Genomic DNA, 54,701 nt, shown 5'->3' on the forward strand with positions numbered 1-54,701 from the left:
CGCCGCCAGCGCCTGGCCGATGCCCACGTGGCGCACCCGCGCATGCAGCATGTTCGACCGGTGCCCCGCCGACCGCGCCCAGCTGCGCATCGCGGCACCTGCGTCGCGCTGGCCCGCGGCGATGTTCTCGGCCACGACGGAGGCGGCATAGCCCGCCAACCGGGCGCGCGCCTTGACGCCCCCGCCGCCCCGATGGCTGAGCCTGCCGCGGGCGGCCATCTCGCACGCTTGGCGGGTCGCCGCCGCCGTCAACGCGGGATCGACCGTCACCGCGCCCAGCCCGGCCTGGGCCCGCATCTGGCTGACGGAGGACGCGATCGCCTGGCTGGCCCGGGGCGGGGGCGTGGCGCAGGATGTCGACGCATGGGCCGGCCATGCGCTGGCCACGATCAGCGCCAGCGCGGCGATGCGGTTGAAATGTCGGGTCATCCGATCCTCGTCTTTGTGGTCATCCGAACGGGTCGGGCCGCAGGTCATGCCCGCGGCCTAACGGGGGGCCGCATAGACGGCGGCCCAATAGGTCGTACGCCCATCCTGGGACGTCGCCTGCCCCACGCCGAAATCGCGCACCTGCGGCAGCATGATGTTGGCGTGATGCCCCGGCGAGGCCGTCCATTCCGACAGCACCCGCGGCAGCGAGAACGGCCCCGCGGCGATATTCTCGGCCGAGACGGTGGGCTGATAGCCCGCCTGCTTCAGGCGCATGGCGGGTCCGGTGGTGGTGCTGCCCAGATGGGTCATGCGCCCGCGCTGCGCCATGTCGCAGGCATGGCGCGCCGCGACCCGGGCCAGCCGGGGATCGGCGCGCAGTGGCGTCAGGCCGGCGCGGGCCCGCGCGCGGTTGGTCACCTGCGCCGCCATCGCGTTCCGGTCCGGCGCCGTCGCGCCGCATTGCGCGGGTCCGGGCGGGCCGACCTGGACCGCGTGGGGGTCGTGGCCCACCGGCGCCTGCGGGGTGGCCGCGCATCCCGCCAGCAGCGCCGCGCCCAGGATCATCAGCGATCCCCGTCCGTATCCTGTCCAGTTCGTCATGCCCTGCGGTGACCCCGTTTCCAAGCGCGCCTTGGTTCTTATAGCCGCCCCGGGTTAACAAGCGCTTTCGCCCCGATGCGGCCTTGGCGCCCCGGTTTGGCGGAACCGTGCCGACATGGCGGTCGTTCGGTGGCGGAACATCACAAGGACCTTTGCACATGGCCATCTGGGATTTCGTGAAAGACGCGGGCAAGTCGGTCTTCGGCAAGGCCGAGGCCGCCACGCCCAAGCCCGCCGCCACGGCCCCTGCCGCAGCCCCCGCCGCCGCGCAGCCCGCGGCCCAGGATGACACGCAGCGCAAGGTCGCGGCGTTGAAGGCGGAACTGCGCGCGCTGAACCTGGACGGCGACGACGTGCACCTGCGCCTGCGCGGCGACACGGTGTTCGTCGAATCCAAGGGCGCCGACCGCGAGACACTGGAAAAGCTGATTCTGGCCGTCGGCAACATCGAGGGCATCGCCAAGGTCGAGGCCGACCTGCCCGCCGACGCCCCCCAACCCGTCTTCCACACTGTGAAGAAGGGAGAGACCCTGTCCGCCATCGCCAAGGAGCACTTGGGCAACGCGAACAAGTACGCCGCGATCTTCGAGGCGAACCGCCCGATGCTGAGCGATCCCGACAAGATCTATCCGGGTCAGGTCCTGCGCATTCCCGCCGCGGACTGACCGCCCCGGTCGGACCGCCATGACGCCGCGTCGGCCATCGGTTGACGCGGCGTTTTCACATGCGGCGGACCGGTCGGGACTTGCCCCGCCCGGCCTTGTCGGACCATCCTGACCCGCAGGGAGGGGCCGCAGCCGATGCGGCCCGACAGCAGGGGGACCAGATGGGCAAGTTCGGCAGCTATGCGGACCGCGACAGGATCGAACAGGAAGGCAGCTTCGACGCGCGCGGCCTGCCGGTCACGATTTATGAATTCCTGTCGCGCACGGCCGAGCGGTTCCCGCAGCGGCCCGCGATCTCGTTCCAGCTGCTGTCGGGGCCCAAGGATCACGCCGTCACCCTGTCCTGGCAGGACCTTCTGGAACGCGTGACCGAAACCGCCAACCTGTTCCGCAGCCTGGGCGTGGGGCCGACCGATACCGTCGCCTACCTGCTGCCCAACAGCATCGAGACGCCGGTTGTCCTGCTGGCCGGGGCCACGGCGGGGATCGTGAACCCGATCAACCCGCTGCTGGATGCCACCCAGATCGCCGGCATCCTGCGCGAGACGAATGCCAAGGTGCTGGTCACGCTGAAGGCGTTCCCCAAGACCGACGTGGCGCAGAAGGCCGCCGAGGCGGTGGCCCAGGCCCCGAACGTCACCCATGTGGTCGAGGTCGACCTGAACCGCCATCTGCGCGGCCTGAAACGCTTTATCGTGCCGCTGATCCGCCCCAAGGTGAAGGTCCGGCACAAGGCCAAGGTCCTGGATTTCGAGGCCGCCACCAGCGCGCGCAAGCATACCGCCCTGGAATTCGACGACCCCAAGGCCGACCGCATCGCGGCCTATTTCCACACCGGCGGCACCACCGGCACGCCCAAGGTGGCCCAGCACAAGTACAGCGGCATGATCTATAACGGCTGGCTTGGGGGGACGCTGCTGTTCGACGAGACCGACGTGCTGATGTGCCCGCTGCCGATGTTCCACGTCTTTGCGGCCTATCCGGTGCTGATGTCCTGCATCGCGTCCGGCGCGCATGTGGTGATGCCCACGCCCGCCGGATACCGGGGCGACGGGGTCTTCGACAATTTCTGGAAGCTGATCGAGCGGTGGCAGGCGACGTTCCTGATCACCGTGCCCACGGCCATCGCCGCCCTGATGCAGCGCCCGGTCAACGCCGATGTGGGCAGCCTGAAGACCGCCATCTCGGGTTCGGCGCCGCTGCCGATCGAGCTATATAACCGCTTCAAGGCGGCCACCGGGGTGGAGATCGCCGAAGGCTACGGCCTGACCGAGGCCACCTGCCTGGTCAGCTGCAACCCGGTGGACGGGCTGAAGAAGGTGGGCTCGGTGGGCATCCCGCTGCCGCACACGCATGTCCGCATCCTGAACCACGACGATGCGGGCCGGGTGCATGATTGCCCCACCGATGTCGTCGGAGAGATCTGCGTCGCCAATCCCGGCGTCTTCCCCGGCTCGACCTATACCGAGGCAGACAAGAACCATAAGCTGTTCGCCGACGATCGGTACCTGCGCACGGGCGATCTGGGCCGGATCGACGCGGACGGCTATCTGTGGATCACCGGGCGGGCCAAGGACCTGATCATCCGCGGCGGCCACAACATCGACCCCGCCGAGATCGAGGAGGGGATGCTGTCGCACCCCGCCGTCGCGTTCGCCGGGGCCATCGGCCAGCCCGACGCCTTCGCGGGCGAACTGCCCTGCGTCTATGTGGAACTGGTCGGTGGAGCCACCGTGACCGTGGACGAACTGGCGGCCCATGCCCGCGACCATATCCATGAACGCGCCGCCGTCCCCAAGCATATCGAGATCCTGTCGGAGCTGCCCAAGACCGCGGTCGGCAAGATCTTCAAGCCGGACCTGCGCCGCCTGGCCATCAGCCGCGTCTATGACGCCGCCCTGCAGGGCACCGGCGCCCGCGTGGTCGAGGTGCGCGAGGACAAGAAGCGCGGGTTGGTCGCCCGATTGTCGCGCGAGGGCAACGTCGCCGAGGATCAGGTCCGCGAGAGGCTGGGCCAGTTCACGACGCCTTGGGACTGGGCGTGATGGCGGGGACCGGGGGCCGTCAGGCGCCCCGGTCCTGTTCGTCCTTGGCCCACAGATAGCCGATGAAGGCGCCCTTGATCAGGCGCAGCAGCACAAGTGTCATCACCGTGGTGATCAGCCCGGTGACCGCCAGCAGCGTCGCGGGTTCGGGGCGCCAGACGTTCCAGATGATGCCGAACAGCGGGATCAGCACCAGCAGCATCACCGTCATGGTAAAGAACGCCGGCCCGTCCGCCGCCGGATAGCGGGACAGGGGCGCCTGGCAATGCGCGCAGACCGGGTTCACCTTCAGATAGCCCTGCATCAGCTGCCCCTCTCCGCAGGAAGGGCAGCGGTTCATGACACCCCGCAGGATGGCGGCGCGGCTGTCTCGGATCTGGGTCATGGGCTGTCCTTGGGTTCGGGCGTGGCCTAGCCGTGGTCGCGCAGGATGCGCCCGGCCAGATACAGGGATCCGCAGATCAGGATACGCGCGCCGGGGTGGCGGGTCACCAGCTGTTCCACCGCCTGCGCGGCATCCTGGGCCACATGCGCGGTCATGCCGACCTGGCGCGCGGCGTCGGCGGTCTGGGTGGCGGGCAGGGTGTTCGGCTCTCCGGGGATATCGATGGCGGTCAGGCTGGCGGCGTGGTCGGCCAGCGGACGCAGATAGCCCGCGACATCCTTGGTGTTCAGCATGCCGCAGACCAGATGCGTGGGGCGCGCGGGCATCGCGGCCAGGGTCGCGGCCAGCGCCTGCCCGCCCGCCGGGTTGTGCCCGCCGTCCAGCCACAGCTCCGCCCCCTGGGCCAGGTCGACCAGCGGACCATGGTGCAGGCGCTGCATCCGGGCCGGCCATTCGGCCTGCGTTACGGCGGCGCGGGCCTGCGCATCGGTGGCGCCAAGCGCGCGCAGGGCGGCCAGCGCGGTGCCCGCGTTCTGGACCTGGTGCGGGCCGATCAGGTTCGGGCGGGGCAGGTCCCACAGCCCGTGATCGTCCTGGAACACCATGCCGTCGCGTTCCGGCTGGATCATCCAGTGCTGGCCATGCGCGACGATGGGCGCGGACAGGCCCATGGCGCGCGCCTCGATCACGCGCAGGGCGTCGTCGTCCTGCGGGCCGACGATGACCGGGACGCGGGGCTTGATGATGCCGGCCTTTTCGGCCGCGATCAGGGGCAGCGTCTCTCCCAGGTACTGGGTGTGGTCGATCGAGACCGGCGTGATGACCGTCAGGCGCGGCGCGTCGATGACGTTGGTCGCGTCCAGGCGCCCGCCCAGTCCGACCTCCAGCAGGGTGAAGTCCGCGGGGGTGCGGGCGAAGGCCAGGAAGGCCGCGGCGGTGGTGATCTCGAAGAAGGTGATGGGCTGGCCGTCATTCGCGGCCTCGACCTGGGCCAGCAGGTCGGCTAGGGCGTCGTCCTCGATCAGGGTGCCCGCCAGGCGGATGCGTTCGCGAAACTGCGCCAGGTGCGGCGAGGTATAGGTATGGACCCGCGCGCCGCCGGCCTCAAGGCCCGCGCGGATCATCGCATGCGTGCTGCCCTTGCCGTTGGTGCCCGCGATGTGGATCACCGGGGGGATGACGCGTTCGGGGTTGCCCAAGGCCGCCAGAAGGCGGTGCATCCGGTCAAGCGACAGGTCGATCACCTTGGGGTGCAGCGCCATGAGGCGCGACAAGATCGCATCGGATGTGGTCATGTCATGCACCGGGGGCCAGCCCCCGGACCCCCGGGGTATTTCGACAAAGAAGAATTACTCGGCCGGGGCCGGCGCGGGCGTGGGGGCCGGCGCCGGGATCGGGTCGTTGACCGGTTCGGGCGCTGGCAGGTCGGCGCGGGTGGGGGCGGGCAGGCCGCCCAGCATCCGCAGGATCGAGACCAGTTCGTCGCGCAGCTTGCCGCGATGGGTCACGCGGTCCAGCATGCCGTGTTCCAGCAGATATTCGGCGCGCTGGAACCCTTCGGGCAGCTTTTCGCGGATCGTCTGTTCGATCACGCGCGGGCCGGCAAAGCAGATCAGCGCGTTTGGTTCGGCGATGTGGATGTCGCCCAGCATGGCATAGCTGGCGGTGACGCCGCCCGTGGTCGGGTGGGTCAGCACGACGATGTAGGGGATGCCGGCCTCGCGCAGCATCTCGACCGCGACGGTGGTGCGGGGCATCTGCATCAGGGACAGGATCCCCTCCTGCATGCGGGCGCCGCCCGCGGCGGAGAAGAGGATCATCGGCTTTCGGACCTTGATCGCCCGTTCGGCGGCCGCCACGATCGCGTTGCCCACATACATGCCCATGGACCCGCCCATGAAGCTGAAGTCTTGGCCCACGGCGATGACCGGGGTGCGGCCGATCTCCCCCTCGGCGACCAGCATGGCCTCTTTTTCGCCGGTGGATTTCTGCGCGGCCTTCATGCGGTCGGGATATTTCTTCTGGTCGCGGAACTGCAGCGGGTCTGCGATGGGTTCGGGGACCTTGACCTCGACGAAGGCGCCGCCGTCGAACAGCGCACCGAAGCGGTCGCGCGGCGTGATCGCCATGTGGTGATCGCAGTTCGTGCAGACGTTCAGGTTGTCCGACAATTCGCGGTGGAACAGCATCGTCCCGCATTCGGGGCATTTCGTCCACAGGTTCTCGGGGACTTCGCGCCGCGAGAACAGCGAGTTGATGCGCGGGCGGACGTAGTTCGTGATCCAGTTCATCGCGAATGGCCTTGGCTGTTTCAGGCCCCCAGATAGGGCCCCACGCGGGGAATTGCAATTGCCGGGGGGGCGGCTGATGATGCCGGGCATGTGGACGACCCTGTTCTTTTTCACGCACACGACCCTGTCGCTGGTGATCATCGCCCGCGTGCTGCTGCGTCCCAGGGTCGAGCCCTCGGTGCGGCTGGCCTGGATCATGGTCGTCGAGGCGGTGCCGCTTTTGGGGATCGCGGCCTATCTGCTGTTCGGAGAGGTCCGCATGAAGCAGGCCGAGGTCCAGCGCATGTCCGACGTGCGCGACCGCCTGACCGGCCTGCGCACCGCCGTGCCCGCGGTCCGCGCCGACCGGTCCGACCCGGCGGGCCCGATCATCGCCGCGAACGAGGCGGTGGGCGGCATGCAGGCCGTCCAGGGCAACAGCCTGCAGCTGCTGGAGGAGAGCGACGGGGCGATCGACGAGCTGGTCGCGGCCATCGATGCGGCGACCGATCACGTGCATCTGCTGTTCTACATCTGGCTGCCCGATGCCAGCGGCACCAAGGTCGCCCAGGCCCTGTGCCGCGCCGAGGATCGCGGCGTGCAATGCCGCGTCATCGTCGACGCCCTTGGGTCGCGGTCGCTGGTCCGGTCGGAGCTGTGGGACCGGATGAGCCAGGCGGGCGTGGAATGCGTCACCGCCTTTCCCTGGGGCCTGCCCTTCATCAGCATCCTGTTCCAGCGTCTGGACCTGCGCAACCACCGCAAGATCCTGGTGATCGACAACGCCGTGGCCTTTACCGGCAGCCGCAACTGCGCGGACATGGCGTTCGCGATCAAGGCGCGCTTTGCCCCCTGGGTCGACATCCTGGTCCGGGTCGAGGGACCGGCGGTGCGCCAGCTGCAGGGCGTCTTCCTGTCGGACTGGATGAGCTATACCGGCCGCGATCTGGGCCCCATGCTGCAGCCGGTGGCGCCGGTCGCCGATCCCGGCGTCGCGGCGCAGGTGGTGGCCACCGGCCCCGACCTGCGCGCGGGCAGCGTGTCGGACTGCCTGTCCGCGATGCTGCATGCGGCGCGCGACCGGGTGGTGATCACCACGCCGTATTATGTCCCCGACGATGCGCTGGACGCGGCGATCCGGGCGGCGGCGCGGCGCGGGGTGCAGGTCACCATGATCCTGCCCGCCCGCAACGACAGCCTGATCGTGGGGGCGACCAGCCAGGGCTTCTATTACGGGCTGCTGGCCGCCGGGGTCCGGCTGATGCTGTTCCGCGACGGCCTGCTGCATTCCAAGATCCTGACCGTGGACGGGCGCATGGCGATGATCGGCAGCGCGAACCTGGACCGTCGCAGCTTCGAGCTGAACTATGAGGTCAACATGGCGGTCTATGACCCGGAATTCGTGGGGCTGCTGGATGCGCGGCAGGCCAGCTATGTCGCGCGGGCCGACGCGATCACGCTGGACCAAGTGCGCGCCTGGTCGCCGTGGCGGCGCATCCGCAACAACGCGCTGGCGCTGGCATCACCGCTGCTGTGATCACAGGGGCAGGGCGGTCGTGTATTTCGTCTGACGCAGCACGAAATGCGTCACCGTGCTGCGGATGATGCCCAAGGACAGCATCCGGCGCATCAGGAAATGTTCCAGCCCCTCGGGGTCGGTCGCCACGATCTTCAGCTGATAGTCGAAGGTGCCGGTGATGGTCGCGCATTCCAGGATCTGCGCCTCGGTCTGCACGAAGCGGTCGAACCGCGCCAGCGTCGCCTCGGTATGGTCCAGCAGCGACACCTGGACATAGGCCAGGGCATGCAGCCCGGCCTTGGCCGGCGGGACCAGCGCCACCTGCCGGTCGATCACCCCGGTTTCGATCAGCCGCCGCAGCCGCCGCCACGCGGGCGATGTCGACAGGCCCGCCGCATCGGCCAGCCCCTGGGTCGACAGGGTCGCGTCCTGCTGCATCAGGCGCAGGATGCGGCGGTCGGCGTCGTCCAGATCGGGCATCGGTTTCCCCTGTTTCGGCGGTCTGCGAAATGATGTGCCGCCAAAGCCGGATGGACAACCCATTCCGGCAAGGTTTTTCCTCCGCATCCGGTAATCTGGACCCCAGAGGAGGACGTGCCATGCCGAAATCGACCGAATATGCCGCCAAGGTCGCCGATGACCGGGGTTTCATCGCCTATGACGCCGAGGAGGATGCCGTCTGGCGCGACCTGATGGCCCAGCAGCTGCCCGCCGTGCGGGACCGGATGGCCTCGCCCTATCTGCGGGGTCTGGACCTGCTGGACCTGCCGCAGGACCGTGTGCCGCAATGCCCCGAGGTGTCGGCCAAGCTGGGCGCGCTGACCGGGTGGCGGGTGGAACCCGTGCCGGCGCTGATCGGGTTCGGGCGGTTCTTCGGCATGCTGGCCGACCGGACGTTCCCGGCCGCCAGCTTCATCCGCAAGCGCAAGCATTTCGACTACATCGAGGAGCCGGACATCTTCCACGAGATCTTCGGCCACACGCCGCTGCTGACCGATCCGGCCTTTGCCGCCTTCAGCCAGGCCATCGGCGCGGCGGGAACGCGCTGCGACAAGGCCGATTATGCCTGGCTGATCCGCCTGTATTGGTTCTCGATCGAATTCGGGCTGATGCGCGAGGATGGCCAGCTGAAGGCCCTGGGGTCGGGGCTGGCCAGTTCGGTCACCGAACTGCCCTGGGCCATTTCCGGGCAGGCGGAACAGCGGCCCTTCGACGTGATCGACATCCTGCGCACGCCCTATCGGATCGATATCCACCAGCCGGTCTATTTCGTGATAGACGATCTGGACGACCTGTTCGCCGCCGCCCGGCGCGACCTGTTGGCCGACATCGCCCAGGCCCGCGCCCTGGGGCTGCACGCACCGAAATACCCGCCCAAGACCGCCGCCTGAAAGGACCGATGCCATGACCACCTGCGATCTTGCCGCCCGCGACTGCGAACCCTGCAAGGGGGGCGTGGCACCGCACGACCCGGCGACCGCCGCCACCATGCTGACCCAGCTGACGGACTGGGCCCTGTCGGACGATGCCACCGCCATCACCCGGCGCTTCACCTTCAAGGGGTTCGCCAAGGCGGTGGAGATGGCGAACCTGGCCGCATGGCTGGGCAACAAGCAGGGCCACCATCCCGACATCGCCTTTGGCTGGGGCTATTGCACGGTGACCTTCACCACGCACGAGGCCGGCGGGCTGACCGACAACGACTTCATCTGCGCCGCCCGGCTGGACGCGCTGGTGGCCTGAACGGCACGCGTCAGGGTTGTCCGGCGGCCCGTCACGGTCTATCCCCAAGGCCAGGGGTTTCCAGCATACGGGCCGTGCCGCATGACGAATCGTCGCCTTGTCCGGGATGACCGGCGCCAGATCGGGGGTCGCGTCCATGTCGCGCCATGAGACCAGCTGGCTGTCGCGCCGCCGGCGCGGCCACGCGGCCCGGCAATGGTCGCGGATGCTGAAATCGGTCACGCGCCGCGACCGGCCCCTGGATCCCGACCTGCGCGACGAGGCCCGCGACCTGCACCAGGTGCTGTCGCGGCTGCTGCACGCCGCCGACGCGCGCAGCGTGGGCGCCCGCGATTCCCTGTCGCGCATCGATCTGCCGGCGGGCACCGACTGGCGCTGGCGGCCTCAGATCCTGCAGGCGCGCCATGCCGCCCCCGCGCTGATCGCCCCGGAAGCGGGCCGATGGCTGTCCCCCGAGGTGGCGCTGTTCCACGACTGCGCCGAACGTGCGCTGATCCTGCGGCAGGTGCGCAACCGCCGCGCCACCGACCTGTCCGATTACGGGCTGGCGCTGGAGGTGATGGGGTTTTCCGGCAGCTTCCTGTCGTTCTCGCTGTCGCTGCCGGTCGAGGCGCTGCGTGATCTGGGCGGGCATCACATCATCCGGCTGGACGCGACGCTGCAGGCGGAACGCCCCATCGCGGTCTATGCCCGGCTGAACATCCAGCAGGGTCCGAACACCGAAACCATGCTGCGCAAGATGGGCGAGCCGATCGAGGGCCGCCACTGCGACCGCAACGTCGAGTTCGACCTGGGCTATGCCGAACTGTCCGCCCGGTCGGTCGAGAAGGCATGGCTGGACCTGATCTTCGAGGCGCCCTTCATGAACGCGGTCGGCCTGCGCGACGTGATCCTGTCGCGCCATCCCCGCGCCCAGATCTGAGGATATGGCCATGCCGCATTTCGACAATCACGGCCTGAAGGGCGGCGTCTGGCGCGGCGCGCTGACGGGCATCGACGCACCCGGCATCCGGGTCGTGCTGATTCAGCACGCCGAGGTCCTGGCCGAGGCGCGCGTGACGGCCGACGGCCCCGGCCGCTGGCTGGTCGAGGCGGACCTGCCGGCCCAGGTCCTGTCGGACGGGGTGCAGACGCTGCTGCTGAAGACGGCGGCGGGGCCGGGACCGGACAGCGGGCCGGACGGGCATGTCCTGGCGCGGCTGTCGCTGATGGCTGGCCAGCCCCTGGACGAGGATCTGACCGCCGAGATCGCCGCCCTGCGGGCCGAGCTGGAACTGGTCAAGCGAGAGCTGCGCCGCTTTGCCGCCGACCTGACGGGGCGCTAGGTCCCGTCACCCGGCCGTCATGGTTCCTTGCGAAAAGCGGGGGGCGTGGCTATATCGCGGCTTCGCGACCCGCCCCCCGTGTTTCTTGACGTAAGGTTGACCATGACCCTGCCGCAGACGCCGCATTACCTGATCGACATGGCCCGTCTGCGCGCCAACATGGAAAAGGTCGCCCATCTGCGCGAGGCGTCGGGCGCCAAGGCGCTTCTGGCGCTGAAATGCTTTGCCACCTGGTCGGTCTTCGACCTGATGCGCGACTACATGGACGGGACCACGTCCTCGTCGCTTTATGAACTGCGCCTGGGGCATGAGACCTTCGGCAAGGAAACCCACGCCTATTCCGTGGCCTGGGCCGATCACGAGATCGACGAGGCGGTGGGTTACGCCGACAAGATCATCTTCAACAGCCTGTCGCAGCTGGACCGCTTCGGCGCCAAGGCCGCGGGCATCGCGACCGGCCTGCGGCTGAACCCGCGCTTTTCGACCAGCGGCTTCGATCTGGCCGACCCGGCGCGGCCGTTTTCCCGCCTGGGCGAAGGCGACGTGGAGCGGCTGGAATCCGCGCTGGACCGCATCAGCGGCGTGATGATCCACTACAACTGCGAAAACGGCGACTTCGACCTGTTCGACCGCCAGCTGACCCGGATCGAGGACGAGTTCGGCGCCATCCTGAAGCGCCTGGACTGGGTGTCCCTGGGCGGCGGCATCCACTTCACCGGCCAGGGCTATCCGCTGGACCGGCTGGCCGACCGCCTGAAGGCCTTCCAGGACCGCTTTGGCGTGCAGGCCTATCTGGAGCCCGGAGAGGCCAGCATCACCAACACCACCACGCTGGAGGTCAGCGTCCTGGACATCATCGACACCGGCAAGCCCGTGGCGATCGTGGACAGCTCGACCGAGGCGCATATGCTGGACCTGCTGATCTATCGCCAGGACGCCCGCCTGCCGCAGGAGGGCGACCACCGGTACCAGATCGCGGGCAAGACCTGTCTGGCGGGCGACATCTTCGGAGAGGCGGGCTTTGACCGGCCCCTGCGGATCGGCGACCGGGTCAGCATCCAGGATGCGGCCGGATACTCGATGGTGAAGAAGAACTGGTTCAACGGCGTCGCCATGCCCGCCATCGCGCGCCGCGAGGAGGACGGAACGATCCGCACCGTCCGCAGCTTCGGTTACGACGAATACAAAGGCAGCCTGTCCTAAGGCCACCCATCCTCTGCCACCTGAAGGAGACAGAATTGGCGAAGAAGAACGTGCTCATCATCGGTGCGGGCGGCGTGGCGCAGGTCACGGCCCACAAGGTCGCGCAATGGGCGGCCGAGTTCGGCGACCTGCACATCGCGAACCGCACGCAGGCCAAGGCCGACGCGATCATCCAGTCCTTGCGCGAGAAGGGCCATGACATGGCTTGGACCAGCCATGCGCTGGACGCGATGGACGCGGACGCGGTCGAGGCGCTGATCCGGCAGGTGGATGCGGGCATCGTCATCAACGTGGGCACGGCCTTCATCAACATGACCGTCCTTGAGGGCTGCATCCGCGCGGGCGCCGCCTACATCGACACGGCCATCCACGAGGACCCGGCCAAGATCTGCGAGACGCCGCCCTGGTACGGCAACTACGAATGGAAGCGCCGCGAGGACGTGGCCAAGGCGGGCATCACCGCCATCCTTGGCGCGGGCTTCGATCCGGGCGTGGTCAACGCCTATGCGCGCCTGGCCGAGGACGAGTATTTCGACAAGGTCGACAGCATCGACATCGTGGACATCAATGCCGGATCGCACGGCCGCTGGTTCGCCACGAACTTCGACCCCGAGATCAATTTCCGCGAGTTCACCGGCACGGTCTACTCCTGGCAGAAGGGCGCCTGGCAGGAGAACCGCATGTTCGAGGTCGGCCGCGAATGGGACCTGCCCGTGGTGGGCAAGCGCACCGCCTATCTGTCGGGCCATGACGAGGTCCACAGCCTGTCGGCCCGCTATCCGCAGGCCGACGTGCGGTTCTGGATGGGCTTCGGAGAGCATTACATCAACGTCTTCACCGTCCTGCAGAAGCTTGGCCTGCTGTCGGAACAGCCGGTCACGCTGGCCGACGGCACCGACGTGGTGCCGCTGAAGGTGGTCAAGGCCGTGCTGCCCGACCCGGCAAGCCTCGCCCCAGATTACGAGGGCAAGACCTGCATCGGCGACCTGGTCCGCGGCACCCGCGACGGCAAGGAGGCCGAGGTCTTCATCTACAACGTCGCCGACCACAAGGAGGCCTTCGAGGAGGTCGGCAGCCAGGGCATCAGCTATACCGCGGGCGTGCCCCCGGTCGCGGCGGCGATCCTGATCGCGCGCGGTCCGTGGGACGCGGGCAAGATGGCCAATGTCGAGGATCTGCCCGCGCGGCCCTTCCTGGAGCTGCTGGGAGAGATGGGCCTTCCCACCCGCGTCATCGACGCATCGGGCGATCATCCGGTCTGATCCAGGCCGATCCTGAATAACGTGAACGCGGCGGTTCGGAACATCCGGGCCGCCGCCTGCGTTTGCGCAGCACACGGGTGCCACCGGCGTTGGGGAACGCGGCGCCCGCATCGGGGGTTCGACATGCCAGGTCCTGAAGGACATCTTTTTCCACGGTTTTCACAACGCGCCGACAGCAAGGTCCCGGTTCTGGCGAACTGGGCCGTCATCGGCATCTTTCTGGTCATGGCCTTCGCAGCCATCGCCGCGGGGCGCGATTTCCTGATGCCCGTCACTATGGCGATGCTGCTGTTCTTCGTCTTCACGCCCCTGCGCCGCTTTGCCGAACGCCGCGGCATCCCGGATGCGGCGACCGCTGCGGGCATCACCCTGTCGATCCTGCTGGCCGTGGGGGTCATCGCCTATGCCGCCAGTGGCCCGCTGAGCCGGGCGATGAGCAACATGCCCATCATCAGCGCGCAGCTGGAGCAGAAGTTCGACAGCGTCCGCGACAGCCTGTCGGACCTGCGCGAGGCCGCCGCACGCATTGACGAGGCGCAGAGCACCGATCCCGGCCCCGAGGAACCCCCCGCCATCCGCATCCAGCAGGAGGGCGAGACGACCCTGGGCACCGTCATGCACATGGCGCCGCTGCTGATGGGGCAGGTGTTGTTCACGCTGATCCTGCTGTTCTTCCTGATCGCGTCCGGCGACCTGCTGTATCTGAAGATCGTCCAGAGCTTCGACCGCATGCGCGACAAGCGCGGCGCCTATCTGGCCCTGCGCCAGATCGAGGATTCGCTTGGCAACTATCTGGGCGCCATCACCATCATCAATGCGGGGCTTGGCCTGGCGGTGGGGCTGACGATGTGGGCCTGGGGGATGCCGGGCCCGCTTCTGTTCGGGATCGGGGCGTTCCTACTCAACTTCATCCCCTATCTGGGGGCGATCACCGGGGTCGCCATATCGGGCATCGTGGCGCTGGTGGTGATGCCGGGGCTGTTCTGGCCGGCGATGGTCGCCGCAAGCTATCTGGGCCTGACATCGCTGGAGGGGCAGATCATCACGCCTTACTTCGTGTCGCGGCGACTGCAGATGAACACGGTCGTGGTGTTCCTGGGCGTCGCGCTGTGGGCCTGGTTGTGGTCGGTCATCGGGATGATCATCGCGGTGCCGGTGCTGGTGGTGATCCGCGTGCTGGCCGAACACATCCCCGGGTGGGAGAAGTTCGGCAACTTTCTGGCGGGCGACGAACCCCCCGCCCTGACTGACGAGGACGAGGACGAGGCCCGCGAACTGGTCGAGGCGGGTGCCGCCGCCGAGGATGGCCCCGCCGCCCGCGCGGTCACGGCCGAACTGGTCGCGACGCACGACACCACCGATGCGCCATAGAAAAACGGGCCGGCGATCGCCGGCCCGTTTTCCTTTGTCATGGGCGTAAGGCTCAGCCTGCGGGCAGGGTGGGCGCGATCTCGTTGACGGCGGCCTCGATCTGCTGGCAGGTCGCCTCGACGGTGCTGCCGCGCTCTTCGACGGCGTCGGCCAGGGACACCTCGGTTCCGCCGACGGACACGGTGCCTTGGGCACCCTTCTCCTCGGCGGCGCTGCCGACGGCCTCGTCACCGCCCTGCAGCAGGCCGACCAGCTTGCCCTGGGCCTCGACGGCCTCGGCCCCGGTGAAGCCCTGCTCCTGGCAGTACTGCAGGATGCCTAGCTGGTTGCGTGCGGCCTCGTAGGTGGTGCCGGGATCGGCGGGGGCGGCCTGCGCGGGGGCATCCTGTGCAGGCGCTGCGGCATCCTGGGCGACAACGGCGGCGGGCAGCAGGCCCAGACCCATGGCGAATGCGATCTTGCGGATCATGTCGTTTCCTTTTTCTGCGTACCCGGTGGTGATCCGGGCAACGTCGGCAGGACGCTAGACCGAGCGATCGGGAATGACCCGACCCGCACCGTCCATGGCCGCCATACCGGCAAGACCCTGCCTGAAACCCGCCCTGAGGTCGCCGGGTATGGGCAGGTTCCGGCGCAGGCTGTCGGCTGCCGATCACATCGACACACGAAATCATCAGCAGCCCCCGTGACACGGGCGTGATTGAACCGTTCGTCCGCCCAAAGGTTGGGTCCGTGACAGCGGCATCGACCGCAGCGAATCACAGGAGAGTACGATGACCAATCCGATCGCATCCCTTAAACTGGGCGGCGCGGCCGCCGTCCTGACCGCCCTGATGGCAACGGCGTCCCTGGCCCAGACCGCCGTGCCGACCGAGGGAATGACCACCATAGAGGAGGTTCAGTTCCCGACCCTTGACGGTTTCGCGACCGATCAGGAGGTCATCGACAGCCTGTCCGCCCAAGGCTACGAGAACGTGGTGGTCCTGCGCGGCCCCGAGACGCTGATCGTCAGCGGGGAACGCGGCGGTCTGCCGACCGAGCTGATCTTCAGCGCCACGGACGGGACGCTGCTGATGGTCGACGGGATCGAGCCGGTGACCGACGGCTGATCTGATGATCCCTTGTTGAACAGGCCGGGCCATGCGCCCGGCCTTTTTCATGGGTCACGATGCGTCGGGATCCTGCGCCAGCCGGTCCAGCGCCGCGGACAGGGCGGCCGCGTCCGATCCAAGCTCCTGCAGCAGGCGATCCTGGAACGCTTGCGCGACCTGGCCCAACCGATCCATCAGATCACGCCCCTGCGGGGTCAGTTCCAATGCGATCAGGCGGCGGTCGCCCGCATGGTCAGATTTGGCGACCAGACCCGCCTGTTCCAGCCGCGTCGCCGCCCGGCTGACGACCGACTTGTCCAGATTGACGCGGGTGTGGATGTCGCGGACGCTGACGGAACCGGAATGGTTCAGATGCGCCAGCACGCGCCATTCGGGAATCGTCAGCCCGGCCTCGGCCGCATAGAGGCGGGCGAAGCGGCGGCTGACCTGCTGGGCCGCGACGGCCAGGCGATAGGGCAGAAAGTCGTCCAGGTGAAAGGCCATGATCCCCTCCGGTCCGGATCAGATGGCCCGAAAGCGGGGCAGGGGGCAACCGCCCGTCACACCAGTCCCAGCATCAGCGGCACCGCGATCAGCGTGGCCAGTGCGGCGGTTTGGACCAGCAGCATGGCGATGGCGGCGGCGCCGACCTGCGCCATGCGCGCCAGCGCGGTCTTCATGCCGACGGCGGCCACGGCGGCGACCAGCAGGGCCCGCGACAGGGTCGAGGCGGCATCGGTCACGGGCAGCGGCACCAGATGCGCCGAATTGGCCGCCGCCAGCACCAGAAACACCAGCACGAAGCCCGGCAGCAGCGGTGGGCGCGCGGCCCCCGCGGGCGCGGCGCGGCGCAGGACCAGCGCCGCGATCAGCACGACGGGCGCCAAGAGCGTCACGCGGATCAGCTTGACCACGGTGGCGATGTCGCCTGTCTCCTCGGACACGGAATAGCCCGCGCCCACGACCTGGGCCACGTCATGGATCGTGGCACCCAGAAACAGGCCGGTCTGATGCTGGTCCAGGCCCAGGCCCGCCGCCAGCATCGGATAGACGATCATCGCGAAGGTCGACATGACCGTGACGGTGATCACGGTAAAGGACAGGTCGCGTTCCGCGCTGTCCCGCGCGGGCAGGACGGATGCGATGGCCATCGCCGCCGATGCCCCGCAGATCGCCACCGACCCGCCGGTCAGCAGGCCGAAGGCGCGGTCCTGGCCCAGCCTGCGCGCCAGCGCGACCGATCCCAGGATCACCACCGCGACCGATCCCGCGACCAATGCCACGAAGGGCCAGCCGATCGCGGCGACCATGTCCAGCGACACCCGCAGGCCCAGCAGCGCGACCCCCGCGCGCAGCAGGGTGCGGGCGGCAAAGTCGATGCCGGGACCGGCGCGGTCGTCCTCGGCCAGGAAATGCAGCGGCATGCCCAGCAGGATCGCCATCAGCATCACCGGCACGCCGTAATGGCCGGACAGGAACTGCGCCGCCATGGCGACGGTGACGGCCAGCATCAGGCCGGGCGCCAGGGCGCGCGCGCGGGCGGCAAGGGGGATGTCGGTGCGGGTCATGGGCGTCCAAGGGGGCCGGGTCGCGGCCCCCGGCAGGGGTTACTGGATGTCGCGGGCGCGTTCCTCGGCCAGCGCGGTCTCGGCTTGGGACACGGCCTCGCGGAAGCTGGCCAGGATCTCCTCGCCGCCGTCGACATTGCTGGTGAACCAGTCATAGACCGGGGCCGCGGCTTCGGTGAAGGCGGCCTTCTCCTCGGCCGTGGGGACATAGACCTCGCCGCCGCCGGCGCGGAACTCTTCATAGGCCGCGATGGACTTGCGCTTGGGCGAGGCGAAGGTCGCCTGCTGCAGCTGGGCGAACCCGTCGACGACGATGGCGCGCATGTCCTCGGGCATCTCCATGAAGCGTTCGTTCGACATCCACCACATCGCGCCCATGTAGGCGTGGCCGTCCAGCGTCAGGTATTGCAGCCCGGCTTCGGGGAAACGCATCGACATGATGTCGGTGATGCCGTTCGCGGTGCCCTCGACCACGTTGGTCTGCAGCGAGGTGAACAGTTCCGCCCAGGGGATCGGCGTGGGCGAGGCGTCCAGCGCGCGCACCAGCTCCTGCGGCAGGTCGGCCACCACGGTGCGCATCTTCAGGCCCGACACGTCGGCGGGCGTCTGGATGCGGCGCTTGGTGTTGGCGAAGTTGCGCCAGCCGCCGGTGTTGCCGATGGTCATCAGCCGCAGCATCCCGCCCGAATCCTCCAGCGTCATGTCGCGCAGCTGGCGGGTGAAATCGCCCGTCAGGACGCGTTCGGCCACCCGGTCGTCGGCCATGATGTAGGGCAGGTCCAAGACCTGCAGATAGGGAAACAGCCCAGCCGCCCCGTCCGAGGTCGAGATGTAGACGTCGATCGAGCCGTCGGCCACGCCCTGCAGGCATTCCGCACCGTTCGAGCAGAGCTGCGTGCCCATGAAGATCTCGACCGCGATGGCGCCGTTGGAGGCCGCCTCGACATGCGACTTGAAGACCTGCAGGCCGTCGAAATCCTCGTCGTTCTCGTTCGAGTTGGCCACGGCGCGCAGGGTGTATTCCTGGGCCATGGCGGGGGTGGCCAGCGCCAGGGCGGCGGCCAGGGTCAGTGCGGGTTTCAGCATGGTATCCTCCCTTGGTGGTCTCAGTCCGCAAAGCCGGTCAGGCGCGGGATGGTCATGGAAATGGCCGGGACATACGTGATCAGGAAGATCACCAGCACCTCGACCAGCAGGAACGGCAGGATGGCGCGGGCGATGGTCATGACCTTTTCGCCCGACACCGCAGAGGCCACGAACAGCACCAGCCCCATGGGCGGCGTGGCCAGGCCCACCGTCAGGTTGACGCACATGATGATCGCGAAATGCACGCTGTCGACGCCCATGCCGGTGAAGACCGGCCCCAGGATCGGCGCCAAGATGATGATCGCGGGGCCCGCGTCCAGGAACATGCCGACGACGAACAGGAACAGGTTGATCATCAGCAGCAGGATCAGCGGGTCGGCGGTCAGCGTCAGGATCCAGTCGGCCATCATCTGCGGCGTCTGCGACAGCGAGATCACCGTCTTGAACGACATCGCCGCACCCACCAGCAGCAGCACCACCGCCGAGGTCAGCGCTGCGCGGCCCAGGACGTCCGGCAGTTCCGCGATCTTCATCGTGCGCAGCACGAACAGGCTGATGACCAGCGCATAGACGGCGGCGACGGCGGCGGCCTCGGTGGGCGTGAAGACGCCGCCCAGGATGCCGCCCAGGATGATGACCGGGGTCATCAGCGGAAAGAACGCCTTGAGGCTGGCCTGTCCGCGCTGGCCCCAGCTTTGGCGGGGCGCGGCGATGGGAAAGTCGTAGCGGTCGGCCATGACCTTGACCGCGATCATCAGGCCCACGCCCACCAGGATGCCGGGCACGATGCCCGCCAAAAACAGCGCCGCGACGCTTTCGCCCATCACATAGGCATAGATGATCATGATCCCCGACGGCGGGATGATCGGCCCGATGACCGAGCTGGCCGCGGTGATCGCGGCGGCGAAGCGGCGGGTATAGCCCTGCTTCTCCATCGCCGGGATCAGCATGGACCCAAGCGCCGAGGTGTCGGCCACGGCCGACCCCGACAGGCCCGCGAACAGCATCGACGACAGGATGTTCACATGCGCCAGGCCGCCGCGGAAATGTCCCATCAGGGCCTGGGCGAATTCGACCAGGCGCAGCGTGATGCCGCCGCGGTTCATCAGCTCGCCCGCCAGCATGAAGAATGGGATCGCCATCAGCGGAAAGCTGTCCATGCCGTTATAGAGGTTGCGGTACAGCAGCGTCAGGTCGCGTTCCTGTCCGTTCAGCATCAGCAGGATGCCCGGCGCCGCCAGCATCCCGAAGAACACCGGCAGGCCGATCAGCAGAAAGGTCAGGAACAGCGGCAGAAACAGGATCAGCATCACTCGGCCCCCCGCAGGCCCGCATCCAGCCCCTCGATCGGGGGCAGGTCGCGGGCGCCGCCCAACTGCGCCAGGATGCGCAGGATCAGTTCGACATTCACGGAAATCAGCAGCATCAGCCCGACCGGGATCGACGCCATCATCCAGGACCGCGGTACCCGGTACCAGTCGCTTAAATCCAGCGACGTGGGCAGGAACAGCGATGCGCTGGCAAAGCGTCCGCCCAGGCCCGTCACCTCGCGCCAGCCGATCTGCACGGCTGCGACCAGCACCACCAGCGACACGACCAGCAGGACCAGGTTCAGCAGCCGCGCGGCCGTCGCGGGCAGCATGGCGGGAAGAAAGTCGATCGCGACGAAACCCCCGCGCCGGAACGCGGTCGGCGCCATCAGGCCGGTCATCCACAGCATGCAGAACCGCGCGGCCTCGTCCGGCCAGGCCAGGGCGCTGTTGAAGCCATAGCGGGCGACGACCTGCACGATGGTCACCACGACCATCAGGCCGATGGCCACGATGCCCACCGCGCGCCCCGCGCGCAGCAGCTGTTCGTTGATCCGGGACAATGGCCGGACAAGGCCCGTCAGCAGGCGCATCTTGGGTGTCTCCTCCCCCGTTTCGTGACGGTGCCGGGCCTCCTCCTGCCCGGCGCCGCGGTCGGTCAGCCTCTGGCGATCCCGGCGATCTGCCCGCCGAAGAAGGCCAGCGGATCGCCTTCGGTGATCTGGGCGTGCAGGACGCGACCGACGATGATCATGTGGTCGCCCGCCTCGTGCATGGCGAACAGGTCGCAATCGAACCGGACCAGGCAGCGGTCCAGCACCGGCACGCCATGCGCGTTCGCGGACAGGCCCGCATGGTCCAGCGCGTTGCGGTTGCGCGCGACGGTCCAGGCCAGGTCGGCCTGGTCGGCGGCCAGCACGTGGATGGCGAAATGGCGCGCCTGCGCAAAGACCGGAAAGCGCGAGCTGGCCAGCGCCGGCGACCACATCACCAGCGGCGGATCCATCGAGATGGACGAGAAGCTGTTGGCGGTCATCGCCGCGCAGCCGCCCTCGGTCGCGGCGGTCACCACCGTGACCCCGGTCGCGAAGCGGCCAAAGGCATCGCGCAGCAGCCGCCCGTTCTGCGGATCGGGAACGAAGCTGTGCGGGATCGGTCGCGTCATGGCACCTCTTGCCCAAGGGCTGCTTGGTAAAGGCGGAACCACTGCACGCGGTCCAGCCGGACCTTTTCGGCATCGGCGATCCGGGCGATCCGTGCAAGCGAATTGGTGCCCATGACCGGCAGGATGGTCGCGGGGTGGCGCAACAGGAACGCAACAGCCACCGCCGCGCGGTCCACGCCGAATTCCGCCGCCAGCGCGTCCATTTCAGCGGCAACGGGTCCGTGACCGGTCATCAGGCTGCCGCCGCCCAGGGGCGACCAGGCCATGACCGGGTCGCGGCGGCGCTGATGAAAGGCCAGGTCGCCGTTGGTGAAGGGCTGGATCGCGGCCAGCGACACCTCGATCTGGTTGGTGACCAGCCGGGTCTGCATCGACCCTTGCAGCAGTTCCACGTCCCAGGGGCGGAAGTTCGACACGCCCACCGCGCGGACCTTGCCCGATGCCACCAGCGCGTCCAGCGCCGCGCCCGTGTCGTCGGGGTCCATCAGCGGGTCGGGGCGGTGGATCAGCAGCAGGTCGATCCGGTCCGTGCCCATATCGCGCAGCGACGTGTCAACCGCGGCGCGGATGTGGTCGCCGGATGTGTCGTAATGCTTGCAGGCCGCGTCGGCGTATTTGCCGATCGGTGCGATGATGTCGCATTTCGTGACGATCTCGATCCGGTCGCGCAGGCCGGGGCTGGCACGCAGGGCGGCGCCCAGGATGCCTTCGGCGGTATAGGCGCCATAGATGTCGGCCTGGTCCATCGTGGTGATGCCCTGGTCCAGGCAGGCCTCGATCTTGGCCTGGACATGGGCGGGCGAGGTGTCGGCATCGTCGCCGATCCGCCACATGCCATAGACCAGCCGCGACAGGCTCAGATCGTCGGTCAGCGTCACACGGTTCATCTCAGCGCCTTTCGCCGGTGCCCAGGGGCGTTGCGGGGGTGGTGTCGGGCACGCGGCCCCAGACACGGTTCAACTGGCAGGTATTCATCTGCGGCAGGACGCGGCTGCCGAAATGGCAGGCCTCGTCCTTGTGGGGATAGCCCGACAGGATGAAGGCGCGAATGCCCATGCGACGCAGCTCCTCCAGCTTGGTCAGGACCTGGTCGGTCGATCCGACGATGGCCGCGCCGCAGCCCGACCGCGCCCGGCCCACGCCGGTCCACAGGTTGGGCTCGATATAGCCTTCCAGATCGGCCAGCTCTCGGTTGCGCGCCTGGCGGCTGACGCCGAGCGAGCTCGCGTCCAGCGCGCGTTCGCGGATCAGCCGACCCTGGTCATCGTCCAGCTGGCTGACAAGGTCGCGGGCATATTCGCGGGCCTCGGCCTCGGTGTCGCGGACGATCACATGGGCGCGAAAGCCGTAATCCAGCGTGCGGCCGTATTTCTCGGCCGCGGCATGGGCGGCGCGCATCCGGTCGGCGATGTCCTCGGTCTTTTCGGGCCACATCAGATAGACGTCGCAATGCTGGCCGCACAGGTCCAGCGCGTCGGGGGAATAGCCGCCGAAATAGAGCATCGGCCCGCCCGTCTGATAGGGCTGGACAGGATCGGTGGTCAGGCCGCTGAAGTCATAGACCTGTCCCTGATAGTTGATTTCGCCCTGCGTCCAGGCCTGCTTCAGGATCTCGACCACCTCGCGACTGCGCTGATAGCGGAAGGGGCTGGGCTCCTGCTGGCCGGGGAAATCGCTGCTGATGATGTTGACCGTCAGGCGGCCCTCCAGCATGTGGTCCAGCGTGGCGATGGTGCGGGCCAGCATGATCGGCTGCATCTCTCCGCAGCGGACGGCAGCCAGCATGTTGATGCGTTGGGTGATCGGCGCGCAGCCCGCGACGAAGGACAGCGTGTCCTGGCCGACCTGATAGCTGGACGGGCACAGGATGTTGCCGAACCCCTGCCGTTCGGCGGTGCGCACGATGTCCGAACAATGCGCCCAGCTTGACCGCAGCGACCCGTCGGGCACGCCCAGATGGCGGTAATCGTCGGAACACAGCGCCGCGAACCAGGCGACCTCGACGGCATCCAGATCGGCTGAGGTGACGGGGACGACGGTCATGGTTTCCTCCCGGGACGGCGTCGGATTTCCCTTTGCATAGCGCCCCCCATCGTGTAAATCAATGGTGTATCAATTTACCGGGGGACGGTCGTGGCAGGGGCAGGCGAACATCGGTCGGACGCGTTGCCGATCCACCTGCAGATCACCGAGATGATGATTCGCGACATCGCCGCGGGTCGTCTGGTCGATGGCCAGAAGCTGCCGCCCGAACGCCAGATGGCCCAGGCGCATGACACCACCGTGCGGACCCTGCGCAAGGCGCTGGCCGAACTGGAGGCGCAGGGCCTGCTGGACCGTCGGCAGGGATCGGGGAACTACATCCGGGCGGGCGAACCGACGCGGGCGGTCTATTCGATGTTCCGGCTGGAACATGCGCAGGGCGGGGGCGGGCTGCCGCGGGCGCGGCTGCTGTCGGTCGGATCGCATCCCAAGGATGCCGGCCAGCCCGCCTATGGCAGCGCCGATCACGGCACCCGGTTCCGGCGCCTGCGGTTTCTGGACGACACCCCCATCGCGGTCGAGGAGATCTGGCTGGACGGCGGGGCCGGGGCCATCCCTCCCGAGATGGTGCAGGATTCGCTGTACCTGACCTATAAGCGGGCGCTGAAGCTGTGGATCACCCGGGCCGAGGATCGCGTCGGTCTGGGCACCGTGCCCGACTGGGCGCCGCCCGATTTCGCGCCCCGCCCCGGCAGCACGACCGCCTTCATCCAGCGCCTGTCCTGGGCGCAGACCCAGGACGCGGTCGAATTCTCGCGCACCTGGTACGACACCGACCGCGCGCTCTACGTCCAGCGCCTCGTCTAAGGAGATCCCATGACCATGCAAGACAGCCGCGTGATCACCTATGGCGTGATCGGCTGCGGGATGATGGGGCAGGAACACCTGCGCAACATCGCCCTGCTGCCCGGTACCGCCATCGGTGCCATCTTCGAACCCGACGCCGCCATGCGCGCCCGCGCCGCGGCGCTGGCCCCCGGTGCGCACATGGTCGACAGCGTGGCCGACCTGCTGGCGCACCCGGGGCTGGACTGCCTGCTGATCGCCAGCCCGAACCACCGCCATGTCGAACAGCTGCAGGCCGTGGCCGCGCACAGGCCGCTGCCGGTGCTGGTGGAAAAGCCGCTGTTCACCCAGGCGTCGGACGCGGCGGCGGTGGCGGAACTGGCCGCACGGCACGCGGCGCCGGTCTGGGTCGCGATGGAGTACCGCTACATGCCCCCCGTCGCCCGGCTGCTGGAGATGGCCCAGGAGGCCACCGGCGGCATCCGCATGCTGAGCATCCGCGAACACCGCTATCCGTTCCTGTCCAAGGTCGGTCAGTGGAACCGCTTCAACCGCTACAGCGGCGGGACGTTCGTCGAGAAGTGCTGCCATTTCTTCGACCTGATGCGGCTGGCGCTGGGGTCTGACCCGGTCCGCGTGATGGCGACCGGCGGGCAGGCGCTGAACCACCTGGACGAGGTGCATGACGGCCGGACGCCCGACATCTTCGACCACGGCTATGTCGCGGTGGACTTTGCCGACGGCACCCGCGCCATGCTGGAGCTGTGCATGTTCGCCGAAGGATCGCGCTGGCAGGAGGAGATCAGCGCCGTGGGCCCCCGCGGCAAGATCGAGGCCTTCGTGCCCGGTCCCACGCGCTTCTGGCCCGCGCATCTGGGCGATCCGCCCGTGGCGCAGGTCGTCGTGTCGCCCCGCGAACCCCGCGGGCCGCAGGTCCACGTGATCCCCGTGGACCCGACGCTGCTGGATGCGGGGGATCACAACGGCTCGACCTTCTATCAGCACCGGGGGTTCTTGGAACTTGTCCGCGGCCAGCGCGACCGCCCCGACGTCAGCGTCCAGGACGGCATCTGGGCCGTGCGCATGGGGCTGGCGGCGCAGACCGCGATGATCGAGCGGCGCGTCGTCGAATTGTGACGACCCGCACAGCGGATGTGCGGCCAAGGCAGTGCCGCGCATCCGCGAAACGCGCTATCAGGGGAAAAATCCGCATCGAAGGCCCCCCATGCGCCAGAACACCAAAGCCAGCTATGGCAGCGTCGCCCGCAGCCTGCACTGGCTGACCGCCCTGATCATCCTGTCCAACATCGCCCTGGGCCTGTGGGCCGAACGCATCCCGCTTGATCAGATGGCGCTCAAGGTGCAGGTGTTCTCGTTCCACAAGACGCTGGGTCTTGCGGCGCTGGTCGTGGCGCTGGTGCGCATCGGCTGGGCGCTGACCCAGACGCGCCCCGCCCCCGTCCACCCCGAACGCCGGCTGGAGACCCTGCTGGCCGAGGCGGTGCATTGGACGCTTTACGGGTCGATGGTGCTGGTGCCGGTGACGGGCTGGATCGAACATGCCGCGACCGACGGGTTCGCGCCGATCCTGTGGCCCTTGGGGCAGGGGCTGCCGCTGGTGCCGAAATCGCCCGCCCTGGCGACGGTCATGGCCCAGGTGCATCACGTCTTTGCCTTCTTGCTGATTGGGTCGGTGGTCCTGCATGTGGCGGGCGCCATCAAGCATGCGGTGATCGACCGCGACGGGGTGCTGGGCCGCATGACGCGGGGCGTGCCCGCGGGCCGGGGCATCGCCGCCCGCCACGCGCTGCCGGCGCTGGTTGCGGTGGCGGTCTTCGGGGCGGGGGCGGCCTATGCGCTGGCCACCGCGCCGCGCGACGCGGCCCCGGTGGCGACGCTGGAACAGGCGGAGTCCGAATGGCAGGTCACCGACGGTGAACTCGGCTTTGCCGTGCGCCAGATGGGATCGACCGTGACCGGCAGCTTTGCCGACTGGACGGCGGCGATCACGTTCGACCCGGACAGCGGCACGGGCGCCGTGACGGTGACCATCAACATGGACAGCGTCACCATCGGCACCGTCACCGACCAGGCCAAGGGGGCCGAGTTCTTTGACGTCGCCGCCCATCCCACCGCCGTCTTCGAGGGCACGATCCGACCCGAGGGCGCGGGCTATGTCGCCGAAGGACCGCTGCGCCTGCGCGACCAGCAGATGCCCGTCACGCTGCCCTTCGATCTGACCATCACGGACGGCGTCGCCGTGATGCAGGGGCAGGCTGTGATGGACCGCCGCGACTGGCAGGTGGGGGCGGGGTATGCCGACGAAAGCACGGTGGGGTTCCAGGTGGACCTGACCGTCGCGCTGACCGCCACACGGTGATGTGCGCTGGCTGACAGCCCCTGTTCGCGCATCGCTAGTTGCCCCACGGGCCGCTTCCAAGGATGGTGCCCCCACAACAAACGGAGATTCCGATGCTGAAAACGACCGCCCTGACCGCCGCTTTCGCCCTCGTCGCCGGTGCCGCCCTGGCCGCGCCCGAAACCTACAGCCTGGACACCTCGCACAGCCAGATCGTGTTCGACTACAGCCACCTGGGCTTCTCGACCACGACGGGCATGTTCGGCGACATCACCGGCACGATCATGTTCGACGCCGAGGACCCGGCCGCATCCTCGGTCGAGGCGACGTTCCCCGTCGCGTCGCTGATGACCGGCTTTGCGGGCCGTGACGAGCATTTCCTGTCGCCCGACTTCTTCGGCGCCGAGGGTGCCGCCCCCGAGGTGACCTTCAAGTCCACGGGCATCGAGGTCACCGGCGACACCACCGCGCTGATCACCGGCGATCTGACCCTGAACGGCGTCACCAAGGATGTCGTCCTGGACACCACGCTGAACCAGCAGGGCACCCACCCGATGGAGAACAAGCCCTGGCTGGGCTTTGACGCGACCACCACCCTGCTGCGCAGCGACTTCAACGCCGGCATGTTCGCCCCCGCCGTGTCCGACGAGGTCGAGGTCCGCATCTCGGTCGAGGCGATGCCCGCCGAATGATTGCCGATCCGGCGTGACGACAGGGGCCCGTGGCATCGCCGCGGGCCCTTTCGCATGTCGCCGATCCAATAGCCGGGTCGCGACCGGCATGGTTGACTGGTCTGCGCGAATCACCGCTGGATGGGAGGACCGCCGCATGACTGTCAGGACCATCCTTGCCCTGCTGGCGGCGCTGCCGCTGGCCGCCTGCGTCGGTGACGACCTGACCGGCCCCGCCGCCACCGCCTGCCGCGCGGCCATCGCGGCCCAGGTGGGCAGGGGCCTGTCCGCCGTCACCGTCGTCACCATGACCGAAACGCAGGCAGGCGCCGACATCCAGGCCGCCGTCACCGGGGCCGAGGCGCCATGGACCTGTCGGACCGACGCCGCCCATCGCGTCCTGGGCGTGATGTATTCCGGCAGCGAGGGGGCCTTGTGAGCCCAAAAAGACAAGATGCCCGCAGGTCACCTGGGGCAGGGTTCACAAGATTGCATTTGGGGGGATGACTGGTAGCGGAGGAGGGACTCGAACCCCCGACACGCGGATTATGATTCCGCTGCTCTAACCAACTGAGCTACTCCGCCACGAGTAGCGGCGATCTAAAAGACTGGCGCAGGGCCGTCAAGCGGGTTTTGCCAAAAAGCGCGCGCAGAGCGTTCGGGGCGCTAGATCTGCAGGCCCGCGCAGCGCGCGGTGTTGCGGATGTGGTCGCGCATATGCGCCTGCGCCGCGTCGGGATCGCGCCGTTCCATCGCGGCTAGGATGGCGCGGTGTTCGGCGATGGACTGCGCCATGCGATCGGGGTCGGTGTTCGGGATCGGCTGGCGCTGCGTCTCGGTCAGCAACTGGCTGACGGTACTGTACAACGTGGCCAGCATCCGGTTCGGGCAGGCCTGCGCGATGCCCTGATGCAGGGCCAGGTCGGCGTCCACATGGGCGACCAGGTCGCCCTGCGCCCAAGCCTGCTCGAACTGGGCGGCGGCCGATTGCAGGCCGGCCAGCGCATCGGGGGTGATGGCGGATGCGGCCAGCCGCGCCAGCTCTCCCTCGATCAGCAGGCGGGTCTGGAACACTTCGCGCAGATCGTGGGCATCGTCATAGCGCCATGTCGTCTGCGCGGGCCGCGTTGCCGGGTCCATCACGAAGGTCCCCCGCGCGGGCAGGGTCTGGACCAGGCCCAAGGTCTCCAGCGTCAGCAGCGCCTCGCGCAGCGACGGGCGCGACACGTTCAGCTGTTCCGACAGCACCCGCTGCGACGGCAGCCGCTCTCCGGCCTTGAGTTCGCCCGACCGGATCATCTCCTGCAGGCGACGCGCGATGGTCTGCGTCACCGGTCCCTTGTCCCACATCACCCGCGCATTGCCCTTTCCGTCGGCATCGTGTCCGCCATCCATCTGCACAGGAACCACGGCCATTGCAAACCGGATCGGCCCGTGGCTTGATACTGGTCAGACCGGTTTGGCCGGTCAATCCAGAATCATAAAGACGGGGAGATGATCATGCACGGAAAAAGGATGCGCCGCACGGCCATGGCACTGGTGCTGCTTGCCGGTTCGGCCCTTGCCGCCTCGGCACAGGAGACCCTGACGGTGGGCGCCAACATCGGCAACGTCCCGTGGGAGTTCCAGGACGATGCCGGCCAGTTCGTGGGCTTCGAGATCGACCTGGTCGCCGCCGTGGCCGACCGCATGGGCGCCGAGGTCGAGACGGTGAACATTCCCTTCAACGGGCTGTTCTCTGCCGTGCAGTCGGGCCGGATCGACATCGCGACCAGCTCCATCACCATCACCGACGAACGCCTGGAATCGGTGACCTTCGCCCAGCCCTATTACGACAGCGACCAGTCGCTGACCGCCCTGGCCGAGGGGCCGAAATCGCTGGCCGAGATGAAGGACAAGGTCGTCGGCGTCGACACCGGATCGACCGGCGACATGTGGGCGACCGAGAACCAGGCCGAATACGGGTTCGCCGACATCCGCCGCTATGAGGGGCTGGCGCCCGCGATGCTGGACCTGCAGGCGGGGCGGATCGACGGGTACGTGTCGGACATCCCGGCGCTGCAGTACTACGTCAAGGACAAGCCGCAGCTGGCCGTCGTCGAACGCATCCCGACCGGAGAGAAGTATTCGATGATGTTCGCCAAGGACGCCGAACTGGCGACCGAGGTCAACACCATCCTGGACGCGCTGAAGACCGAGGGCGTGGTGGCCGAGCTGCACGAGAAATGGTTCGGCGTCGCCCCCGACGCGGAGTCGTCCACCGTCACCGTCCTGCCGATGCCGACGCTCAACTGATCCTACAGCCGGGTCCGGGCCCGTCCCGGACCCGAAGGGATGCACATGGATATCTTCGACACCTTCCTGAACGCCGAGGTGATGCGGCGGACCTTTCCCATGCTGCTGCAGGGTCTGTGGATCACGCTGCAGCTGGGGGCGGCCAGCATCGTCGCGGGGCTGGTGCTGGGCCTGGGGCTGGCGATGGCGCGGCTGTACGGGCCCGGCCCGGTCCGGTTCGTGACACGGCTCTATATCGACATCTTCCGGTCGATCCCGCTGCTGGTGCTGCTGATCATCGTCTATTACGCGCTGCCCTTCGTGGGTCTGCGCCTGTCGCCATTCGCATCCGCCATGAGCGCGCTGACGCTGGTGTCGGGCGCCTATACGGCCGAGATCTTTCGCGCGGGCATCGAGGCGATCCCCAAGGGCCAGTTCGAAGCCTCCGCCGCCCTGGGCCTGAACGGCCGCCAGACCATGGCCGACGTGATCCTGCCGCAGGCGGTGCGGATCGTCATTCCGCCGCTGACCAACAATTCGATCAACGTGGTCAAGGACACCGCCCTGGCATCCGTCGTGGCCATGCCCGACCTGCTGAAGCAGGCGACGCAGGCGCAGGCGCTGGCGGCCAATCCCACGCCGCTGATCGTGGCCGCGGTGATCTATATCGCGTTCCTGTGGCCGCTGGTGGCGCTGGTGTCGCGCATGGAACGCCGCTTTGCGGCCCGGAGGCGCTGAGATGACCGGTTTCGTCAGCATCCGCAACCTGCGGAAATCCTATGGCAGCTTCGAGGCGCTGCGCGGCATCGACCTGGACGTCGCCAAGGGCGAGGTGGTGTGCATCATCGGCCCGTCGGGGTCCGGCAAATCAACCCTTATCCGCTGCATCAACCGCCTGGAGGGGTTCGACCCCGCAAGCGAGATCCGCGTGGACGGCACCTCCGTCACCACCGGCCGCGCGCTGGCCAAGGTGCGGGCCGAGGTGGGCATGGTGTTCCAGTCCTTCAACCTGTTCCCGCATCTGACGGTGCGTGAAAACGTCATGCTGGCGCCCCGCCGCGTGCGCCGCACCACGCGGGCGGATGCCGCGGCCCAGGCCGACCGCCTGCTGGCCCGCGTGGGCATTTCCAGCCAGGCTGACAAGTACCCCGAGAATCTGTCCGGTGGCCAGCAGCAGCGCGTCGCCATCGCACGGGCACTGGCGATGGAGCCGCAGGTGATGCTGTTCGACGAACCGACCAGCGCGCTGGACCCGGAAATGGTGGGCGAGGTGCTGGACGTCATGCGCGATCTGGCCCGAACGGGCACCACCATGATCGTCGTCACGCACGAGATGGGCTTTGCCTCCCAGGTGGCCGACCGCGTCATCTTCATGGATGCGGGCCAGATCGTCGAACAGGGACCGCCCGCGCAGGTGCTGTCCGACCCCCAAGAACCACGCACGCGCAATTTTCTTGGCGCCGTGCTGAACCACTGAAGGACGACCCCGATGACACAGCTGGACATGGCCTATGTGCAGTCCCAATTTCCCGGCCTGACGCAGGACTGGGTGTTCTTCGACAATGCCGGCGGCGCGCAGATCGCCCAGCCCGCGCTGGACCGCATGGTCGAGTTCCTGACCCATCGCAACGTCCAGATCGGGGGCAGCTATGCGGTGTCGCAGGCTGCGGCCGAGGCGCTGATGGCGGGCCGTCGCGCCGCCGCGACGCTGGTCAATGCCGCCCGCCCCGAGGAGATCGTCTTCGGCCCCTCGACCACGGTGCTGATGGGCAATCTGATGCAGGCCATGCGCCGTCAGTTCGTGCCGGGCGACGAGGTCATCGTCACCATGGCCGATCACGAAAGCAACATCGGCCCCTGGACCCGGCTGGAGGAATTCGGCGTCGTCATCAAGGTCTGGCCGCTGAACGCGGACACGATGGACCTGCAGCTGGCCGATCTGGCCCCGCTGATGACCGACCGCACCCGTCTGGTTTGCGTGACGCATGTGTCCAACATCCTGGGGCAGGTGCATCCCGTCGCGGATTTCGCGCGCTTCGTCCATGACCGCGGCGCACGGATCTGCGTCGATGCGGTAGCCTATGCGCCGCACCGGCTGATCGACGTGCAGGCCTGGGATGTCGATTACTATGTCTTCAGCCTCTACAAGGCCTATGGCCCGCACGGGGCGCTGATGTACGGAAAATACGACCTGCTGGCCGAACTGGACGGGCTGTACCACTACTTCTATGGCAAGGATAAGGTTTCGGCCAAGCTGGAGCCCGGCAATCCCAGCTATGAGGCCGCCTATGCCACCGACGGCATCCTTGAATACCTGACCACGCTGGCCCGCCACCACGGCGCGACGGGCGACGACCGCGCCCTGCTGGAGGCCGCCTTCGATCTGATCACCGCGCAGGAGGATGCGCTGACCGACCGCCTGCTGGCCTGGCTGTCGGCGCGCAACGACTGCCGCGTCATCGGCGGATCGGTCAACCGCGACAGCACCCGCGTGCCGACCATCGCCTTCAAGTTCGACGGTGTCGATTCCGGCGCCGTCGCCCGCGCGATGGACGATCACGGCATCGCCATGCGCTTCGGCGATTTCCATTCGCGCCGCCTGGTCGAGCATCTGGGCGAGGATCAGGACGGCGGCGTGCTGCGCGTGTCGATGGTGCATTACAACACGCTGGATCAGGTCGACCGCCTGACCGACGCGCTGGCCCGGATCGTCGCATGAGCGGGCTGGACCTGATCATCGCGGGCGGCACGGTCGTCACCGCCGCCGACAGTTATGCCGCCGATATCGGCATCCGCGACGGGCGCATCGCCCAGATCGGGCAGGGGCTGACCGGGGCCGACCGGATCGACGCCACGGGGCTGCTGGTCCTGCCGGGCGGGATCGACGCGCATGTGCATCTGGACCAGCCGACCTCGGACGGCACGACCATGGCGGACGGCTTCGCCAGCGGCACCCGGTCGGCGGCGGCGGGGGGCAACACGACCGTGCTGCCCTTTGCGCTGCAGATCAAAGGACAGTCGTTGCGCGCCTGCGTCGAGGATTATCATCGCAAGGCCCAGGGGCATTGCCACACCGACGTGTCGTTCCACCTGATCGTCAGCGACCCGACCCCCCAGGTCCTGGGGCAAGAATTGCCGGCGCTGGTCCGCGACGGGTACACGTCGTTCAAGGTCTTCATGACCTATGACGACCTGGTCCTGAACGACGCCCAGATCCTGGACGTGTTCGAGTTGGCGCGCCGCGAACGCGCCCTGGTCATGGTCCATGCCGAGGGGCATGACGCGATCCGCCACCTGACCCGCCGCCTGGAGGCCGAGGGCCGCACCGCGCCCTATTACCACGGTCAGGCCCACGCCCAGATTGCCGAACGCGAGGCCACGCACCGCGCCATCAGCCACGCCCAGCTGATCGACGTGCCGGTGGTGATCGTCCATGTCTCGGGCCGCGACCCGATGGAGCAGATCCAGTGGGCCCGCGCCCGAGGCCTCAAGGTTCACGCCGAAACCTGCCCCCAGTACATCGCCCTGACCGCCGACGACCTGCGCGGGCTGAACATGGATTTCGACGGCGCGAAATACGTCTGTTCCCCGCCGCCGCGCGATGCGGACAGCCAGGCGGCGATCTGGCAGGGGCTGCGGGACGGGACCTTCGACATCTTCTCGTCCGACCACTGCCCGTTTCGCATCGACGGGACGGGCAAGGACACGCCCCGCGCGCGATCGTCTTTCAAATACGTGCCGAACGGCATTCCGGGGGTCGAAACCCGCCTGCCGATCCTGTTTTCCGAAGGCGTCGGCAAGGGGCGCATCAGCCTGCAGCGGTTCGTGGCGCTGACCGCGACCAACCCCGCGCGGCTCTATGGCCTCTATCCGCAAAAGGGCAGTATCGCCATCGGCGCGGATGCCGACCTGGCGCTGTGGGACCCGACCCTGACCCGGCCGATCCGGCAGGCGCAGCTGAACCACGGCTGCGACTACACGCCCTACGAGGGGATGGAGATCACCGGCTGGCCGGTCCGGACCCTGCTGCGCGGCCGGACCATCGCGCAGGACGGCGTCCCGGTGGGCGATCCCACCGGGGGGCACCTGTCGCGCGCCACCAGCGAGGCGTTCGCCTAGACGTCGAAGTTGCTGGGCAGCACGATCATGTCGCGGATCGTCACGTTGCGCGGGCGCGTCAGCATGTACATCAGCGCGTCCGCGACCTCGACCGGTTCGATCAGGGCGCCGGCATCCTTCATGCGCTGCAGGCGTTCGGGTTCCCAATCCGCCAGCAGGGCCGAGATGACCGGCCCCGGAGAGACCTGTCCCACCCGCACGCCGTGGCCCATCAGCTGGCGGCGCATGGTCTGGACGAAACAGGTCACGGCCCATTTCGACGCGGTATAGACCGGCTCGACGTGGATCGGCGCGTGTCCGGCGATGGAGCTGGTGACGATGATGTCGCCCGTGCCGCGTTCGATCATGTGGGGGGCCACCGCATGGACGTTCTTCATCACCGCGTTGACGTTCAGGTTCAGCATGCGGTCGATGGCGGCCGGGTTGGTGTCGACCAGATCGCCGCCGATATAGCTGCCCGCGTTGCACAGCATGATGTCGATCTGGCCGACCTTGTCCAGGATCTGCGGCACCATCGCGTTGCAGCTGTCCGCGTCCAGCAGGTCGGTGACCTGGGCGATCGCATCTGCGCCCAACTCGCGCGTCAGCGCGTCCAGCGCGTCGGCGTTGCGGTCGACCAGCACCACGCGGGCGCCCGCCTCCAGCAGGGCGCGCGTGGCGGCCAGCCCGATGCCCGATGCGGCCCCGGTGATCGCGGCAACCTTGCCGTGCAGGTCTTGGGACATGGTATTCTCCTTGGGATGGTGTTCGGTCAGACGGCCAGGAAGCCGCCGTCGAGGGGCAGGACCGCCCCGGTGATCAGACCCGCATCGTCCGACAGCAGCAGCGCGATGGCGCGGGCCACGTCCTCGGCCTCGGCAAAGCGGCCCATCGGGTGGCGGGCCATCATCGGGTCGCGTTTGGCCGGCGCGCTCCAGGCGGCGGCCGCCAGTTCGGTCAGCGTGACGGTGGGCGCGATGGCCACGGCGCGGATGCCGTGGGGACCCAGTTCGCGCGCCATGACGCGGGTCGCGCCCTCCAGCCCGGCCTTGGACGCGGCATAGGCGACGTGGTCGGGGAATCCGCGATGGCCTGCGATGCTGGTGACGTTGACGATGGCCCCGCCGCCGCCCACGGCGATCCGGGCGCGGGCGAACTCCTGCGCGCAGATCAGCGCGCTGCGCAGGTTGATGTCCATCACCGTGTCATAGCCCGCGTCGGTCAGATCCAGCAGCCCCTCCAGCACGTTGGTGCCGGCGCAGTTGACCAGGAAGTCGCAGGTCCCGGCCTGGGCCATGGCATCGCGCGCGGCCGCGGGGTCGGACAGGTCGGCCACGATGGCGCGTGCGTCCAGGCTGTCCAGATCGGATTGCGTGCGGCTGATGGCCGTGACCCGCGCGCCGCGTTCGGCCAGCAGGATGGCGGTGGCCCGGCCGATGCCCTTGCCTGCGCCGGTGATGATGACGGATCTATCCGTGAAGGGCATCGTGGTCTCCTCTCAATGCGGCGTCGATGTCGCCGCGCAGGTCGCGGGCGGTGGCCTGAAGCGTCAGGAAGGCCCGATGGCGCGCGGCGTGCAGCCGCTGGCTGTCGGGATCGGGGTGATGGGTGGTCAGGACGCGCGACATGGCGGGCATGGCCGATGCCAGGTCGGGGAACACCCCGCCCGCGACCGCGCCCAGCATGGCCGCGCCCAGCAGGACGGGCTCGTCCGCCGCTGCGGCATCCACGGGCAGGCCGGTCGCATCGGCCAGCAGCTGGCGGATCAGCGGATGGCGGCCCGCGCCCCCGCTGATGGCGATGCGCGCGACCGGTGCCCCGTGGGCGGCCTGGGTCGCGATGATCTGGCGCAGGCCGTAACCCAGCCCGCAGACCCCCGCGACATACAGCGAGATCAGGGATGCCAGGTCCGTGTCCATCCCCTGGCCGCTGACGATGGCGCGGGCATGGGGGTCGGCAAAGGGCGCACGGTTGCCCAGGAATTCCGGCACCACATGCAGGTGGGCCGCCTGCCGCACGGCGTCGGGCGCGGCCTGGTCCGCCAGCCATTCGGGCAGGGACCGGCCCTGCGCGCGGGCGGCGTCGACCGCCTGGTCGTGGGCGGGATGCAGGCGCAGCAGGTGGTCGATGGCCGCGCCCGCGACCGACTGCCCGCCCTCGTTCAGCCACATGCCCGGCACCATGGCCGAGAAATAGGGCCCCCAGACACCCGGCACGAAGGCCGGGTTCCGCGTCGTGGTCATGGTGCAGGACGATGTGCCGAACACATAGCCCACCGTGTCGACCGGATCGCCCATCGCGGCGACGGTGCCGACCCCGCCCGCATGCGCGTCGATCAGCCCTGCGCCGACGGCGATGCCGGGCCGCAGGCCCATGGCGCGCGCCGCATCGGCGGTCAGGCCCGCGCCAAGGGGCGTGGCGGGCGGCACGACCTGCGTGCCGATGCGCGCGAAGCCTTCGTCGGCCAGCACGCCCAGGCCGATGGCGCGGAAGTAATCGGCGTCCCACCGGCCCTCATGCGCCAGATAGGTCCATTTGCAGGTCACCGTGCAGGTCGACCGCGCGGTGCTGTCCGTGGCCTTCCAGGTCAAAAAATCGGTCAGGTCGAAGAAATGGCGCGCCGCGTCAAAGACCTGGGGCCGGTTCTCGCGCAGCCACAGCAGCTTTGGCGTCTCCATCTCGGGAGAGATGCGCCCGCCGACATAGCGCAGGACGTCGTGCCCGCCCGCATTGATGCGCGCCGCCTGGTCGACCGCGCGGTGGTCCATCCAGACGATGATGTCGCGGTCGGGATGGGCGGGGTCGCCCACGCCCAGGGGCGTATCGCCCACCACCACCAGCGAACAGGTGGCGTCGAACCCGATGCCTGCCACGCGGGCCGCGTCGATCCCGGCCTGGGCCACCGCGGCGCGGGTCGCGGTGCAGACCGCGTCCCAGACCTGCGCGCTGGACTGTTCGGCGATCACCCCGTCAGGGCGGTGCATGGCGATGTCGCATTTCCCGGTGCCAAGCGCGGCGCCCGTGGCGTCGAACACGCCCGCCCGCGCCGATCCGGTGCCGACGTCGATGCCGATCAGGTACCGGTCCATCAGCGCCATTCCCGCCCGATATAGATCGCCAGCAGGATGATCAGGCCCTTGATGACGTCCTGCATGTAGGGGTTGATGCCCACCAGGTTCAGGCCGTTGTTCAGGATGCCCAGCAGCACCGCGCCGATCAGCGTGCCCAGGATCAGCCCGCGGCCGCCTGCGATGGCGGTGCCGCCCAGGACAACGGCCGCGATGGCGTCCAGCTCGAATCCCACGCCAGCGTTGGGCTGGCCGCTCATCAGGCGGCCGGTCAGCACGATGGCGGCCAGCGACGCGGTCAGCCCCGAGATGGCATAGACCGCCAGCTTGACCAGCCGGGTGCGCACGCCGGACAGGCGGGCGGCGGTCTCGTTGCCGCCGATGGCATAGACGTGGCGGCCGAAGGGCGTGCGCTGCAGCAGCAGCCAGGCCAGCGCATAGACGACGATCATGATGATCACCGGCACGGGCATGATGCCCACCCGGCCGACGCCGAACCAGGACACCCAGCCCGGCAGCCCGCTGATCGGATAGCCGCCTGAATAGATCAGGCCCAGCCCGCGGGCGATGCCCATCGTGGCCAGGGTCACGATGATTGCGGGCATCTTGCCCCAAGCCACCAGCACGCCGTTGAACAGCCCCAGCCCCAGCCCGACCAGCAGGGCGGCGGCGATGCCCACCCCACCGGGCAGGCCCATGTTGACCATGATGCCGGCCGCGACCGTGCCGGCCAGCGCCATGACCGCGCCCACAGACAGGTCGATCCCACCGGTCAGGATGACGAAGGTCATGCCCACCGCCAGGATGCCCACGACCGACACCTGCCGCAGCACGTTCAGGATGTTGTTCACGGTGAAGAAGTTGTCGCTGGCGAAGGCCATCAGCACCGACACCACGATCAGCCCGACCAGGGGCAGCGCCAGGGGCGAATGCAGCAGCCAGTCGAAGGCGCGGTGCTTGGCGGTGTTTGCGTCATGCGACATGGTGGACCTTTCCCGTTGTTGCATGTGTCATGATCCCTTCCGAGGTGATCGCGTCCCCCTCGACCGTCGCGACGATCCCGCCAGAGCGGAAGACGCAGACCCGGTCGGCCATGCCGATGACTTCCGGCAGTTCTGACGAGATCATGATGATGGCGTATCCCTGCGCCGTGAACCGGCGCATCAGCTGATAGATTTCGGCCTTTGCGCCGACGTCGATGCCGCGCGTGGGTTCGTCGAAGATCAGCACCCGCATCTGGTGGTTCAGCCAGCGGGCGATGACGACCTTCTGCTGGTTGCCGCCCGACAGGGTGTCGACGCGGGCGCGGGGGCCCTGGGCCTTGACGCGCACCTGCTCCATCGCGGCCCGGGTCGAGGCCAGTTCCTTCTTGAAGTCGATGAACCAATGGGCCTGGCGATATTTGCCGTAGTTGTTCACCGACACGTTCTGCAGGATGGAAAAGGCCGTGATCAGCCCCTGTTCCTTGCGGCTTTCGGGCAGAAGGCCGATGCCGCGGGCCAGCCCGTCGGCCGGGTCGCGCAGGCGCGCCTCGGCGCCGTCCACGCGGATCTTGCAGCGCGCGGCGGGATATTCGCCCAGGATCGACAGGACGGTCTCGGTGCGCCCGGATCCGACCAGCCCGGCAAAGCCCAGGATCTCTCCGGCGCGCAGTTGAAAGGACGATACCGGGCCGCCGCGACGCAGCTGCACCTCGACCGCCTCCAGCACGACGGGGGCCGCGGGGTCGCGGGCGGGCTTGGGGGGAAAGCTGTTCTCGATGCGGCGGCCGACCATCATCTCGACCAGGCGGTCGATGGTAACGTCGGCGACATCGGTGCTGCCGACATATTCGCCGTCGCGCAGCACGGTGATGCGGTCGCAGATCTCGAATATTTCGTCCAGGTGGTGAGAGATGAAGACGATGGCCACCCCGGCGGCGCGCAGTTCGCGCATGACCTTGAACAGGTGTTCCGTCTCGGACGGGGTCAGGGTCGCGGTGGGTTCGTCCAGGACCAGGATGCGGGCGTCCAGCGACAGCGCCTTGGCGATCTCGACAAACTGCTGTTCGGCGACCGACAGGCGCGCGATGGGCACGTCCAGCGGCAGGTCGACCTCAAGCCGCCGCAGGATCGCCTGCGCGCGGACCCGCATCGCCTTGCGGTCCAGAAGGCCCAGGGGGCCGCGCATCTCGCGGGCCAGGAACATGTTCTCGACCGCGGTCAGGCCGGGGATCAGGCTGAATTCCTGGAACACGATGCCGACGCCCGCCGCGATTGCCGCGTCATAGGTGGCAAAGCTGCGCGGCTCTCCATCGATCAGGATCTGGCCGTCCGAGGGCTGGATGATGCCGCTGACGATCTTCATCAGCGTCGATTTCCCGGCGCCGTTCTCGCCCAGAAGGGCGTGCACTTCTCCGGCGCGGACATGCAGGTCCACGCCATGCAGGACCTCGATCCGGCCAAAGCTTTTGCGTATTCCCCTGAGTTCCAGCATCTTGCCCCCTTTCGTTCGGCCGCGCCCCGTCGGGGGCGCGGCCGGGTCCGTCACCAGCTGAAGTCGGCCGCGTTCTCGGCATCGACCGTGCGCACGTCGATTGGCACCTCGGTCGGTACCACGCGCGCGCCCCAGTACTGGGCCAGCGCCATGCCCAGGCCCACGCGGACCTGGTCGCGCGGGAACTGCGCGGTGGTCTGGATGAACGGGCCGCCGTCGGCGATGGCCTTGACCGCCTCGGGGGCGCCGTCGACCGAGGTCAGCTTGATGTCGCGGCCCGACCCCTGGATCGCGGCCAGCGCACCCATCGCACCGCCGTCGTTGACCGAGAAGATGCCGGCCAGATTCTGGTGCGACTGGATCATGTTCTCGACCACGCCCAGGGCGACGGACCGGTCCTGGCGGCCGTTCTGGGTGTCGACCAGGGTGATGCCCTCGTGCTCGGCCAGGGCCTCCTTGCAGCCCTCGACGCGCTGCAGGATCGGCACGACCGGGATGCCGTCCAGGATGGCGACCTCTCCCTGGCCGCCCAGGGCCTCGGCCAGATAGGCGCAGGACTGATAGCCCGCGTCGCGGTTCTTGGAGCCCACGAAGGTGTCGACCGGGCCGTTGGCGTTGGCGTCGACCGCGACCACGATCACGCCCTGGTCCTTGGCCATGCGCACCGCCGATTCGACGCCCGCGCTGTCGGTGGGGTTCAGCAGCAGGATGTCGATCCCCTGCTGCAGCATGTCCTCGACGTCCGAGATCTGCTTGGCCACGTCATGGCCCGCGTCGGTCACGATGACCTCGGCGCCGATCTGGGCGGCGGCCTCGTTCAGGGCCTCCTGCATGGACACGAAATAGGGGTTGTTCATCTCCTGGAACGTCATGCCGATCTTCAGCGTGTCGTCCTGGGCGGCGGCAAGGCCGGCCGAGGCGACAAAGCCCAGCGCGGCGGCGGATACGGTCTTGAGCAAGGTATTCATCATAGTCCTCCCTTCGATGTGCAGTCGGCAGTCCCCCTCCGGTCGCGGCCCGCATGGGGAACCGCGTCGCGCAGGGTATGGGGTGGTGTGGCGGGTTCAGCTGGCCATGCGGATCGTCTGGTTGGCGGCGAAGGTCGCGCGGAATTCCGACGGCGACATCTTCTTCAGCTTGAGGAAATGGCGGTTGAAGTTCGACAGGTTCGAAAAGCCCACGTCAAAGCAGATATCGGCGACCTTGGCGTCGGGGTCCGACAGCAGCATGTGACAGGCCAGGTCGATCCGCATCTGGTTGCGATAGCGGACCAGCGTGGTCCCGGTATGGCGCTTGAACGACCGCGAGAACGCGCTTTGGCTCTGTCCGGTCAGGTCGGCCAGTTCCGTTTCGCTGACCGCGTCCAGCAGGTTTTCCCGCAGATGGCCCAAGGCGCGGTTCATGTCCGATTCCTCGGCCCGCTGCATGTCCATGACAAAGCTCAGGCTGGCCAGCGTCTGCGCCTTGGGCGCCGTCGCCAGCAGGTCCAGGATCTGGAAGAACAGCCCCAGCCGGCGCACGCCGCGCGCGTCGATCAGCTTGCCCATCAGCGGCATCACCGCACGCGAGGTGTCGTCGTCGAACAGCAGGCCCCGGCGGCTGCGCTCCAGCAGGTGCCGGGCGGATTCCAGCTCGGGGAATGCCCCGCGGGCGGCCTCGATGAAGCTTTCGGGGAACTGGATGACCTTGGTGCGGCAGGGCACGATCTGTCCGGGGCGGATGTCGCTGATCCAGTTCTGGGGCAGGTTCGGCCCGGTCATGATCAGCTGGCCGGGCCCGAATTCGCCGACATGGTCGCCGATATAGAACTTACCCGAGGTCGCCACGACCAGGTGGATCTCGTATTCCGGATGGAAGTGCCAGCGAACCGTGCGGAAGGGATAGCCGTGCTGCCACGCGGCAAAGGATTCACCCTTGCGGATATGGACCAGTTCCAGATCTGGCTGCATCGCGTTCCCCCTCTCCGCGCCAGCACGGCCCGCTGCTGCGATGCCGGCCCTCCAAGGCGCTGGACCTTTGCTAGCACGGGTGGTCGGGACGCGGCCACGACGGCACGGCGAATCTTCAGATACTTTTTTGACACCGGATGCCGAAAAATCATCATGTCAGCGGGACGGGAACCGCGGCATGAAAATGCTGCCATGCAGCATGGCCGCGCGACTGGCGCCTTGCCCGATGGGAAATGGCTGCAACCCAAGGCTGCAGCCATTCCAAAACGCCGGGGCGGCGGTCATACTTTTCAGGCGCGTTTCAGTCCGGCATGCGGATCTGGATCTTGACGTCGGTGTCGCGCGCCTCGACCGCGCGGTCGAAGGCGGCGATGCTGTCCGCGAACGGGATCGTGGCCGAGATCAGCGGCGACAGGTCGACCTTGCCCGCAGCGATCAGCGATATCGCACGGTCATAGACGTTGGCATAGCGGAACACCGTCTCGATGCGCAGCTCCTTGGCCTGCAGGCCGACGATGTCGACCGGCACTGGATCGACCGGCATGCCAACCAGCACGACCGTGCCGCCCGGACGCGCCAGCGCCGGCAGGCCCAGGATCGCGGGGGCCGCCCCGGAACATTCGAAGACGACGTCCGCACCCCATCCATCGGTGGCCTCGGCGATCGCCTTGGCTGCGGGGGTGGTGCGGATGTTGACGGTCTCGATGCCCGGATAGGCGCCGATGATGTCCAGCTTGGGCTGAGCCAGATCCGCGACCAGCACCTTGGCGCAGCCCCCCGCCAGCGCCGCCAGCGCGGTCATCATGCCGATGGGCCCGGCGCCGGTGACCAAGCCGATGTCGCCCGGCTGGATGCGTGCCCGCAGCGCGGCCTGCATGCCGATCGCAAAGGGCTCGACCATCGCGCCCTGCGCGAAGGAGACCTGGTCGGGCAGCCGGTAGGTATAGGCCGCCGGATGCACGACCTGCGGCGTCAGGCAGCCATGCACGGGCGGGGTGGCCCAGAACCGCACCGCCGGATCGACGTTGTAGATGCCCAGCTTGGCCGCGCGCGAGGTCGCATCGGGAATGCCGGGCTCCATGCAGACCCTGTCGCCGGGCTTCAGGTGCGTGACCTGGGCGCCCACCTCGACCACGGTGCCCGATGCCTCGTGCCCCAGGACCATCGGCTGCTCGACCACGAAGGGGCCGATCTTGCCGTGGGTATAGTAATGCACGTCCGACCCGCAGATGCCGACCGTATGGACCGCGATGCGCACGTCGGTGGGCGACAGGTCCTGATCCAGCGCGATGTCGCGCAGCGCCAGCTGACCCTTGTGTTCCAGTACCAGTGATGTCGCCATGTCGTCCCCTCCGATGTTGCGATCCGCTGCCGACAGAACGCCGGGCGCGCAGCGGTGTAAATCCGTCCAGTGGCCGTCGGGCCATGAAATCTGCGGGAACGGAAAAAAACTATCACCGCAACGATGGGCAGGGATGTTAAAAAACGTGACTTATTGAGATAAATTGTTGCATTGCGCGCGCGTTTGTGACTGACTGCGCCCCAATCTGATCAGGGAGAAGCACAGATGTCCGTCCCGTCCCGCTATCGAGTATGCGTCGTAGGCCTTGGGTCCATGGGCATGGGGGCGGCGCTGTCCTGCCTGCGTGCCGGACTGACCACCAGCGGCATCGACCTGGATGCGGGGCGTCGTGACGCCTTTGCGGCCCAGGGGGCCGAGGGCGTGGCGGATGGCGTCGCGGGCCTCGGCGGCGATTTCGACGCGGTGATCGTGCTGGTCGTGAACGGTGCGCAGGCGCGTCAGGTGATCCTGGGGCAGGGGGGCGTGGCCGACCGCATCGCGCCCGGCGGCGCGATCATGGTCAGCTGCACCCAGTCGGCGGATGATGCGCGCGCCTTGGGCGCGGATCTGGCGGCGCGGGGGGTGCTGATGCTGGACGCGCCGGTCTCGGGCGGGGCGGCCAAGGCCGCGCAGGGGGCGATGACGGTCATGGCCTCGGGGCCGGATGCGGCTTTCGACGCGCTGGCCCCGGTGCTGGAGGCGGTGGCCGCCAAGACCTATCGCATCGGGCCTGACATCGGGCAGGGTGCCACGGTCAAGGTCATCCACCAGCTGCTGGCGGGCGTGCATATCGCGGTGGGCGCCGAGGCGATGGCCCTGGCCGCCCGCGCGGGCATCCCGCTGGACACGATGTATGACGTTGTGACCAACGCCGCCGGCAATTCCTGGATGTTCGAGAACCGGATGAAGCATGTGGTCGATGGCGACTACACCCCGACCTCGGCGGTGGACATCTTCGTCAAGGATCTGGGGCTTGTGACGGAAACCGGGCGCGCCCTGGGGTTCCCGCTGCCCCTGGCCTCGACTGCCTTCGCGATGTTCCAGCAGGCCTCCAACATGGGCCATGGGCGTGAGGATGACAGCGCAGTGATCAAGACCTTCTCGGGCATCACCCTGCCGGAGGGGAAGGCATGAAGATCGGCGTCATCGCGGATGATTTCACGGGCGCGACCGATATCGCCGGGTTCCTGGTCGCGGGCGGGCTGACCACCACGCAGATGATCGGCGTGCCGGACGCCGACGCGCAGGTCGATGCCGATGCGGTGGTGATCTCTCTGAAAAGCCGGTCGAACCCGGCGGCGGAGGCCGTGGGCGACAGCCTGGCCGCGCTGGACTGGCTCAGGGCGCGGGGCTGCGCGCAGATCTATCAGAAATACTGCTCGACCTTCGACTCGACGGCCGAGGGCAATATCGGCCCGGTGGCCGATGCGCTGATGGCGGCCCTTGGCACCGACATCACGGTGATCTGCCCGGCGCTGCCGGTGAACGGGCGGTCGGTCTATCTGGGCCATCTGTTCGTGGGGCAGGACCTGCTGCAGGATTCGGGCATGCGCGATCACCCGATCACGCCGATGCGCGACAGCAGCCTGATCCGGCTGATGGAGGGGCAGGCCCAGGGCCGTTGCGGGCTGGTCGATGCGGCGACCGTCGATCAGGGGCCGCAGTCCGTGCGCGACCGCATCGCGGCGCTGCGGGCCGAGGGGGTGCGCTACGTCGTGCTGGACGCGATCAGCGACGCGCATCTGGCGACCCTGGGACAGGCCGTGGCGGACATGGCGCTGGTCACCGGCGGGTCGGGGCTGGGACACGGCATCGCGCGGGCGGTGTCGGGCGGGGCCGATGCCCAGGCCCAGGACGCGGGCGCGCCGCTGGCGGGGCCGGCGGTGGTGATCTCGGGGTCCTGTTCCGTGATGACCAACCGGCAGGTCGCGGCCTATCGCGCACTGGCGCCGACGCTGGACGTGGATGTGGACCGCTGCCTGGCGGATGCCGACGCCTATGGCGCCGAACTGGCCGAATGGGTGCTGGCGCAGCCGCAGGGCCGCGCGCCGATGATCACCGCGACCGCCGATCCGGCCCGCCTGCGCGAGATCCAGGGACAGCATGGCGCCGCGGCGTCCGAGGCGGTCGAGCGCACCTTCGCCGCCGCCGCCGCGCGTCTGGCTGAAGGCGGCATCACCCGCTTCATCGTTGCGGGAGGAGAGACCTCTGGGTCCGTCACGCAGGCGCTGAAGGTCACTGGCTTTGCCATCGGGCCGCAGATCGCGCCCGGCGTGCCGTGGGTCCGGGCGGTGGACAAGCCGCTGTCGCTGGCGCTGAAATCCGGCAATTTCGGGGCCGAGACCTTCTTCACCGACGCGCAGGAGGTCCGCCCATGAGCGCCGCCGACCGCATGGTGCTGCTGTGCCGCAGCCTGTTCGATCGCGGCTATTCCGTGGGCGGGGCGGGGAACGTGTCGGTCCGCAATCCTGATGGCGGCTTCACCGTGACCCCCACGGGCAGCAGCCTGGGCCGCCTGTCGGCCGATGCGCTGTCGGTGATCGGCGCGGATGGCGAGCCGCTGCCGGGCCCGAAGCCCTCCAAGGAATTCGCCTTCCACCGCGCGCTGTACGATGTGCGGCCGCAGGCGGGGGCGATCGTGCATCTGCATTCGACCTATCTGACGGCGCTGTCCTGCCTGGAGGGGCTGCCGCGCGACAACGCGATCCGGCCCTTCACCCCCTATTACGTCATGCGCATCGGGCACATGCCGGTCATCCCCTATTCCCGCCCCGGATCGCCGCAGATCGGGCTGGACCTGGCCGCCGCGGCGCAGGGCAGCAGCGCGCAGGCCTTCCTGCTGGCCTCCCACGGGGTCGTCGTGCTGGGCCGCGACATCGACGATGCCGTGAACAATGCCGAGGAGCTGGAGGAGACCGCCAAGCTGCAGTTCATCCTGCGCGGTGAAAAGCTGCATTACCTGACTGAGGCCGAGATCGCCGAACTGGGCGGAGGATACTGACATGACCCGCATTGCCGCGAACCTCTCGATGCTGTTCACCGACGCGCCCTTTCTGGACCGGTTCGACCGGGCGGGGGCCGCGGGCTTCGACACGGTCGAGTTCCTGTTTCCCTATGACCACCCCATCGAGGTGGTGAAGACCCGGCTGGACCGCAACGGGTTGCGTCTGTCGCTGATCAACGCGCCCGCGGGCGATTGGGCGGCGGGAGAGAGGGGCTTTGCCGCGCGTCCAGGAAAGCGAACCGAGTTCCGCGCCAGCGTGGAGCAGGCGATCACCTATGCCACGGGCCTGGGTTGTCCGCGCATCCACGTGATGTCCGGGATCACCGCCGATGAACCCGACCGCGCCGCCTGCGAGGCGGTCTGGACCGAAAACCTGCGCGAGGCCGCCGACATGGCCGCGGCGGCCGGCCTGTTCATCAGCATCGAGCCGTTGAACAGCCGCGACGTGCCGGGATACTTCATCGCCCATCAGGACCCGACGCTGGCCCTGATCGAACGCCTGGGCCGTCGCAACGTGCTGCTGCAGTTCGACGTCTATCACACCCAGATCATGGACGGCGACATCATCCGCCGGATCGAGCGGTTGAAGGGCGCCTATGGCCATGTCCAGATCGCGGGCGTTCCCGACCGGCACGAACCCGACACGGGCGAGCTGAACTATGCCGAGATCTTCGCGGCCTTCGACCGGACCGGGTTCGAGGGGCCCTTGGGTTGCGAATACAACCCGCGCGGCCGGACCGAGGACGGTCTGGGCTGGGCCGCGCCCTATCTGCGCGCGGTGCCATGATCCCGGCCGAACGCCAGCAGTTCATCCTGTCCTGCCTGGCCGAACGCGACATCGTCAGCATCGCCGACCTGGTGGACCGCCTGGGCGTGTCGCACATGACCGTGCGCCGCGACATCCAGGCGCTGGAGGAGGCGGGGCGCGTGTCCTCGGTCACCGGCGGCGTGCGCCTGTCGCGGAGGTTGGCGCAGGAGCTGCCGCATCTGCAGAAGGCCGCGATGAACACCGGGGCCAAGCGCGCGGTGGGGCAGGCGGCGGCCGATCTGGTCCGCGACGGCATGGTGATCTATCTGGACGCGGGCACGACGCTGTTGGAACTGGCGCGCCAGATCGCCGGGCGGCGGGGGCTGACGGTGGTCACGAACGACTTCGTCATCTGCGCCTGGCTGTCCACGCATTCGGACTGCACGCTTTATCACAGCGGCGGGCTGGTCGAACGCGCGAACCAGTCCTGCGTGGGCGGGGCGGCCTCCGAGGCGCTGGCGCGGTTCAACTATGACATCGCCTTCATCTCGACCTCGTCCTGGACAGTGGCGGGGCTGAGTTCGCCCTCCGAGGCCAAGGGCCCGGTCAAGCGCGTCGCGGTCGATCGCGCGCGGCGCGCCGTGCTGGTGTCGGATTCGACAAAATACGGCGCGGTGGCGGCGATGAACATCCTGCCCGTCTCGGTTTTCGACACGGTCGTGACCGATGCGGGCATCGACGCAGGCGCGGCGGACGCGCTGCGCGAGATGGGGGTGCAGGTGATCCTGGCCCCCGACCTGAAGGGAGAGAGCCTATGACCATCGTTGTGACCGGCGGCGCCGGTTTTCTGGGCGAGCGCCTGATCGCGGCCCTGCTGAAGGACGGCGCGGAACGCATCGTGTCGCTGGACCGCGTGGCCTGCCCGGTCGATGACGCGCGGGTGGAGAGCCTGGTCGGCTCCATCGACGACGCGGATGCCGTGGCCCGCGCGCTGTCGGGGGGCGCGGAGACGGTCTATCACTTGGCCGCCGTGCTGTCGGGCCAGTCCGAGGAGGATTTCGACACCGGCCTGCACATCAACGTCGACGCCACGCGCCTGCTGCTGGAGGCCTGCCGCAAGCTGGACCGCGCGCCGCGCTTCGTCTTCACCAGCTCGCTGGCCGTCTTCGGCGGAGAGATGCCGCAGATCGTGCCGCCGACCATGGCGCTGATGCCCCAGTCCTCCTATGGCTGCGGCAAGGCCATCGGCGAACTGCTGGTCAGCGAATACAGCCGCAAGGGCTTCGTCGACGGGCTGACCGTGCGCCTGCCCACGATCTGCGTGCGCCCCGGCGCGCCCAATTCGGCGGCCTCCAGCTTTGTGTCGGGGATCATCCGCGAACCGGTTGCGGGGCAGGCGTCGGAATGCCCGGTGCCGCTGGATACGCGGCTGTGGATCAGCTCTCCGGGCGTGGCGGTCACGAATCTGGTCCGCGCGGGCCGCATCCCCGCCGCCGATCTGGGCATCAACCGCGTCATGGACCTGCCGGGCATCACCGCGACCCCGGCCCAGATGCTGGACAGCCTTGAGCGGCTGGTGGGCACCGAGGCCCGCGCCCGCGTGGCCCTGACCCGCGATGCGCGCGTCGAGGCCATCGTCTGCAGCTGGCCCGGCGCCTTCGACGTGACCCGCGCGCGCGCCCTGGGCTTTGACGCTGATACCGATTTCGACGCGATCCTGACGCAGTTTCTGGCCGATCGCTGAGCGTTTTCAACTGGAGGCGCCCCATGCCGGGCGCAGTGGAGGAGTAACCCATGGCTGAACCCGGAATGGAGTTCCAGCTGATCGCAGGACTTGGCTTTGCCATCTTCCTGCTGATCTTCCTGGTCGTGAAGACCAAGGTCCACGCGATCATCGCGCTGGTCATCGCCGCGTCCGTGTCGGGCCTGATCGGCGGCATGATGCCCGCCGAGGTGATCAATTCGATCACCACCGGTTTCGGCCGCACGCTGTCCACCATCGGCCTGGTCATTGGCTTCGGCGTGATGATGGGCCGCATCCTGGAGGTGTCGGGCGCGGCCGAGCAGATGGCCTATTCGCTGATCCGCTGGGTCGGGAAGAAGCGCGAGGACTGGGCGATGGTCCTGACGGGCTATATCGTGTCGATCCCGATCTTCTGCGACAGCGCCTTCGTGATCCTGTCGCCGCTGGTCAAGGCGCTGGCGCGGTCGTCGGGCAAGTCGGTGCTGACGCTTGGCATCGCGCTGGCGGGCGGGCTGATGCTGACCCACCATGCCGTGCCGCCGACCCCCGGCCCCCTGGGCGTCGCGGGCATCTATGGCGTCGATCTGGGGCTGATGATCCTGTGGGGCATCGTCTTCACGATCCCCGGCATGGCGGTCATCGTCTTCTATGCCCGCGCCATGGGCCCCCGGATCGAGCGGATGATCCAGACCGACACCGGCGAGGACCTCTCGGCCGCCTATCGTCAGTTCGAGGAGGCCGTGGACGACCGCCAGAAGGTCCTGCCGTCCCTGGGCCTGTCAGTGCTGCCGCTGCTGCTGCCGATCGTGCTGATCTTCCTGAACACCATCGCCACGGCGGTCGTGCGCACCTCGGGCGACCCGGCGCTGGAGACGAACCTGCTGGTGCAGGCGATGTCCTTCTTCGGCAACCCGGTGATCGCGGTGGCCATCGGCCTTCTGGTGTCGATCTATACCCTGCTGCCCGGCCGTCCGCGCGACGAGGTGCTGGGCTACATGGAGCAGGGCGTCGAAAGCGCGGGCATCATCCTGCTGGTGACCGGTGCGGGCGGGGCCCTGGGCTCGGTCCTGCGCGATTCGGGCGCGGGCGACGTGATCGGCCAGGCGGTGGCGGGTCTTGCCATCCCGGCGGTGCTGATCCCCTTCGTGATCAGCTCTCTGGTGCGCCTGATCCAGGGTTCGGGCACGGTCGCGATGATCACGGGCGCGTCGATCTCGGCGCCGATCCTGATGAACATGCCGGACGTGAACATGGTCTTTGCCGCCCAGGCCGCGGCCATCGGGTCGATGGTCTTCGGCTATTTCAACGACAGCTACTTCTGGGTCATCAACCGGATGCTGGGCGTCAAGCAGGCCAAGCACCAGATGCTGCTGTGGTCGGTGCCGACCACGCTGGCCTGGGGATCGTCGCTGGCCATGCTGTTGATCTGCAACGCGCTGTTCGGCTAGGGTCGGATCGCTGCCGCACGGTCGACCTTGATCGTGCGGCAAACACTTCCTTAATGGAACCGAAGGTCGCCCTTCGTGTTGCGCTGACGCGCCGCATGGCGGGGCAGCAGCAAAAGGGACGGCGGGACAACATGGATGCTTCGAGTGATCGGCTGGCCCGTCCGGGATGGAACTGCTGGCGGGTCGAACAATCGGGGCGGTTCGCTTTCATCGCCGATGCCGACGAATATTTCCGTGCCGTGCGCCAGGCCATGCTGCAGGCGCGCCATTCGATCCTGATGATCGGTTGGGACTTCGACGCCCGCATCCACCTGGGCGACGCCGCGGACGGCGGCCCCCCGGCCTTGGGCGATTTCGTGATGTGGCTGGCCCGCCGCCGCCCCACGCTGCACGTGCGCCTGCTGCGGTGGGACACCGGTGCCTTCAAGGCGATGTTCCGGGGCAGCACGCTGTTGACGATCCTGCGCTGGAAGATGCATCCGCGCATCACGCTGCGCCTGGACGGCAAGCACCCGCTGGCCAGTTCGCATCACCACAAGATCGTCGTCATCGACGACTGCCTGGCCTTCTGCGGCGGCATCGACATGACCGAGGGCCGGTGGGACACGCGCGAACACAAGGACGACGATCCGCGCCGCACCAGCGCCAGCGGCAAGCTGATGAAGCCCTGGCACGACGCGACCAGCGCCTTTGACGGACCCGCCGCGCGGGCGATGGGCGATCTGGCCCGCGACCGCTGGCGCATCGCCTGCGGCGAGGAGCTGTCGGCGGTCAGCGACGCGTCGGGATGCTGGCCCGACGCAATCAAGCCCACGTTCCGCGACGTGGCGCTGGCCATCGCGCGGACCCGCCCGGACATTCCCGACGTCCAGCCGGCCTACGAGGTCGAGCAGATGTATCTGGACCTGATCGCGCGGGCGAAACGGGTCATCTATGCCGAAAGTCAGTATTTCGCATCCCGCCGCATCGCCCAGGCCATCGCCAAGCGCCTGGCCGAGGACGATCCCCCCGAGATCGTCATCATCAACCCGGTCAGCGCCCAAGGCTGGCTGGAGCCGATGGCGATGGACACCGCCCGCGCCCAGCTGGTCGAGGCGCTGCGCAAGCTGGACCATCGCGACCGGCTGCGCATCTATCACCCGGTGACCGATGCGGGTGCCGAGATCTATGTCCATGCCAAGGTGACGATCGTCGACGACACCTATCTGCGGGTCGGGTCGTCGAACTTCAACAACCGCTCGATGCGGCTGGACACGGAATGCGACGTGATGCTGGCCGCCGAACGTCCGGGCGCCGAGGCGACGCGCGCCACGATCACCGCGCTGCGCGACGACCTGCTGGCGGAACATCTGGCGATGACGCCCGATCAGGTCACGCAGGGCATCAAGGAACATGGCAGCCTGATCGCGATGATCGATGCCAATCGCGGCACGCAGGGGCAGGGCCGTACCCTGATCCCCTATGAGATCCCCGAGTTGAGCGGCTTTGAGGCCTGGCTGGCCGAGAACGAGATCCTGGACCCCGAGGGGCCCGACAAGATCTTTGAGCCTTTGGGCAAGCGCAAGGGCCTGATCCGTCGCTGGCACTGGCCCAAGCGCCTGAAATGGCGCCGGCGCAAGTCGGCCTAGTCCTGGTCGGGCCCCGTGGGCAGCCCCTTGCTGAGCCCGGACACGCTGATCCCGTTCAGCAGCCCCGCATCGATGGCCTTGCGGATCGCATGGGGGTTGTCCTCGACCCCCAGGGCGGTGCGCGCCATGCGCAGCCGATAGCGCAGCGCGGTGCGCGAGATGCCAAGCGCCTCGCAGGCCTGGTCATAGGTCATGCCGCAGGCGATCGCCTCCAGCGCGTCGACCAGGATCGGGCGCAGCGAGGCGGTGCGGTCGACCATGTCATGCGCCCGTTTCAGCAGGTCGGCCATGCTGGCGATCTCGGCATCCGTGAACTCGCGCTCGCCATGGGACGCCCCGATATAGGACCGCGATTCGGCCGGGCCGTAGGACAGTGCCGCGCCATAGGTCAGGCCGTGGTCGCGCGCCTGGCCCATCACGTTCAGCGGATCGGGCAGCAGGCAGGTCAGGGCACTCCACCGGATCTGGCCCTCGTTCAGGACGCACCACATGACCATCGGGTCGCCGACGCCCAGATTGCAGCGGGTATAGGTCTGGATCCACTGCGAGGGATAGGTCGACACGCGCCTGACCGGGCGCGAATAGCGGATATGCAACCCCAGGGTGAAGCCGCGGGGTGCCAGTACCGACAGGGCATCGTCGATCTGGGCAAGGGCGTGCACGGACATCCGGAAGACACCTGGAACAGCGAAAACGACACAGGGTGAACAGATTTGTTCGCCCATTTAAGAGCAGCCGGCGGGTACGGCAAGGGGGGCTTTCCTGACTGTCGTTGCAGCGGGGCAACATAGCCTTACGGGGCTATAGTCCCGCGGGGTCATTTGCCCTTATGCGATGTCTTGCGCACGTCGTGCCTGTCGGGACGGTTAGCGGGCGCTATGCCCTCATTTCAGTCATGTCAGGACGCCCCTTCGGGGGTGTCCTTTTTTTCATGTCCGACGCGGGCTTGCGCCCGGCGGGGGGATCGCTAGCCTGCGCCCGAAATCGCAAACAGGGAAGTGGTCCGATGGAACGTGTGAAACTGGGCGGCAGCGCGGTCGAGGTCAGCCGGATCTGCCTGGGGACGATGACCTTCGGCAACCAGACCGCCGAGGCGGAGGCCCATGCGCAGATGGATGCCGCGCTGGAGGTCGCGATGACCTTCATGGACTGCGCCGAGATGTATCCCGTGAACCCCGTCCGCCGCGAGACGGTCGGCCTGTCCGAGGAGATCATCGGGCGCTGGCTGGCGCGGACCGGCAACCGCGACCGGGTCGAGATCGCGACCAAGATCACCGGACCCAGCCAGATGGTCCGCGACGGGGCGCCGTTCGACGGGGCGACGGTCACGGCCTGCATCGACGCCTCGCTGCGCCGGCTGCAGACGGACCGGATCGACCTTTATCAGCTGCACTGGCCGGTGCGCGGATCGTATGGGTTCCGGCAGAACTGGGCCTTCGATCCGTCGGGCCAGGACAAGGCGCAGACGCTGGCGCATATGCGCGACGTGCTGGGCGCGCTGTCGGATGCGGTCGATGCGGGCAAGATCCGCGCCGTGGGCCTGTCGAACGAATCGGCCTGGGGCCTGACGCGGTGGTGCGACGTGGCCGATGAGATCGGCGGGCCGCGGATGGCCGCGATCCAGAACGAGTATTCGCCGCTTTATCGTCTCTACGACACCGATCTGGCCGAGGTCGCGGTGAACGAGGACGTCACGCTGCTGTCCTATTCGCCGCTGGCGGCGGGCCTGCTGACCGGGAAATACGCCTCGGGCGCGATGCCCGAGGGCAGCCGCGCGGCGGTCGACAAGGCCACCGGCGGGCAGGGCAACCTGGGTGGGCGCAAGACCGACCGCGGCGTGGACGCGGCCGAGGCCTATGGCCGCCTGGCGGCGGAGCATGGCTGGGACGTGGTGCATATGGTCATAGCCTGGCAGCTGACGCGCCCCTTCAAGGTGGTGCCGATCATCGGTGCCACGACGATGGATCAGCTGCGCCATCTGATCGCGGGTCTGGACCGGGATCTGCCCGACGAGCTGCGTCGCGGGATCGAGCGCCTGCACCGCGCCCACCCGCTGCCCTATTGATGTGAACCCGACCGTCTCTATCTTACCGACAGGACGGATGAACACGAAGGACCAGGCATGGCAGGCGATCCCTATGCAGCACTCGGCGTGTCGCGAAGCGCCAGTGCCGATGAGATCAAGAAGGCCTATCGGCGCATCGCGAAGACCGATCACCCGGACCTGAACCAGGATCCGGCCGCCGCCAAGCGGTTCGCGGCGGCCTCGGCGGCCTATGACCTGCTGAAGGATGCCGACCAGCGCCGCCGCTTTGACGCGGGCGAGATCAATGCCCAGGGCCAGGAACAGGCACCCCGCTGGCAGGGTCGCCCGGGGGCGGGCGGCAACCCGTTCGGCGACACGCCTGGCCATGGCGGCGATCCGGACCTGTCGGATGTCTTTGCCGACCTGTTCGGACAGCGCGCCTCTCCGCGGGGCGGCGGCGGTTTTGGCGGGTTCGGGGGCTTTGGCGGGTTCGGCGGCGGGCGTGCGTCCGACATGCGCGGCCAGGACCTTCGGGTGGCGCTGCAGGTGGATTTCCTGACCGCGGTCCGCGGCGGGCGCAATCGCATCACCCTGCCGCAGGGCGGCACGCTGGAAGTCACCATCCCCAAGGGCGTGCGCGACGGCCAGGTGATCCGCCTGCGCGGCAAGGGCGAACCCGGCATCGGCCGCGGAGAGCCCGGCGACGCCTATCTTGAGGTTCGGGTCGCCGAGCATCCCCAGTTCACGCGCGACGGAGACGACATCCACCTGATCCTGCCGATCAGCCTGGACGAGGCGGTGCTGGGCGGCAAGGTCGCGGCCCCGACCATCGACGGGCCCGTCAACCTGACCATCCCGCGGGGCGCGACGTCGGGGCAGCGGCTGCGGCTGCGGGGGCGCGGCGTGAACGGCGGCGATCAGCATGTCGAGCTGCGCATCGCCATGCCGGCCAAGGTGGACGCCAAGCTGGCGGCGTTCTTCGAGGAATGGCGGCGCGAGAACGCCTATGACCCGCGGCGGGGCATGTCCGAGGCGTCCTGACGCGCGGGCAGCACGGCCATGATGCGGGCGCGGGCATCGGGGGTCATGCGGCCCCAGGCCGCGATCTCGGCCAGGGTGCGGTGGCAGCCGAGACACAGGTCGCGGTCCGCGTCGATGCGGCACAGCTTGATGCAGGGGCTTTCGATCATCGGCGGCTGTCTTTCTGAGGCGCGGAGCAGGGTTCGGGTCGCGGGGGACGGGCCGTGCGAAGCCCGGCCCGGACGCTGCCGCTTGGCCCATGGCCGCGCTGCCGCGCGGCGGTCGCACCCTTATCCATGGGTCGCGATGTGGCGCAGGCGGTCCAAGGCACCCTGCAGGATGTAGCCCGCGGCGACCTGGTCGATGACCTCGGCCCGGCGCTTGCGCGAGGTGTCGCCCTCTAGGAGGGCGCGTTCGGCGGCGACCGTGGAGAGGCGTTCGTCCCAGTAGGCGATGGGCAGGTCGGTCAGCCGGGTCATGTTGCGCGCAAAGGCGCGGGTGGCCTGGGCGCGCGGCCCCTCGGAGCCGTCCATGTTGCGCGGCAGGCCCAGGACCAGCCCGGCCAGCCCCCGGTCCGCGATCAGCGTCAGCAGCGCCTGCGCATCCTGGGTGAACTTGGTGCGGCGGATCGTGGTGATGGGGGACGCCACGCCCCGCATGCCGTCGCTGACGGCGACGCCGATGGTCTTGGTGCCCAGGTCCAGCCCGGCCAGCGCGCCGAAGCGGGGCAGGGCGGCGGCGAAATCGGTCATGTCCTCGTGGATCATCCGTCCAGCCCCGCTTCGGTCGCGGCCCGTTCGATCGGGGCCAGGGCGTCGGGGGCGCTGCCGAAACGCTGGCGGGCCTCGGTCAGGATCGCGGTCGCCTGGTCGCGCTGGTCCAGCATCGCCAGCGCCGCGATCAGCCGCGCCCATTCCTCGGGAGAGCCGCCCTGCGTCGCCAGGCGCTGCTGCAGGCGGTCGACCATGTCCTGGATCA

The 54,701-nt window shown here is 68.4% G+C and carries 59 protein-coding genes and 1 tRNA gene (2 of these 60 running past the window's edge); 31 read left to right on the plus strand and 29 right to left on the minus strand.

Annotated elements, in window-relative coordinates; all coding sequences use genetic code 11:
* A protein-coding gene (locus SY26_RS15415; RefSeq protein WP_052715324.1) for a CAP domain-containing protein crosses the window boundary here: on the minus strand, positions 1 to 429 show its 5' portion. The gene continues 48 nt to the left of window position 1, outside the view; only the first 429 of its 477 coding nucleotides appear in the window; its start codon is at positions 427 to 429; the stop codon falls past the left edge of the window.
* A 57-nt stretch (positions 430 to 486) separates the two neighbouring features.
* Complete coding sequence (locus SY26_RS15420; protein WP_232303366.1) at positions 487 to 1,032, minus strand: CAP domain-containing protein; 546 nt, start codon at positions 1,030 to 1,032, stop codon at positions 487 to 489.
* 158 nt (positions 1,033 to 1,190) lie between these two features.
* Between SY26_RS15420 and lysM the strand changes: the two genes are divergently transcribed.
* Together lysM and SY26_RS15430 are read left to right on the plus strand one after the other, a co-directional pair.
* Positions 1,191 to 1,697, plus strand: coding sequence for a peptidoglycan-binding protein LysM (lysM, locus tag SY26_RS15425; protein WP_046001256.1), 507 nt, complete (start codon positions 1,191 to 1,193; stop codon positions 1,695 to 1,697).
* Positions 1,698 to 1,858: 161 nt separating this feature from the next.
* Positions 1,859 to 3,742 (plus strand): acyl-CoA synthetase, encoded by a 1,884-nt coding sequence (locus tag SY26_RS15430; RefSeq protein ID WP_046001257.1) that lies wholly within the window; start codon positions 1,859 to 1,861, stop codon positions 3,740 to 3,742.
* 19 nt (positions 3,743 to 3,761) lie between these two features.
* Here SY26_RS15430 and SY26_RS15435 read toward each other — a convergent pair whose 3' ends face one another.
* Genes SY26_RS15435 through accD form a run of 3 tightly spaced genes read right to left on the minus strand, consistent with a single transcriptional unit; the run spans position 3,762 to position 6,418 of the window.
* Positions 3,762 to 4,127 (minus strand): DUF983 domain-containing protein, encoded by a 366-nt coding sequence (locus SY26_RS15435; protein WP_045982397.1) that lies wholly within the window; start codon positions 4,125 to 4,127, stop codon positions 3,762 to 3,764.
* A 26-nt stretch (positions 4,128 to 4,153) separates the two neighbouring features.
* The gene (locus tag SY26_RS15440) at positions 4,154 to 5,422 is read right to left on the minus strand and encodes a folylpolyglutamate synthase/dihydrofolate synthase family protein (RefSeq protein ID WP_046001258.1); all 1,269 of its coding nucleotides are present in this window, start codon (positions 5,420 to 5,422) and stop codon (positions 4,154 to 4,156) included.
* 54 nt (positions 5,423 to 5,476) lie between these two features.
* On the minus strand, positions 5,477 to 6,418 hold the full coding sequence (gene accD / locus SY26_RS15445) for an acetyl-CoA carboxylase, carboxyltransferase subunit beta (protein ID WP_045982399.1): 942 nt from the start codon (positions 6,416 to 6,418) through the stop codon (positions 5,477 to 5,479).
* Between the two features lie 76 nt (positions 6,419 to 6,494).
* On the opposite strand from accD, the gene cls reads away from it, so the two are divergent.
* Positions 6,495 to 7,934 (plus strand): cardiolipin synthase, encoded by a 1,440-nt coding sequence (gene cls, locus SY26_RS15450; RefSeq protein ID WP_232303367.1) that lies wholly within the window; start codon positions 6,495 to 6,497, stop codon positions 7,932 to 7,934.
* On the opposite strand, the gene SY26_RS15455 is transcribed toward cls, so the two are convergent.
* Positions 7,935 to 8,396, minus strand: a complete 462-nt coding sequence (locus tag SY26_RS15455) for an Lrp/AsnC family transcriptional regulator (RefSeq protein ID WP_045982401.1) — start codon at positions 8,394 to 8,396, stop codon at positions 7,935 to 7,937.
* A 119-nt stretch (positions 8,397 to 8,515) separates the two neighbouring features.
* Between SY26_RS15455 and phhA the strand changes: the two genes are divergently transcribed.
* From phhA to SY26_RS15490, 7 genes are all read left to right on the plus strand, one after another.
* Entirely contained in the window at positions 8,516 to 9,307 is a 792-nt protein-coding gene (phhA, locus tag SY26_RS15460; RefSeq protein WP_046001259.1) for a phenylalanine 4-monooxygenase, read from the plus strand.
* A 13-nt stretch (positions 9,308 to 9,320) separates the two neighbouring features.
* A complete protein-coding gene (locus SY26_RS15465) occupies positions 9,321 to 9,659 on the plus strand; it encodes a 4a-hydroxytetrahydrobiopterin dehydratase (RefSeq protein WP_046001260.1) in 339 nt (112 codons plus the stop codon).
* Positions 9,660 to 9,795: 136 nt separating this feature from the next.
* Positions 9,796 to 10,581: a DUF6478 family protein gene (locus SY26_RS15470; protein WP_157020508.1), complete on the plus strand. Its 786-nt coding sequence runs from the start codon at positions 9,796 to 9,798 to the stop codon at positions 10,579 to 10,581.
* A 10-nt stretch (positions 10,582 to 10,591) separates the two neighbouring features.
* Positions 10,592 to 10,984: a hypothetical protein gene (locus SY26_RS15475; RefSeq protein WP_046001261.1), complete on the plus strand. Its 393-nt coding sequence runs from the start codon at positions 10,592 to 10,594 to the stop codon at positions 10,982 to 10,984.
* Between the two features lie 108 nt (positions 10,985 to 11,092).
* The gene (locus SY26_RS15480; protein WP_198143195.1) at positions 11,093 to 12,187 is read left to right on the plus strand and encodes a carboxynorspermidine decarboxylase; all 1,095 of its coding nucleotides are present in this window, start codon (positions 11,093 to 11,095) and stop codon (positions 12,185 to 12,187) included.
* A gap of 35 nt (positions 12,188 to 12,222) precedes the next feature.
* Positions 12,223 to 13,449 carry a saccharopine dehydrogenase family protein gene (locus tag SY26_RS15485; protein WP_046001263.1) on the plus strand — a complete coding sequence of 409 codons (1,227 nt, stop codon included), beginning with the start codon at positions 12,223 to 12,225 and terminating at the stop codon, positions 13,447 to 13,449.
* A gap of 123 nt (positions 13,450 to 13,572) precedes the next feature.
* Positions 13,573 to 14,820: an AI-2E family transporter gene (locus SY26_RS15490; RefSeq protein ID WP_046001264.1), complete on the plus strand. Its 1,248-nt coding sequence runs from the start codon at positions 13,573 to 13,575 to the stop codon at positions 14,818 to 14,820.
* Between the two features lie 52 nt (positions 14,821 to 14,872).
* Here the strand turns inward: SY26_RS15490 and SY26_RS15495 are convergent, their stop codons facing one another.
* Complete coding sequence (locus tag SY26_RS15495; RefSeq protein WP_046001265.1) at positions 14,873 to 15,289, minus strand: pore-forming ESAT-6 family protein; 417 nt, start codon at positions 15,287 to 15,289, stop codon at positions 14,873 to 14,875.
* A gap of 304 nt (positions 15,290 to 15,593) precedes the next feature.
* Here SY26_RS15495 and SY26_RS15500 point away from each other — a divergent pair, with 304 nt between their 5' ends.
* Positions 15,594 to 15,929, plus strand: a complete 336-nt coding sequence (locus tag SY26_RS15500) for a hypothetical protein (protein WP_046001266.1) — start codon at positions 15,594 to 15,596, stop codon at positions 15,927 to 15,929.
* A gap of 54 nt (positions 15,930 to 15,983) precedes the next feature.
* On the opposite strand, the gene SY26_RS15505 is transcribed toward SY26_RS15500, so the two are convergent.
* The 8 genes from SY26_RS15505 to SY26_RS15540 form a co-directional block, all read right to left on the minus strand.
* Positions 15,984 to 16,415 (minus strand): MarR family winged helix-turn-helix transcriptional regulator, encoded by a 432-nt coding sequence (locus tag SY26_RS15505; protein WP_046001267.1) that lies wholly within the window; start codon positions 16,413 to 16,415, stop codon positions 15,984 to 15,986.
* A 56-nt stretch (positions 16,416 to 16,471) separates the two neighbouring features.
* On the minus strand, positions 16,472 to 17,479 hold the full coding sequence (locus SY26_RS15510; RefSeq protein WP_046001268.1) for a YeiH family protein: 1,008 nt from the start codon (positions 17,477 to 17,479) through the stop codon (positions 16,472 to 16,474).
* 39 nt (positions 17,480 to 17,518) lie between these two features.
* Positions 17,519 to 18,565, minus strand: a complete 1,047-nt coding sequence (gene dctP, locus SY26_RS15515) for a TRAP transporter substrate-binding protein DctP (RefSeq protein ID WP_046001269.1) — start codon at positions 18,563 to 18,565, stop codon at positions 17,519 to 17,521.
* 20 nt (positions 18,566 to 18,585) lie between these two features.
* Positions 18,586 to 19,875, minus strand: coding sequence for a TRAP transporter large permease (locus SY26_RS15520; RefSeq protein ID WP_045982414.1), 1,290 nt, complete (start codon positions 19,873 to 19,875; stop codon positions 18,586 to 18,588).
* On the minus strand, positions 19,875 to 20,468 hold the full coding sequence (locus SY26_RS15525) for a TRAP transporter small permease (RefSeq protein ID WP_046001270.1): 594 nt from the start codon (positions 20,466 to 20,468) through the stop codon (positions 19,875 to 19,877). The genes SY26_RS15520 and SY26_RS15525 overlap by 1 nt, the downstream gene beginning before the upstream one ends.
* Before the next feature lie 65 nt (positions 20,469 to 20,533).
* A complete protein-coding gene (locus SY26_RS15530) occupies positions 20,534 to 21,040 on the minus strand; it encodes a flavin reductase family protein (RefSeq protein ID WP_046001271.1) in 507 nt (168 codons plus the stop codon).
* The gene (locus tag SY26_RS15535) at positions 21,037 to 21,927 is read right to left on the minus strand and encodes an aldo/keto reductase family oxidoreductase (protein WP_046001272.1); all 891 of its coding nucleotides are present in this window, start codon (positions 21,925 to 21,927) and stop codon (positions 21,037 to 21,039) included. Before SY26_RS15535 ends, SY26_RS15530 begins: the two co-directional genes overlap by 4 nt.
* Before the next feature lies 1 nt (position 21,928).
* The gene (locus SY26_RS15540; RefSeq protein ID WP_046001273.1) at positions 21,929 to 23,083 is read right to left on the minus strand and encodes an LLM class flavin-dependent oxidoreductase; all 1,155 of its coding nucleotides are present in this window, start codon (positions 23,081 to 23,083) and stop codon (positions 21,929 to 21,931) included.
* Positions 23,084 to 23,173: 90 nt separating this feature from the next.
* Here SY26_RS15540 and SY26_RS15545 point away from each other — a divergent pair, with 90 nt between their 5' ends.
* From SY26_RS15545 to SY26_RS15565, 5 genes are all read left to right on the plus strand, one after another.
* Positions 23,174 to 23,890: a GntR family transcriptional regulator gene (locus SY26_RS15545; RefSeq protein WP_369799445.1), complete on the plus strand. Its 717-nt coding sequence runs from the start codon at positions 23,174 to 23,176 to the stop codon at positions 23,888 to 23,890.
* A 9-nt stretch (positions 23,891 to 23,899) separates the two neighbouring features.
* Positions 23,900 to 25,006: a Gfo/Idh/MocA family protein gene (locus SY26_RS15550; protein ID WP_369799446.1), complete on the plus strand. Its 1,107-nt coding sequence runs from the start codon at positions 23,900 to 23,902 to the stop codon at positions 25,004 to 25,006.
* A gap of 88 nt (positions 25,007 to 25,094) precedes the next feature.
* The gene (locus tag SY26_RS15555) at positions 25,095 to 26,249 is read left to right on the plus strand and encodes a cytochrome b/b6 domain-containing protein (RefSeq protein ID WP_046001274.1); all 1,155 of its coding nucleotides are present in this window, start codon (positions 25,095 to 25,097) and stop codon (positions 26,247 to 26,249) included.
* Positions 26,250 to 26,341: 92 nt separating this feature from the next.
* Positions 26,342 to 26,920, plus strand: a complete 579-nt coding sequence (locus SY26_RS15560; RefSeq protein WP_198143189.1) for a YceI family protein — start codon at positions 26,342 to 26,344, stop codon at positions 26,918 to 26,920.
* A 136-nt stretch (positions 26,921 to 27,056) separates the two neighbouring features.
* Complete coding sequence (locus SY26_RS15565) at positions 27,057 to 27,338, plus strand: hypothetical protein (protein ID WP_046001275.1); 282 nt, start codon at positions 27,057 to 27,059, stop codon at positions 27,336 to 27,338.
* 69 nt (positions 27,339 to 27,407) lie between these two features.
* Here SY26_RS15565 and SY26_RS15570 read toward each other — a convergent pair.
* Together SY26_RS15570 and SY26_RS15575 are read right to left on the minus strand one after the other, a co-directional pair.
* Positions 27,408 to 27,484: transfer RNA gene (locus SY26_RS15570), tRNA-Met, on the minus strand.
* A gap of 81 nt (positions 27,485 to 27,565) precedes the next feature.
* On the minus strand, positions 27,566 to 28,315 hold the full coding sequence (locus SY26_RS15575; RefSeq protein WP_232303368.1) for a FadR/GntR family transcriptional regulator: 750 nt from the start codon (positions 28,313 to 28,315) through the stop codon (positions 27,566 to 27,568).
* 99 nt (positions 28,316 to 28,414) lie between these two features.
* On the opposite strand from SY26_RS15575, the gene SY26_RS15580 reads away from it, so the two are divergent.
* The 5 genes from SY26_RS15580 to hydA are packed head-to-tail and all read left to right on the plus strand — an operon-like array spanning position 28,415 to position 33,292.
* Positions 28,415 to 29,194 carry an ABC transporter substrate-binding protein gene (locus SY26_RS15580; RefSeq protein WP_232303369.1) on the plus strand — a complete coding sequence of 260 codons (780 nt, stop codon included), beginning with the start codon at positions 28,415 to 28,417 and terminating at the stop codon, positions 29,192 to 29,194.
* A 45-nt stretch (positions 29,195 to 29,239) separates the two neighbouring features.
* Complete coding sequence (locus SY26_RS15585) at positions 29,240 to 29,911, plus strand: amino acid ABC transporter permease (protein ID WP_045982421.1); 672 nt, start codon at positions 29,240 to 29,242, stop codon at positions 29,909 to 29,911.
* Position 29,912: 1 nt separating this feature from the next.
* Positions 29,913 to 30,650, plus strand: coding sequence for an amino acid ABC transporter ATP-binding protein (locus SY26_RS15590; RefSeq protein WP_046001276.1), 738 nt, complete (start codon positions 29,913 to 29,915; stop codon positions 30,648 to 30,650).
* A 12-nt stretch (positions 30,651 to 30,662) separates the two neighbouring features.
* Entirely contained in the window at positions 30,663 to 31,892 is a 1,230-nt protein-coding gene (locus SY26_RS15595; RefSeq protein WP_046001277.1) for a cysteine desulfurase-like protein, read from the plus strand.
* Complete coding sequence (gene hydA / locus SY26_RS15600; protein ID WP_046001278.1) at positions 31,889 to 33,292, plus strand: dihydropyrimidinase; 1,404 nt, start codon at positions 31,889 to 31,891, stop codon at positions 33,290 to 33,292. Before SY26_RS15595 ends, hydA begins: the two co-directional genes overlap by 4 nt.
* Here hydA and SY26_RS15605 read toward each other — a convergent pair.
* The 8 genes from SY26_RS15605 to SY26_RS15640 form a co-directional block, all read right to left on the minus strand.
* Positions 33,289 to 34,017 carry an SDR family oxidoreductase gene (locus SY26_RS15605; RefSeq protein ID WP_046001279.1) on the minus strand — a complete coding sequence of 243 codons (729 nt, stop codon included), beginning with the start codon at positions 34,015 to 34,017 and terminating at the stop codon, positions 33,289 to 33,291. The genes hydA and SY26_RS15605 overlap by 4 nt on opposite strands.
* A 26-nt stretch (positions 34,018 to 34,043) precedes the next feature.
* Positions 34,044 to 34,757 (minus strand): SDR family oxidoreductase, encoded by a 714-nt coding sequence (locus SY26_RS15610; RefSeq protein ID WP_046001280.1) that lies wholly within the window; start codon positions 34,755 to 34,757, stop codon positions 34,044 to 34,046.
* Positions 34,741 to 36,360 (minus strand): FGGY-family carbohydrate kinase, encoded by a 1,620-nt coding sequence (locus tag SY26_RS15615; RefSeq protein ID WP_046001451.1) that lies wholly within the window; start codon positions 36,358 to 36,360, stop codon positions 34,741 to 34,743. The genes SY26_RS15610 and SY26_RS15615 overlap by 17 nt, the downstream gene beginning before the upstream one ends.
* Entirely contained in the window at positions 36,360 to 37,322 is a 963-nt protein-coding gene (locus tag SY26_RS15620; RefSeq protein ID WP_046001281.1) for an ABC transporter permease, read from the minus strand. Before SY26_RS15620 ends, SY26_RS15615 begins: the two co-directional genes overlap by 1 nt.
* The gene (locus tag SY26_RS15625) at positions 37,312 to 38,814 is read right to left on the minus strand and encodes a sugar ABC transporter ATP-binding protein (RefSeq protein ID WP_046001282.1); all 1,503 of its coding nucleotides are present in this window, start codon (positions 38,812 to 38,814) and stop codon (positions 37,312 to 37,314) included. The genes SY26_RS15620 and SY26_RS15625 overlap by 11 nt, the downstream gene beginning before the upstream one ends.
* A gap of 50 nt (positions 38,815 to 38,864) precedes the next feature.
* Positions 38,865 to 39,782, minus strand: coding sequence for an ABC transporter substrate-binding protein (locus tag SY26_RS15630; RefSeq protein ID WP_046001452.1), 918 nt, complete (start codon positions 39,780 to 39,782; stop codon positions 38,865 to 38,867).
* 96 nt (positions 39,783 to 39,878) lie between these two features.
* On the minus strand, positions 39,879 to 40,763 hold the full coding sequence (locus SY26_RS15635; RefSeq protein WP_045983349.1) for an AraC family transcriptional regulator: 885 nt from the start codon (positions 40,761 to 40,763) through the stop codon (positions 39,879 to 39,881).
* 301 nt (positions 40,764 to 41,064) lie between these two features.
* Positions 41,065 to 42,105, minus strand: coding sequence for an NAD(P)-dependent alcohol dehydrogenase (locus tag SY26_RS15640; protein ID WP_046001283.1), 1,041 nt, complete (start codon positions 42,103 to 42,105; stop codon positions 41,065 to 41,067).
* 225 nt (positions 42,106 to 42,330) lie between these two features.
* On the opposite strand from SY26_RS15640, the gene ltnD reads away from it, so the two are divergent.
* The 8 genes from ltnD to SY26_RS15680 all read left to right on the plus strand — a co-directional run bounded on the left by ltnD (position 42,331) and on the right by SY26_RS15680 (position 50,677).
* Positions 42,331 to 43,239: an L-threonate dehydrogenase gene (gene ltnD / locus SY26_RS15645; RefSeq protein WP_046001284.1), complete on the plus strand. Its 909-nt coding sequence runs from the start codon at positions 42,331 to 42,333 to the stop codon at positions 43,237 to 43,239.
* Entirely contained in the window at positions 43,236 to 44,483 is a 1,248-nt protein-coding gene (gene otnK, locus SY26_RS15650) for a 3-oxo-tetronate kinase (protein ID WP_046001285.1), read from the plus strand. The genes ltnD and otnK overlap by 4 nt, the downstream gene beginning before the upstream one ends.
* A complete protein-coding gene (locus tag SY26_RS15655; RefSeq protein WP_046001286.1) occupies positions 44,480 to 45,106 on the plus strand; it encodes an aldolase in 627 nt (208 codons plus the stop codon). The genes otnK and SY26_RS15655 overlap by 4 nt, the downstream gene beginning before the upstream one ends.
* Position 45,107: 1 nt before the next feature.
* Positions 45,108 to 45,896, plus strand: a complete 789-nt coding sequence (gene otnI, locus SY26_RS15660) for a 2-oxo-tetronate isomerase (RefSeq protein WP_046001287.1) — start codon at positions 45,108 to 45,110, stop codon at positions 45,894 to 45,896.
* Positions 45,893 to 46,675, plus strand: a complete 783-nt coding sequence (locus SY26_RS15665) for a DeoR/GlpR family DNA-binding transcription regulator (RefSeq protein WP_046001288.1) — start codon at positions 45,893 to 45,895, stop codon at positions 46,673 to 46,675. The genes otnI and SY26_RS15665 overlap by 4 nt, the downstream gene beginning before the upstream one ends.
* Complete coding sequence (gene denD, locus SY26_RS15670) at positions 46,672 to 47,601, plus strand: D-erythronate dehydrogenase (RefSeq protein WP_046001289.1); 930 nt, start codon at positions 46,672 to 46,674, stop codon at positions 47,599 to 47,601. Before SY26_RS15665 ends, denD begins: the two co-directional genes overlap by 4 nt.
* Before the next feature lie 50 nt (positions 47,602 to 47,651).
* Positions 47,652 to 49,049, plus strand: coding sequence for a GntP family permease (locus SY26_RS15675; protein ID WP_198143191.1), 1,398 nt, complete (start codon positions 47,652 to 47,654; stop codon positions 49,047 to 49,049).
* A gap of 131 nt (positions 49,050 to 49,180) precedes the next feature.
* Entirely contained in the window at positions 49,181 to 50,677 is a 1,497-nt protein-coding gene (locus SY26_RS15680; RefSeq protein ID WP_045983364.1) for a phospholipase D-like domain-containing protein, read from the plus strand.
* Here SY26_RS15680 and SY26_RS15685 read toward each other — a convergent pair.
* Positions 50,674 to 51,345 (minus strand): autoinducer binding domain-containing protein, encoded by a 672-nt coding sequence (locus SY26_RS15685; RefSeq protein ID WP_046001291.1) that lies wholly within the window; start codon positions 51,343 to 51,345, stop codon positions 50,674 to 50,676. The two genes, SY26_RS15680 and SY26_RS15685, sit on opposite strands and share 4 nt — an antisense overlap.
* A gap of 338 nt (positions 51,346 to 51,683) precedes the next feature.
* Here SY26_RS15685 and SY26_RS15690 point away from each other — a divergent pair, with 338 nt between their 5' ends.
* Complete coding sequence (locus tag SY26_RS15690; RefSeq protein WP_046001292.1) at positions 51,684 to 52,742, plus strand: aldo/keto reductase; 1,059 nt, start codon at positions 51,684 to 51,686, stop codon at positions 52,740 to 52,742.
* 57 nt (positions 52,743 to 52,799) lie between these two features.
* Positions 52,800 to 53,744 (plus strand): DnaJ C-terminal domain-containing protein, encoded by a 945-nt coding sequence (locus tag SY26_RS15695; RefSeq protein ID WP_046001293.1) that lies wholly within the window; start codon positions 52,800 to 52,802, stop codon positions 53,742 to 53,744.
* On the opposite strand, the gene SY26_RS15700 is transcribed toward SY26_RS15695, so the two are convergent.
* The 3 genes from SY26_RS15700 to ccmI all read right to left on the minus strand — a co-directional run.
* A complete protein-coding gene (locus SY26_RS15700; RefSeq protein ID WP_046001294.1) occupies positions 53,708 to 53,893 on the minus strand; it encodes a DUF1289 domain-containing protein in 186 nt (61 codons plus the stop codon). The genes SY26_RS15695 and SY26_RS15700 overlap by 37 nt on opposite strands.
* Positions 53,894 to 54,013: 120 nt before the next feature.
* Entirely contained in the window at positions 54,014 to 54,490 is a 477-nt protein-coding gene (gene ruvX, locus SY26_RS15705; protein WP_045983362.1) for a Holliday junction resolvase RuvX, read from the minus strand.
* Positions 54,487 to 54,701: the final stretch of a c-type cytochrome biogenesis protein CcmI gene (ccmI, locus tag SY26_RS15710; RefSeq protein ID WP_046001295.1), read on the minus strand. Its footprint extends 1,015 nt past the window's final position; only the last 215 of its 1,230 coding nucleotides appear in the window; the start codon falls outside the window, past its right edge; its stop codon occupies positions 54,487 to 54,489. The genes ruvX and ccmI overlap by 4 nt, the downstream gene beginning before the upstream one ends.

It is taken from the genome of Paracoccus sp. 228 (assembly GCF_000967825.1).
GTDB classification, from domain to species: Bacteria; Pseudomonadota; Alphaproteobacteria; order Rhodobacterales; family Rhodobacteraceae; genus Paracoccus; species Paracoccus marcusii.

Bases quoted from the DNA above. Each gene is read 5' to 3' on its own strand.
- SY26_RS15585 (WP_045982421.1), top strand. From the start codon at position 29,240: ATGGATATCTTCGACACCTTCCTGAACGCCGAGGTGATGCGGCGGACC.
- SY26_RS15455 (WP_045982401.1), bottom strand. From the start codon at position 8,396: ATGCCCGATCTGGACGACGCCGACCGCCGCATCCTGCGCCTGATGCAG.
- hydA (WP_046001278.1), top strand. From the start codon at position 31,889: ATGAGCGGGCTGGACCTGATCATCGCGGGCGGCACGGTCGTCACCGCC.
- SY26_RS15530 (WP_046001271.1), bottom strand. From the start codon at position 21,040: ATGACGCGACCGATCCCGCACAGCTTCGTTCCCGATCCGCAGAACGGG.
- SY26_RS15575 (WP_232303368.1), bottom strand. From the start codon at position 28,315: ATGGCCGTGGTTCCTGTGCAGATGGATGGCGGACACGATGCCGACGGA.
- SY26_RS15640 (WP_046001283.1), bottom strand. From the start codon at position 42,105: ATGGCGACATCACTGGTACTGGAACACAAGGGTCAGCTGGCGCTGCGC.
- SY26_RS15690 (WP_046001292.1), top strand. From the start codon at position 51,684: ATGGAACGTGTGAAACTGGGCGGCAGCGCGGTCGAGGTCAGCCGGATC.
- SY26_RS15620 (WP_046001281.1), bottom strand. From the start codon at position 37,322: ATGTCGCATGACGCAAACACCGCCAAGCACCGCGCCTTCGACTGGCTG.
- SY26_RS15420 (WP_232303366.1), bottom strand. From the start codon at position 1,032: ATGACGAACTGGACAGGATACGGACGGGGATCGCTGATGATCCTGGGC.
- SY26_RS15500 (WP_046001266.1), top strand. From the start codon at position 15,594: ATGACCAATCCGATCGCATCCCTTAAACTGGGCGGCGCGGCCGCCGTC.
- SY26_RS15525 (WP_046001270.1), bottom strand. From the start codon at position 20,468: ATGCGCCTGCTGACGGGCCTTGTCCGGCCATTGTCCCGGATCAACGAA.
- SY26_RS15490 (WP_046001264.1), top strand. From the start codon at position 13,573: ATGCCAGGTCCTGAAGGACATCTTTTTCCACGGTTTTCACAACGCGCC.
- otnI (WP_046001287.1), top strand. From the start codon at position 45,108: ATGACCCGCATTGCCGCGAACCTCTCGATGCTGTTCACCGACGCGCCC.
- SY26_RS15540 (WP_046001273.1), bottom strand. From the start codon at position 23,083: ATGACCGTCGTCCCCGTCACCTCAGCCGATCTGGATGCCGTCGAGGTC.
- accD (WP_045982399.1), bottom strand. From the start codon at position 6,418: ATGAACTGGATCACGAACTACGTCCGCCCGCGCATCAACTCGCTGTTC.
- SY26_RS15430 (WP_046001257.1), top strand. From the start codon at position 1,859: ATGGGCAAGTTCGGCAGCTATGCGGACCGCGACAGGATCGAACAGGAA.
- SY26_RS15630 (WP_046001452.1), bottom strand. From the start codon at position 39,782: ATGAATACCTTGCTCAAGACCGTATCCGCCGCCGCGCTGGGCTTTGTC.
- SY26_RS15435 (WP_045982397.1), bottom strand. From the start codon at position 4,127: ATGACCCAGATCCGAGACAGCCGCGCCGCCATCCTGCGGGGTGTCATG.
- SY26_RS15685 (WP_046001291.1), bottom strand. From the start codon at position 51,345: ATGTCCGTGCACGCCCTTGCCCAGATCGACGATGCCCTGTCGGTACTG.
- SY26_RS15680 (WP_045983364.1), top strand. From the start codon at position 49,181: ATGGATGCTTCGAGTGATCGGCTGGCCCGTCCGGGATGGAACTGCTGG.
- SY26_RS15560 (WP_198143189.1), top strand. From the start codon at position 26,342: ATGCTGAAAACGACCGCCCTGACCGCCGCTTTCGCCCTCGTCGCCGGT.
- SY26_RS15535 (WP_046001272.1), bottom strand. From the start codon at position 21,927: ATGAACCGTGTGACGCTGACCGACGATCTGAGCCTGTCGCGGCTGGTC.
- lysM (WP_046001256.1), top strand. From the start codon at position 1,191: ATGGCCATCTGGGATTTCGTGAAAGACGCGGGCAAGTCGGTCTTCGGC.
- SY26_RS15615 (WP_046001451.1), bottom strand. From the start codon at position 36,360: ATGGACCGGTACCTGATCGGCATCGACGTCGGCACCGGATCGGCGCGG.
- SY26_RS15625 (WP_046001282.1), bottom strand. From the start codon at position 38,814: ATGCTGGAACTCAGGGGAATACGCAAAAGCTTTGGCCGGATCGAGGTC.
- SY26_RS15565 (WP_046001275.1), top strand. From the start codon at position 27,057: ATGACTGTCAGGACCATCCTTGCCCTGCTGGCGGCGCTGCCGCTGGCC.
- SY26_RS15595 (WP_046001277.1), top strand. From the start codon at position 30,663: ATGACACAGCTGGACATGGCCTATGTGCAGTCCCAATTTCCCGGCCTG.
- SY26_RS15635 (WP_045983349.1), bottom strand. From the start codon at position 40,763: ATGCAGCCAGATCTGGAACTGGTCCATATCCGCAAGGGTGAATCCTTT.
- otnK (WP_046001285.1), top strand. From the start codon at position 43,236: ATGAAGATCGGCGTCATCGCGGATGATTTCACGGGCGCGACCGATATC.
- SY26_RS15440 (WP_046001258.1), bottom strand. From the start codon at position 5,422: ATGACCACATCCGATGCGATCTTGTCGCGCCTCATGGCGCTGCACCCC.
- SY26_RS15510 (WP_046001268.1), bottom strand. From the start codon at position 17,479: ATGACCCGCACCGACATCCCCCTTGCCGCCCGCGCGCGCGCCCTGGCG.
- denD (WP_046001289.1), top strand. From the start codon at position 46,672: ATGACCATCGTTGTGACCGGCGGCGCCGGTTTTCTGGGCGAGCGCCTG.
- SY26_RS15700 (WP_046001294.1), bottom strand. From the start codon at position 53,893: ATGATCGAAAGCCCCTGCATCAAGCTGTGCCGCATCGACGCGGACCGC.
- SY26_RS15610 (WP_046001280.1), bottom strand. From the start codon at position 34,757: ATGCCCTTCACGGATAGATCCGTCATCATCACCGGCGCAGGCAAGGGC.
- SY26_RS15505 (WP_046001267.1), bottom strand. From the start codon at position 16,415: ATGGCCTTTCACCTGGACGACTTTCTGCCCTATCGCCTGGCCGTCGCG.
- SY26_RS15550 (WP_369799446.1), top strand. From the start codon at position 23,900: ATGACCATGCAAGACAGCCGCGTGATCACCTATGGCGTGATCGGCTGC.
- SY26_RS15675 (WP_198143191.1), top strand. From the start codon at position 47,652: ATGGCTGAACCCGGAATGGAGTTCCAGCTGATCGCAGGACTTGGCTTT.
- dctP (WP_046001269.1), bottom strand. From the start codon at position 18,565: ATGCTGAAACCCGCACTGACCCTGGCCGCCGCCCTGGCGCTGGCCACC.
- cls (WP_232303367.1), top strand. From the start codon at position 6,495: ATGATGCCGGGCATGTGGACGACCCTGTTCTTTTTCACGCACACGACC.
- SY26_RS15695 (WP_046001293.1), top strand. From the start codon at position 52,800: ATGGCAGGCGATCCCTATGCAGCACTCGGCGTGTCGCGAAGCGCCAGT.
- SY26_RS15665 (WP_046001288.1), top strand. From the start codon at position 45,893: ATGATCCCGGCCGAACGCCAGCAGTTCATCCTGTCCTGCCTGGCCGAA.
- SY26_RS15580 (WP_232303369.1), top strand. From the start codon at position 28,415: ATGCGCCGCACGGCCATGGCACTGGTGCTGCTTGCCGGTTCGGCCCTT.
- SY26_RS15475 (WP_046001261.1), top strand. From the start codon at position 10,592: ATGCCGCATTTCGACAATCACGGCCTGAAGGGCGGCGTCTGGCGCGGC.
- SY26_RS15605 (WP_046001279.1), bottom strand. From the start codon at position 34,017: ATGTCCCAAGACCTGCACGGCAAGGTTGCCGCGATCACCGGGGCCGCA.
- ltnD (WP_046001284.1), top strand. From the start codon at position 42,331: ATGTCCGTCCCGTCCCGCTATCGAGTATGCGTCGTAGGCCTTGGGTCC.
- SY26_RS15465 (WP_046001260.1), top strand. From the start codon at position 9,321: ATGACCACCTGCGATCTTGCCGCCCGCGACTGCGAACCCTGCAAGGGG.
- SY26_RS15470 (WP_157020508.1), top strand. From the start codon at position 9,796: ATGTCGCGCCATGAGACCAGCTGGCTGTCGCGCCGCCGGCGCGGCCAC.
- SY26_RS15495 (WP_046001265.1), bottom strand. From the start codon at position 15,289: ATGATCCGCAAGATCGCATTCGCCATGGGTCTGGGCCTGCTGCCCGCC.
- SY26_RS15590 (WP_046001276.1), top strand. From the start codon at position 29,913: ATGACCGGTTTCGTCAGCATCCGCAACCTGCGGAAATCCTATGGCAGC.
- phhA (WP_046001259.1), top strand. From the start codon at position 8,516: ATGCCGAAATCGACCGAATATGCCGCCAAGGTCGCCGATGACCGGGGT.
- ruvX (WP_045983362.1), bottom strand. From the start codon at position 54,490: ATGATCCACGAGGACATGACCGATTTCGCCGCCGCCCTGCCCCGCTTC.
- SY26_RS15655 (WP_046001286.1), top strand. From the start codon at position 44,480: ATGAGCGCCGCCGACCGCATGGTGCTGCTGTGCCGCAGCCTGTTCGAT.
- SY26_RS15520 (WP_045982414.1), bottom strand. From the start codon at position 19,875: ATGCTGATCCTGTTTCTGCCGCTGTTCCTGACCTTTCTGCTGATCGGC.
- SY26_RS15555 (WP_046001274.1), top strand. From the start codon at position 25,095: ATGCGCCAGAACACCAAAGCCAGCTATGGCAGCGTCGCCCGCAGCCTG.